The sequence below is a fragment of the Flexivirga sp. genome (assembly GCF_051955415.1).
GTDB lineage: Bacteria > Actinomycetota > Actinomycetes > Actinomycetales > Dermatophilaceae > Flexivirga.
In genome coordinates this window covers 1-46806 of the sequence record NZ_JBQCGS010000060.1, presented here as the reverse complement: position 1 = coordinate 46806, position 46806 = coordinate 1, and the positions used below count along the sequence as shown (strand labels likewise).

Here is a 46806-nt window from a genome sequence, read left to right as displayed (position 1 = left end):
ACCAGTGACGGCCGGATACGGCCGTCACTGGTGCATGACGCCGTCAGTGTCGGGGGTCATGCGACGGCTGCGAGCCTGCGAGCGCCGGAGCGGCCCGACCTGCGAGGAGCGCGCGAAAGGAAACCGCGCGGCGACGACCAGGGCGGGCACCGACGGCTGCGAGCCTGCGAGCGCCGGAGCGGCCCGACCTGCGAGGAGCGCGCGAAAAGATTCAGTACAACGCGGACATCAGGGCGGTGCGGGCCTTCTTGACGCGATCGTCGGTCGGGCCGACGACGTCGAAGAGCTGCACGAGATGCTCCCGGGCGGCGTTCCGCTCGTCGCCGGTGGTGGCCTTGACCAGGTCGATCAAGCGCGCGAACGCGTCCTCGACGTGGCCGCCGAGGACATCCAGGTCGGCGACCATCGTCTGCTTCTCGACATCGGTGGGCGCTGCTGCCGCCTGGTCGCGCGCCGTGTTGAGATCGACGCCGGCCGTCCGCTTCAGCAGCCGGACCTGGCCGAGACCGAGCCGGGCCTCGTCGTCGGCCGGGTTGTCCTTGAGTGCCTGCTCGTATGCCGCACTCGCCGCATCGTAGTCACCCTGCTCGATGGCGTCGAACGCACGCTGGTGGGTCTCCGGCAGCTCCGGTTCGGCCTCGTCCGTGTCCGCTCCGGAGTCCGGCGCCGCGTCCAGCCGGCCGGTCACGCCGTTGGCGGCCGCCGCCTCGAGCACCTTGTCCAGCACCTGGCGGATCGCATCGGCCGGCTGGTCACCGACATACAGGGGCACCGGCTGGCCGGCGAGGATGGCCAGGACCATCGGCACCTGCTGGACCTGGAGCGCCTGCCGGATTTGCAGCGACACGTCGATGTCGACGGTGGCCAGCTGCAGACGGCCGGCATACGAACGCACCTCCTGCGCCAGGGCGTCGAGGTGCTTCTTGCTGTCGGGCCGGCTGCCGGACCACAGCGCGACGATGACCGGCACGCGAGCGGACGTCTGCATCGCATCCGCGAAGGTGGCGTCGTCGACCGCAATCACCAGATTGTCGTGGGCACCGGCACCGCCGGCGGCGGAAGTGCCCGCAGCGGGCGCCGACGGACGCGCAAGGGCGGACAGATCGACGGCACCGCGCAGCGACGCGGGAGTGATGGGCTGGTCAGTCATGTGCCCATTCTTACCCGTCGGCCGAGCGGCCGGCCGGTCGCCCTCGATCGATCGGAGCGCCGCGCACCATGCGGATCTCGTCGCACTCCAGCGTCTCGTCGCGTTTGGTCCCGCCGTCCGGCGCGAAGCCGAGTTTGCGGTAGAACGCGATGGCCCGGGCGTTCTGTCGCACCACCCACAGGTATGCCGGGCGATCGCCCAGCGTCGCCTCGACGAGTTGCCGCGCGACGCCCGTGCCGTGGAAGTCACCGAGCACATTGAGCACACCAAGCTCCTGTTTCAGCGGTGCGTCCTCGTCGCGCGCAGCACCGACAATGCAGAACCCGGCGATACGACCGCTCGGCGTATGCCTGCCGAGACGCGACCGGAAGAGCACACCGTCGATGACACCGCCGGCCTCGCTCTCCCGTGCGCTGGCGACCCCAATGCTCTTGCGCCAGCGTGCTACTCGCGGTTCGAGTTGCATACCGTCCAGATAGTTCTGCGAGAGCATCCCGGCATACGTGTCACGCCATACCTGCATGTGCAGGGCCGCGAGCTCGCGCGCGTCGGCGTCGGTGGGCGGCTCGATCCGGAAGAGCTGGCTCACTGCTGGGACTGGAGCCGCTCCTCGATGCGCTGCACCTTCTCGGTGAGCTGGCCGGTGAACCCGGCGCGCATGTCGGCCTTGAGCACCAGGCTCACCCGCGGGCTCGTGGCGGCGACGGCCTCGCACGCGGCCTTCACGACGGCCAGGCATTCGTCCCACTCGCCCTCGATGGTGGTGAACATCGAGGTCGTCTCGTGGGGTAGTCCGGACTCGCGCACCACCCGCACTGCTTCGGCGACGGCTGCGCTCACCGAGCCGTCGGGGTCGTCGGTGGTGCCGGGGGCGATGGAGAAGGCGAAGAGCATGGTCCCAGGCTATGGGGCGACGTCCGCGGACTCGATCCGGGGCGCGATCGAGGCCAGGTAGCCGTGCACGGACGGTATGGCGGCCGCGCCCTCTCCGCTGGCCGAGGCGACGCGCTTCATCGACCCGGCCCGGATGTCCCCTGCGGCGAAGATGCCGGGCACCGTGGTCTCCAGCGGCTCCGGCGGACAGTCGTCCCGCCAGGACTCGCGCGGGACGTCGCGTCCGGTGAGCACGAATCCCTTGGCGTCCTGGGCGATTTCGCGGGGAAGCCAATCGCAGCACGGGTCCGCGCCGAGCAACAGGAAGAGTCCGCCGCACGGCTTCTGCAGCTCGGCACCGGTGCGGTTGTCGCGCAGGGTGACCCATTCCAGCCGGGTCGCTCCCCCGGCGTCGACGACCTCGCAGCACGGCTTGACGCCGATCCGCGGGTTGATCTCGATCTCCCGGATGAGGTAATCCGACATGGTCTCCGACAGGTCCGGCCGGCGGATGACGATCTTGACGGACCGGGCGAAGCGGGACAGGTGGACGGCTGCCTGGCCGGCCGAGTTGCCGCCCCCGACGACCACGACGTCCTTGCCGACACATTCGCGCGCGGAGCTGGTCGCTGCGCCGTAGTGGACGCCGAGGCCGACGAACTTCTCGATCTGCTCGACGCCGATGCGCCGGTAGGCGACGCCGGCGGCGATGATGAGCGTGCGGGCGCGCACCACCCGGTCGTCCAACCGCAATGCGTGCGTGCCACCGGTCTCGGTGGCCAGGTCCATGCCGACGACGGGGCGTGCCGAATAGAGCTTCGCGCCGAACCGCGCCGCCTGGGCCCGCGCGCGCTGCGCCAGTCGCATCCCGGAGATGCCACGCGGGAAGCCCAGGTAGTTGCGGATCATCGAACTCGTGCCCGCCTGCCCGCCGATCGCCTCGGAGTCGAACACGACCGTCGACAGGCCCTCGGAGGCGCCATACACGGCGGCGGCGAGGCCCGCGGGCCCGGCGCCGATGATCGCCAGATCGAAGACGTCGTCCTCCTCGAAGTCCTCGAATGCATAGAAACGGCGGCCGATCTCGGCGATCGTGGGCCGGACCAGGGTGTCGGTCAGCGGCGAGGCGAGCACCGGATAGGTCGGTGAGCCGTCGGGCCATTCGACGTCGTCCAGGATCGCCTGCGCCACCTCCGACTCCGGCAGGTAGTTGCGGGCGGGGATACCGAGCCGATCCAGGAAGTCGCGCAACCGGCCGGCTTCGGAGTTTCCCGGGGGCGAGATCAGCTGCACCGCCTCGAAGACCGGCTTGCTCGCACTCCATCCCCAGTCGGACAGCAGCTCGGTCACCGCGGTGTGGAACTCCTCGTCCCGCTCACCACGGGGTATGACGAGGCCCGCCTCGATCCGGCCGTCGACCTGCGCCTCCCGCACCGGCTCGCGGTTGACCCGGAACTCCTGGTGGCCGTAGACGAGTGCCCGCTTGGTGACGGCGCTGACCGCGTGCAGACAGTCCATGGTCACCAACCCGGGGGCATCCGGCTGGTTGAACTCCACGACGAACAGGGCGACCTCGACGTGCTGTGCGATGAGCGACTGGACGAGCGCCATCGCAGGTCCGAGCCCCCGGGCGAACTCGATCCGGTAGTCGCCCGCGTATCGGGTGAACTCGCGCTGCAGCTGCTCGGCATGACCGTCACCGACCAGCACGATGGCGGGCTGAAGTTGCTTCACCCCGCGAGTGTATGCCGGGCGACGTGGTGCCACGCCGCCGCAAACATCGCTACTGTCGTCACTTTCTCGTCCAGCGAAGCCGGTTCGGACGAGAAAGTAACGACAGTAGTCAGTTGTTCGTGGAGCGTCAGGAACGTGCCTGCGAATCGAGTTCGATCCGCTGCGGCACCCGCACGATGAGTGCGTCACCCTGGCCACCCCCACCGCACAGCCCGGCCGCACCGACACCGCCGCCGCGGCGCTGCAGCTCCAAGGCCAGGTGCAGCACGAGTCGGGCACCCGACATACCGATCGGGTGGCCCATCGCGATGGCGCCGCCGTTGACGTTGACGATCTCGGGGTCGACTCCGAGTTCGCGGGTCGACACGATGCCGACCGCGGCGAACGCCTCGTTGATCTCCACCAGGTCCAGGTCGGCCGCCGTGATGCCCTCCTTGGCGCACGCCGCGTTGATCGCGTGAGCCGGCTGCGACTGCAGCGAGGAGTCCGGGCCGGCGACGACGCCGTGTGCACCGACCTCGGCCAGCCACTCGAGGCCGAGCGCGTCGGCCTTGGCCTTGCTCATCACCACGACCGCGCACGCACCGTCCGAGATCGGCGAACTGGAGCCGGCCGTGATGGTGCCGTCCTTGGCGAATGCCGGGCGCAGCCCGGACAGGCTCTCGGCCGTGGTCTCCGGGCGGATGCCTTCGTCGTTCTTGAACTCGATCGGGTCGCCCTTGCGCTGTGGGATCTGCACGGTGACGACCTCGTTGTCGAAGATGCCGTCCTTCCAGCCGCGTGCGGCGAGTTGGTGGCTGCGCGCGCCGAACGCGTCCTGTTCCTCGCGGCTGACCTGCTGCTCGCCGGTGTTGGCCTGCTCGGTGAGGGCGCCCATCGCCTGATCGGTGAAGGCGTCCCACAGGCCGTCATGCGCCATGTGGTCCTTCATCGTGACGTCGCCGTACTTGAAACCGCCTCGGCTGCCCGGCAGCAGGTGCGGCGCCTGGCTCATCGACTCCTGGCCGCCGGCGACCACGACCTCGAACTCACCGGCGCGGATCAGCTGCGCTGCCAGCGCGATGGCGTCCAGCCCCGACAGGCAGACCTTGTTGATGGTCAGCGACGGAACATTCATCGGGATGCCGGCCTTCGCCGCCGCCTGGCGGGCCGGCAGCTGTCCGGCGCCGGCGGTGAGCACCTGGCCCATGATCACGTAGTCGACCTGGTCGCCGGCCACGCCGGCCCGGTCCAGTGCGCCCTTGATGGCGAAGCCACCCAGCTCGGCGCCGGAGAAGCCGGACAGGGACCCCTGCAGCTTGCCCATCGGCGTGCGTGCGCCGGCGACGATGACGGCGGTGTTGTTGTCAGACGAAGTCATACCGTCCACTGTAATCGCGCCGGATCAGCGCCTCACCGGGAGACGTACGCGCTGGTGGTGGTGTTCGCGCCGCAGGCGAGCAGCGTCACCACCGCATCGCCGTTGGCGTTGTTGGCGCGGGTCAGCGTCACCTGCTGGGTCGAGATGCCGGGTGCCGCCTGCCAGCTGGCCGGACTGGGCGCCGACCACTCGGTGTTCGCCGGGCCGGCGACCGAGACGATGGTGACCTGGCGCGCGCTGCTCTCGTAGTTCTGCGTGGAGAACGTCAGCGTGACGGTCTTGCCGTTCACGGTCTTCACGCCAACACCGGTGATGTCGACGACGCACACATCGGCGGTGACCGAAGCGCGCGCGGCCGGCGCGGACGCCGCGAACGCGACCACCGGGAGCGACCAGGCCGCACCCTTGGCCACGGCGCGCCGGGAAACGGGTGGGACGGATGTGTGAGTCATGGTTCTCCCCTGTCTGTGCTCCCTACCGATGAGGGGACATTAGGGCGGAAAACCGTCGCTCCCGGCCGTCACGGCTGCTCATTTCGAAGCGGAAACGGCCCTGGAATAAAGGAGTCCGCAGCAGCGATCCGTGCTCGGGCCTCGGCCCGGACCGGTGCGGCTCAGTGCCAGGATCCGCGCGGGGGTCGTCGCTCACGGGCGGCCCAGCAGGCGGTGTGCCAGTGCCGCCGGTCGGTCACGTCACCGAGTCCGTCGTCCGGCCACACGACCACGTGCGCGACCGTCGAGGCCAACGACTGCTGGCAGCCCGGACACACGTAACTGCGCCCCGCGGTGTTGCCGCGCACTGGCCGCACCACGTAGGACCTGCCGTCATACGACTCACGGCGTATGCCGCTCTCCAGCACGCGCGACACGTCGGGCCGCCGGTCAGGTGCCCCTGACCGGCGGTCCGGACGGCGGTTGCGGCGCGGCACGGTGACTGCCGGTCAGCCGAGGAACGGCAGGTCGCGCGCGGCGTGCTCCAGCAGGAGCGGGTTCGGCACCACGGAGGGGTCGATCGCCGACTGCTCGATCAGACCCGCGGCGACGACGTCAGCACCCAGCTCGTCCAGGATGGCAAACAGCCCGCGCGGATACCCGCAGCCGGCAGTCATCGCGGTGTCGATGTCCTGCGCCGTCGCGTACCCGGCGTCGACCATGGCGACGGCGTCGTTCAGGTGCTGGAAGAGCAGTGCGTCGACCACCAGCCCCGGGCGGGCGGGACCGGCGACGGCGACGAAGCCGGCCGCGGTCAGCGTCGCCCGGACCAGCGCCGCGTGCTGCGCGGACAGCCCCAGCGGGAGACCGAACTCCGCCACCTGCCCGGCCTTGGTCTCCTGGTGCACGCGCAGCGGCAGGACCGCCGCGTCGTCGTCCAGCACCCCGGCGACGGCGAACTCACTGGCTTCGTCGGCGGCGAGCACCACGGTGCGCGCGTCGAGCACCTCCGCGACCTCGGCGAACCAGTTGCCGGGCGCCGCGCCATGGCAGCACTCGCACTCCGTCGGGTCCGCGCTCTCCTCATCGATCATGCAGTCGCCGGCATTGCAGTCGGCGCAGTCGGCCTCGTCGCCACCCACGAGCACCACCAGCGGGCTGCCGGCCAGCTGTTGGACGTCCGCCTTCGGGTCGTCGATCGTCGTCACGGTGATGCCGGCCCGGGCGAACGCCTCGGCCAGCTGGGCGGCCTGCTCCCCCGTGCCGACGACTGCCGCCGCCGTCGTCATCGCGTCGGTGCCGGCGTCCTCCTCGGCGCCGGCATCGGCGGCGTAGTCGTAGAAGCCGCGACCGGTCTTGCGTCCCAGCCGGCCGGCGAGCACCAGCTGCCGCAGCAGCGAAGGGGACGCATCGGAGGCGCGCTTGGTCGCGTCATACATGACGTCGCACACCTCCTTGACGACATCGAGGCCGACGAGGTCGCACAGCGTCAGCGGGCCCATCGGCAGGCCGATGCCGACCCGGCCCGCGTTGTCCAGGTCGGTCCGGCTGACCGTGCCGGTCTGGTAGAGCGCGATGGCGCGGGCCAGGTAGGGGATCAGCAGCGCGTTGGCGACGAACCCCGCGCGGTCACCCACGACGACCGGCTTCTTGCCCAGCTGCAGGGCGAGTTCACGGACGGTGTCGGCGACGGCGTCGTCCAGCAGGACGGTCCTGATGACCTCGACCAGCTGCAACACCGGTGCGGGGTTGAAGAAGTGCATGCCGACGACACGTCCGGGGTGCCGGGTCCCGGCCGCGATCTCGGTCAGGGACAGGCTGGAGGTGTTGGAGGCCAGGATCGCGTCGGAGCGCACGATGTCGTCCAGGGCACTGAAGATCGAGTGCTTGATCTCCATCCGCTCGGGCACCGCCTCGATGACCAGGTCGGCGTCCACCAGATCCTTCAGCTCGGCGGTGAAGGTGATCCGCTCCAGGGTCGCCTCCCGGTCCGCCTCGGCCAGCTTGCCCTTGCTGACGGCGCGGTCCAGCGACGTGGTGACGAATCCCCGTCCGCGCTCGGCGAGCTCCGGGGTGCCCTCCACGGCATACACCGCGAACTCCGCCTTGGCGAAAACCTCCACGATGCCGGCGCCCATGGTGCCGAGCCCGATGACCGCGACCTTCTTGATGACAGGATCCATGCGGTCAGTGTCTCAGGGGTGGCCGGGCCGGCGTCCGGGGTCCCCGACGGCCAACCACTACGCTGGGTCGCCGTGCGCGTTGTGATTGCCCGGTGCAGTGTCGACTACGTCGGCCGCCTGACCGCCCACCTGCCCCTCGCCACCCGGCTGCTGATGGTCAAGGCGGACGGCTCGGTGCTGATCCACAGTGACGGCGGCTCCTACAAGCCGCTGAACTGGATGTCACCGCCGTGCGCGATGGCCGAGATCGCCCCGACCGCGGACGAGGCCGAGGAGGGCGTGGCACACGTCTGGTCGGTGCAGCACGCCAAGTCCGAGGACCGGTTGCACGTGCGCATCCACGAGATCCTGCACGACTCCAGCCACGAGCTGGGGATCGATCCGGGCCTGATCAAGGACGGCGTCGAAGCCCAACTGCAGGCGCTGCTCGCCGAGAACATCGGCACGCTCGGTGACGGGTACTCACTGATCCGTCGCGAATACATGACTGCCATCGGACCGGTCGACATCATGTGCCGGGACGCGAACGGCGCGACGGTCGCCGTCGAACTCAAGCGCCGCGGCGACATCGACGGCGTCGAGCAGCTGACCCGTTACCTGGAGCTGCTCAACCGCGATCCCCACCTCGCACCGGTCACCGGTGTGTTCGCCGCGCAGCTGATCAAGCCGCAGGCCCGGGTGCTGGCCGAGGATCGCGGGATCCGTTGCGTCACCTTGGATTACGAGGCCCTCAAGGGCATGGACGACGCCGACTCCCGGCTCTTCTAGCACGATGGCGGTCATGTCCGGCTCCCCCGCTCCGTCGGGTATGACGCGCGCCGCCATCGCCGCACCCAACGCGCTGGCCGCGCAGGCCGGCATCGACGTGGTGGCGATGGGCGGGACCGCCGTCGATGCCGCGATCGCGGCCCACACGGTCACCTACGTGACCGAGCCGGGGATCGTCAGCGCGCTGGGCGGCGCCTTCGTCAACGTCTGGCCGGCCGACGGGGAGCCGGAGGTCATCGACGGCAACTGCGAGATGCCCGGCCGCACCGCGACGCCCGACCGGTTCGGTGGCGGGCTGCGCGCCATACGGCTGGACTACGGGGGCGGCATCACCATCAACGCCGGTCCCGGATCGGCTGCAACACCAGGGTCTTTCGCGGCATACGGGTTGGCGCACGAGCGGTACGGCCGGGCGTCCTGGGCCGACATCCTCGCGCCGGCGATCTCAGCAGCCCGCGAGGGATTCGTGCTCGGCCAGGCGGCCGGGCACTACCTGCAGCTGACCGGCCGGCAGCTGTGGTCCTTCGATGAACAGACGAGGGCGCAGCACTTCGACGGCGAGGCACCCGCCGCCCCAGGCACCCGGATGACCAACCCGAATCTGGCCCGCACGCTGGAAACCGTTGCCACCGAGGGGGTTTCGGAGCTCTATACCGGATCCATCGGCGCGGCCATCGCCGACCATCTGGCCGCCACCGGTGGGCTCATCGGTCGCGCCGACCTGGCCGCCTACCGGCCGGTCAGCCGGCCGGCCAGCCGCGCACGCGTCGGAGACTGGGACGTCGCGCTCAATCCGCCGCCGTCCATCGGTGGCCCGGTGCTGACCGCGATGCTGCGCCTGATCGCCGAGCGCGGTCTGGGCGCCGACACCCTGGTGGACATCCAGCGCACGGTGCTCGGCTATCGGGCCGAGCACCTGGACCGGGCGGCCGACCTGCGTGCCGCAGGCGCCGAGCTCTTGCTGACGCTGGAGACCACCGGCCTGGAGTCGTTGCCCACCAGCACGGACACCGCGCACGTGTCGGTGGTCGACAGCGACGGGAACGCCTGCGCCATCACGACTTCCGCGGGCTACTCCTCCGGGGTCACCGTTCCGGGCACCGGACTGGTGCTCAACAACTGCCTCGGCGAGCCGGAGCTCAACCGGCTCGGCCTGCACGCGCTGGCGCCGGGCACCCGGCTGGCCTCCAACATGGCACCGGTGACCGCGCGCAGCGCCTCGGGCGTCACGCTGGCCATCGGCACGCCCGGCGCCGACCGCATCACCACCGCCCTGGCCCAGGTGATCGGCCGGCACTGCCTGCACGGCGCGGACCTCTCCGCCGCGATCGACGCGCCACGACTGCACGTGGAGCTGACGGACGACGTCGTGCGGGCGCACTACGAGACGGACGACGCACTGGCCCAAGGAGTCGCCCGGGCGGGCGCGGTCGCGGTCCCGCACGACTCACTGGACATGTACTTCGGTGGCGTCGGGGCGGCATACGGCACCGACGCCGGTGAACTCGGCGCCGCAGCGGACCCGCGCCGGGCCGCGGCCACGGCGGTCAGCTGAGCGCCGGTCTCAGACCGGCAGGATGACCGGTTGCGGGAGCAGCTGTCGCGACAACGGGATCACCCGGTGCAGGCCGGTCGCCCGCATCAACCGCTCCAGGCGCATCGACGCGTCGGCCAGCACCAGCCGGCGGTCGGCGCGCAGCGCGCGATGGTGTGCACCCACGATGACGCCCAGGCCGGTCGCGTCACCGATCTCGGCCTCGCCGAGATGCACCACCAGATCACCGATGCCACTGTCGATGGCCTCGCCGAAAGCCACCCGGACATCGGCCACCGTGTGCACATTGAGCTCGCCGGTGACGGATATCTCCGTCCCCCGTCGAAGCACGTCGATCCTTGCCTGGTCTCCGAACCGCGTCATCGTTCCGCCACCTTCCCCGTCAGGGTGTCTGAACGTCTTCCTGAACCGCTCGCAGTCGCGGCTCACGCATTCATTGACGCACGACGACGCGGCATTGTTGTCCAGGATCCGGTCACGTTTTGATAACCGGTGTCACGATCGGGGCACGTCGGCCGATGTGAGCGGTCCGTCACGAGGCTGCCACGATGGGCCCATGGTCATCCTCAGCCGCATCTACACCCGCACCGGCGATGCCGGCACGACAGCTCTCGGGGACTTCAGCCGCACCGGCAAGAACGACCCGCGGCTGACCGCCTACGCCGACACCGACGAGACGGGCAGCGTCATCGGGCTCGCCGTCGCCGCCGGCGCACTGCGGGAGGATCTGGTGACCATGCTGCACCGCATCCAGAACGAACTCTTCGACGTGGGTGCCGACCTGTGCACGCCGCTGGTGGCCGACCCGGAGTTCCCGCCGCTGCGCGTGAAGCAGCCGTGGATCGACGACCTGGAGGCCGACTGCGACCGGCTCGGCGACGAGTTGGAGACGTTGCGGTCCTTCATCCTGCCCGGCGGCACCGTGGGCTCGGCGCACCTGCACGTCGCGCGGACCGTCGCGCGTCGCGCCGAGCGAGCCGCCTGGCTGGCGATCGAGACGTATGGCGAGACCGAGGCACCGGCCGGCAGCCCGAAGGGCACCGGTGGCGTCAATCCGCTCACGGCGCAATACCTCAACCGGCTGTCCGACCTGCTCTTCCTGGCCGCTCGGGTCGCCAACCTGCCCGGCGGTGACGTGCTCTGGCAGCCCGGTGGCGGCCGCGAGGAGCGTCAGCAGCGGTAGGCCATCCGTGGCGTCATACCGCCGACCAGCACAGTTGGCGCCGACTGGCACAGCTACCGGGGTGCCTGTCGGCGGGAAGTGTGCGAGTCGACGTGGGACCTGTGGACAACGACCACGACCACCGGCGAGCCGCCACGATCGAGGCATGCGCGATGACGTCGAGCGGCTACGACCACAGGAAATCCTGAGCTCCGCGGAGCTGCAAAGACGTGGCATGCAACCGTGGGAGGAGGCACGCCGAGCCGATCCACGGCTCGCCCGGGTGCGCCGCGGCGGCTATGTCGCTGCCGAGCGATGGTCGGAGCTGGACGACGCGAACCGCTTCCGGGGCTTGGTGCTCAGCACCTACCACGCCATGTTCACCGAGCCCGCCCCGATCGCCTGTCGCCACGCCGCCGCGGTGCTGCACGAGCTCCCGGTCCTGGGTGGCTGGGCGCCGCGGATCGATGTGCTGGTGACGACTGCAGGCGGACACACCGGATTGATCCGGCGGCATCGGGTTGCCGACCTGCCGGCGCCCGCGGAGTCCCACGGACTCCCCGTCACGCCGGTCCCGCGCACTGTCGTGGACCTCGCGCGGGTCGGGACGCTGGCGCAGGGGCTGGTCGTGGCTGATGCTGCACTGCACGCCGGCAAATGCACGCTGGCCGAACTCGACGAGGAGGTCGCCAGGCTCCCCCGCGGCGCGCGAGGGAAGCGTCGCGCCGCGATCGCCATACATCTCGCGGACGGGCGCTCGGAGTCGCCCGGTGAGTCGCTCAGCCGCGCGCGCATGTACGAGCTCGGCCTCGCGCAACCGGATCTGCAGGTCAAGCTCGAGGACGACGGTGGCTGCTTCGGCTATGCCGACTTCGGTTGGCCCGGACTGGTCGGCGAATTCGACGGCACGATCAAGTACATCTCGCCGGACGTGCTCTGGAAGGAGAAGCGCCGGGAGGGTCGCATCAGGCGTACCGGCCTCGGGGTCGAGCGCTGGCTATGGCGGGAGGCATGGCAGGGCGCACCACTACGTCGGATTCTGTATGCCGCGGGCGTGCGCCCGGCAGCAGATGCCGCATGGCGCCGGTGGGACCCGGTCGCTCAGCCACGACGTCCGCGATTCGCCGACCGGCACAGTTGACGACGAGTCGCACACTTCCCGCCGAGTGGCACATGTGTAGGAGTGCCACCCGGCGGGAAGTGTGCCAGTCGGCGGCGAGAGGGGGCGAGGTGCCGCTAGGCCACGTTGGCGTTGAGCCCGGGCGGAGCCGACTCGGACCAGGAACGCAACGCGGTGTAGTCGCCCGGCGCGATCGCGATCAGGAAACGTTCGGTGCCGAGGGTGCACTCGACCTGGACCGGGTCGACGATGGCGATCGGCCTGTTGCGGGTCAGCGGGGTGGGCGCACCGAGATCGAGCTCGCCGCGGCGCCATACGGCACGGGGGCGCAGGCCCACCCCGATGACGGAGTAGAGCTGCACACTGTCGGTGCTGAAGCGGGTCATGGCCAGCTTCCAGCCCTCGCGGCGCTGCACGGCCACCATGGCCAGCGGCTCACCGCGGGCGATCAGCCGGCGACGCACCACCAGGGAGCCCAGCCCGAGCACGATCAACAGGGCCAGGCACGCGAGACCGACTGCTGCCCAGTCGATCGTCGCGATCATCCGTGCTCCTTCAGGCTCCGAGGCCGGCGGCGTCGACGCGCTCGGCGACGAGCGTGACCTTGTCGTTGTCGACCGACATGAAGCCGCCGTCGATGGTGACCGTCTCGCGCTGTCCGTCGACCGGGTCGACCAGGACGTCACCGTTGCCGAGCACCGCGAGCATCGGCTCGTGACCGGGCAGGATGCCGATCTCACCCTCGACGGTGCGGGCGGACAGCTGGCGTGCGTCACCCGACCACACGATGCGGTCCGGGGCGACGATTTCGACCTGCAGGCTCACGAAGAGTCAGCTCCTTGAGATGTACGGCGAAGAATCCACCGGACGGGACGGGTGGACCTTGCCCTACAGCTTACCGGGCCGGAGGGGGTGCTCGGTGCGCGATCCCGCCGATCGGCGGGATCGACACGGGAACCGACAGCACCGCAACGGCGTTGAACCGATCCCATGGCCTTCATGACCAGCCCCGACCTCTGGGTCGCCTTCCTGACCCTCTTCGCCCTCGAGCTTGTGCTCGGCATCGACAACGTCGTCTTCATCTCGATCCTGACCGGCCGCCTGCCGGAGCGCCAGCGCGCCCGGGCACGCACCATCGGCCTCGCGCTGGCACTGGTGCTGCGCATCCTGCTGCTGGCCGTCGCCTCCTGGATCATCGGATTGACGGCGACGATCGTCTCGATCGGCACCTCCGACGCCCTTCAGTTGTCCGGTCGCGACCTGATCCTGCTGGTGGGCGGTCTCTTCCTGGTCTACAAGGCCGTCACCGAGATCCACGAGAAGCTGGAGGGCGCCGGCGAGGAGACGACCGCTGCGTCCACCGGCGGCACCAGCAGCTTCGCCCGCATCATCGTCCAGATCCTGTTGCTGGACGCGGTCTTCTCGCTCGACTCGGTGATCACCGCCGTCGGCATGGTCGACCAGCTGGCGATCATGATCGCCGCGGTCACCCTGTCGATCGGGCTGATGATGGTGTTCGCCGGCCGCATCAGCGCCTTCGTCAACAGGCACCCCACGGTCAAGATGCTGGCGCTGAGCTTCCTGGTGCTGATCGGCTCGACACTCATCGGCGAGAGCTTCGACATCCACATCGACAAGCCGGTGATCTACGGCCCGATCGCCTTCGCGATGGCCGTCGAGGCGCTCAACCTCACCTACCGCAAGCGGCAGGCGGAGCGTCGGTCGGCGCTGACACCCGCGGACTGAGTCAGCGCTCCACGACGATCGCCATCGGCGTCTGCTCGCCACCCTGCCCCAGCGGGTTGTCGGCGAACATCTCCTCGAATCGCGCCCGGTCGCCCGGCACGTCGGCACCCAGCACGTTGCGGCCGATGTCGTTGGCGTCCATGACGATCGTGCCCCCGAAGGTGTCCTTGTATGCCGCCGGCACGCGCTCGCGGATCGCGGCCGAGAGCCGGGCGGCCACGTCGTCGGGGTCCTTGGGCGCCAGCTTCGCCGAGACATTCGAGGGGTATGCCGAGTATTCGGTCGGGCCGTCGATGGCGCGGATGTCACCGCCGACCAGCTCGTAGAACAGTCCCCGCTTGCCGATCAGCTTGCCGACCGCTCCCCCGGCACTGGCGTAGAGCACCCGCGGCAGGCCGGCCTCCTGGATGGCCAGCTGCATGGTGAACGGCGACCCGAGCCCGATGCCGGCCGGGGTGCGGGTGACGTACTTGGACAGCACCCGCGCCGGCCGACCCACGTTGATGTCCCAGATGAAGTAGGAACGCCCCTGGGTGATCGCCACGATCTTCTCGGAAATGAAGTAGTACCAGCGCTTTCCGGCGAACTCGGCAGCGTGTTGCGGGTCGCTCTCCAACGTCTCGAAGAAGCGGTCGACCTGCTCCAGCACCCGCTTGTCGAGCTCGTCGTCGCGGCTGAACAGCTCGGTGCGCAGTGGGTAGCGGCGCACGGTCGCGCCGGAGGCGGTGACCAGGTCGAGGTCCTTGCCCTCGTTGGGCTCGAGGTCGGTCTTGATCCGGGCCGGCCGGTCGCCCTCGGGCTGCTTCTCGTCGAAGAACTCCTGCAGCCAGAGCTCGACGTTGAGCATCCGCCAGAAGACCATCGAGTCGACGTCGTTGGTGCCCTTGATCCAGCCCTCGAAGGCGTGCAGCACCTCGGACTGGTCGAAGTAGGGCCGGTTCGCGAACGACTCGGAGAGGAAGATGTTGTAGAAGTGGTTCTTCAACCGCATGAACCACTCACCCTGCGGGGTGGTGAAGCCGATCTTGTTGCGGCGGCGGTTGATCATGTCGGGCAGGAGGCCGCGGGTGGCGTCCCGCAGCACGCGCTTGTTCCAGCCGCCCTTGATGATCGCCTCGTCGGAGAGGCTGAAGATGAACTTCACGACCTCCTTGTCGAGGAACGGCACGCGTCCCTCGAGCGAGAAGCGCATGGTGTTCTTGTCCTCGTAGCGCAGTAGCGACGGCAACGAACCCACGAAGAGGTCCTCGATGAGCCGCTTCTTGAGGTTGGCGCCCTCGACGGTGTAGGTCTCCCCCGTGTGGGCTGCGACGAAGTCGTCGGCCAGCAGCTGGGTCATCGGGATGCCCTTGCGGCCCTTGAGCTTGGCTTGCAGCTTGAACCGGCCGAGCCGGTAGATGACATCGAGGCTCTTGGACAGCTCGGCGGCCGCCTGCTTGGCACCCTGTGCCTTGAGCTGGCGCAGGTAGACGAAGTAGTAGGGGATGTAGCCGGCCATCATCTCGTCGGCGCCCTGGCCGTCGAGCAGCACCGTGACGTGCTGGGTGGCCTCGCGCATCACCTGGTACTGCGCGTAGGGACCCGAGGAGATCAGCGGCTCCTCCTGCGCCCGGATGAAGTCGCGCAAGTCGGCCTTGAACTCATCGGCCGTCGGCTTGATCTTGTGCGCATCGACGTGACCCCGGCAGATGTCGAGCACCGCGTCGACGTACTTTTCCTCATCGTTCAGCGAGCCCGGGAAGACCGCGGAGAACGTATTTTGTTTGCCACCAACAGATTCCGCGGTTGTCGCGTCACCGTCATTGAGCAGCTGGTTGATGATCACGGCGACCGCGCTGGAGTCCAGGCCACCGGACAGCGACGTGCCGACCGGCACCTCGGACTGCAGGCGCAGTCGCACGGCCTCGATCAGCCGGGCCTTGTAGTCCGCGGCAGCCGCTGCGTCATACGGGCGCTGCTCCGTGGCCAGCTCGGCCAGCTCCTCGCGCAGCCGGGTGTATGGCGCCCGCGTGGTGCTGGTGCCGTCGGCGGTCGCCTCGATGGTCATGGCCTCGCCCGGCTCGAGCCGCTCGATGCCGTCGAAGAAGGTCTCGCGCCCGTCCTCGTGGATGCGGAACCGCAAGTAGCGGTAGATCGTGCGGTCGTTGGGTGTGGCGTCATACAGGCCGGAGGCGAGGATGCCCTTGATCTCCGAGGCGAACAGGAACGTGTCGCCGACCTGGGCGACATACACCGGCTTGATGCCGAAGTGGTCACGGCTGAGGGTCAGCCGGTGCTCCTGGGCGTCCCAGATCGCCAGCCCCCACATGCCGTTGAACCGGTCGAACGCCTCGGTGCCCCACTGCGCGAACGCCTCGAGCACCACCTCGGTGTCGGAGTCGGTGCTGAACTCGTGGCCGAGGGCCTGCAGCTCCTCGCGCAGCGGCAGATAGTTGTAGACCTCGCCGTTGTAGACGATGGTGTAGCGGCCGTCGGCGGTGGTCATCGGCTGCTGACCGTGCGCCACGTCGATGATCGACAGGCGGCGGTGGCCCAGTCCGACCGGGCCGTCGGTGAACGTGCCCTCGCCGTCCGGACCCCGGTGCGCCTGGCAGTCGTTCATCCGCTGCAGCACTGCCGTGTTGCCACCCGAGCCGAGGTATCCGACGATTCCACACATGCGGGCCAGCCTATTTGTCCTGCCCCCGACCGGCCTAAACGGCATGTCGGTCGAGTAGCGAGGTACGAGCGTATCGAGACCACGTGCGCGGCGCACTTGGTCTCGATACACCTCCTCCGCTGCGCTCCCCCGGTACTCGACCAGCGTGCGGCTAGAGCTGGCCGAGGTTGGTGCGGGCGAGCTCGACGATCTCGCTGCCGCGGCCGGACAGCACGGTGCGCGTGGCGTAGAGGGTGAAGCCCTTGACCTGCGACAGGGTGATCTTCGGCGGCAGGGACAACTCCTGCCGCGCCACCCGCAGGTCGACGAGCGCCGGGCCGTCATACGCCAGCGCCTCCCGGACGGTGTCGACGACGTCGCTGGTGCGTTCGGCGCGCAGTCCGCGCATGCCGACGGCGTCGGCGATGGCCGCGAAGTCCGGGTTGTCCAGGCCGGTGCCGAAGTTGATCAGCCCGGCCTGCTTCATCTCCAGCTCCACGAAGCTGAGCGCGCTGTTGTTGTAGACCATCACCTTCACCGGCAGGTCCAGCTGGCGCAGCGTGATCAGGTCGCCCAGCAGCATCGCCAGGCCGCCGTCGCCGGCGAGCGCGATCACCTGTCGCTGCGGGTATGCCGCCGCGGCGCCGATCGCCTGGGCGAGCGCGTTGGCCATCGACCCGTGGTTGAACGAGCCGAGCAGCCGGCGCCGGCCGTTCATCCGCAGGTAGCGCGCGGCCCACACCGTCGGCGTGCCGACGTCGCAGGTGAAGACGGCGTCGTCGGTCGCCAGTTCGTCGATCGTGGCGGTCACGAACTGCGGGTGCAGCGGCGTCTCCGCCGGCTTGCCCGGCTCGGCCAGCTCGTCCAGCTTGGCCCGGCGCTTGCGGTGGTGCTTGACGATCCGGTCGGCGAAGTCGCCGTCGCTGCCGGGCGTGATCCGGGACTGCAGCTGCGGCAGGGTGTCGCGGACGGTGCCGACCAGGGGGTGCGACACCCGCACCCGGCGCCCGATGCGCTCACCCCGCACGTCGATCTGGATCACCGGCACGTCGTCGGGCAGGAACGGCCGGTAGGGGAAGTCCGTTCCCGCCATGATGAGCACGTCGCAGTGCTCCATCGCGCGATACCCGGAGTCATAGCCGATCAGCCCGGTCAGCCCGACGTCGAGCGGGTTGTCCCACTCGACCCATTCCTTGCCGCGCAGCGAGTGCACGACCGGAGCCTTGATCGCCTGCGCGAACCCGACGAGCTCGTCGTGCGCGCCCGCGCAACCGGCCCCGGCGAGTATGGCGGGGCGCTTCGCGCGGCTGATCACGTCCGCGGCGGCGTCGAGGTCGGCCGTCGGCGGCAGCACGACGGTCTCCAGGGTGCGCACCGGCAGCACGTCCGGTCCGGACCACTCCGCCATGAAGATCTCACCCGGCACGACCAACACCGCGACGCCGCGGCGGGTGATCGCGGCCTGCAACGCCTGCTGGAACACCACCGGGAACTGCTCCGGACACGACACCAGCTCGGCATACACGCTGCACTCGTCGAAGATCTGCGTCGGATGGGTCTCCTGGAAGTAGCCGCTGCCGATCTCCTCCCGCGGGATCTGCGCGGCGATCGCGAGGACCGGCGCGTGGCTGCGCCCGGCGTCATACAGGCCGTTGATGAGGTGCACGTTGCCGGGACCGCAGCTGCCGACGCAGACCGCGAGTTCACCGGTCAGCTGTGCCTCCGCGCCGGCCGCGAACGCGCCGACCTCCTCGTGGCGCACGTGCGCCCACTGCAGGTCGCCGTCCCGGCGCAGCGCGTCGGTCAGGCCGTTGAGGGAGTCGCCCGGCACGCCATACAAGCGGCGAACGCCGCTGGCCTTGAGGGTCCGGATGAGGGAGTCCGCAATCGTCGCCATACCCCCATTGTGGCCCGTGCGGCACGCCGGGCGGTGGGTGGCGGGTCGTGCGGTCGGCCGGAGTGTCCCGCCCCTGGCCGCGCAGCGGTCCGGCATCATCGAGGGCGAGAACGACATGCGCATAGGTACTCAGTTGGCTTTTCACAGTGAATTTATGGAATCGTGATCAAGCATCCGTTGACAACGACAGACCCATCGCGGATGTCCCATGCAGTCGATCAGATCAAAGGGTGACCGGTGGCCACAGTGCTTCCTCCAGACACGGACGCTTCGGAAGTGACGGCGCATCCTCGCCCGTCGCACGCCCGGCCCCGTGGCGACAGGTCGGTGCTCCAGGGCCAGACCGGTGCGGCCGGAGGCGCCCCGAAGAGCCACGCCCAACGGTCCGACATCCAGGGGATGCGGGCGATCGCCGTGCTCCTGGTGGTCGCCAGTCACGCCAACATCAAGCACTGGCTCGGCGGCGGCTACATCGGGGTCGACGTCTTCTTCGTCGTCTCCGGGTTCCTGATCACCGGACTGCTGGCCCGCGAGGTGCACAACACCGGCAAGGTGTCCTTCGCGACCTTCTACGCACGCCGCGCCCGACGCATCCTTCCGGCAGCCTCGGTGACCCTGCTGCTGACGCTGCTGGTGTCGATGTTCGTCTACACCGACGGTGACCTGGCCAAGGTGGCGAGCGACGTCATCTGGGCCGCATTCTTCGCCGCCAACCTCAACTTCGCGCAGGCCGGCACCGACTACTTCGCACCAGCGCTCTTCGAGACCCCGGTCCAGCACTTCTGGTCGCTGGCCGTCGAGGAGCAGTTCTACCTGCTGTGGCCGGTGCTCATCGCGCTGATGCTGGTGATCCCCTGGCGTCGCCGAGAGAGCCGGGTCAGCGGTCCCCGCGCCACCCGCAGTCGCATCGCGCTGGGTCGCGTGCAGGCCCTGCGTCGGGCGACGGTGCTGATCGCCCTGTTGAGCATCGTCTCCCTCCTCTGGTCGATCCACGACACGACCTCCTCGCCGCACTCGGCATACTTCTCGACCTTCACCCGCGGCTGGGAGCTCGGACTCGGTGCGTTGCTCGCGCTGACCTCGCATCGCGTCGGGCAGCTGCCCGCCGTGGCGAAGGCGGTGATGTCGTGGACCGGCCTTGCCGCGGTCCTGGTCGCGGCGGTCCTCTACACGCCCTCGACGCCGTTCCCGGGCTCGGCGGCGCTCGTTCCGGTGCTCGGCGCCGTGCTCATCCTGGCCGGCGGCATCGACGGCCCCCGGTATGGCGCGACCGCAGCTCTCAGCCTCCGGCCGTTGCGCTTCGTGGGTGACATCTCCTACTCGGTCTACCTGATCCACTGGCCGGTGCTGGTGCTCACCACCGCGTATGCCGGCGGCCATCTGCGCATCCGTTACAAGCTGGCGCTCATCGTGCTGACGATCGGGTTGTCCTGGCTGTGCTACCGCTACGTGGAGACGCCGTTCCGCAGCAGGCGGCGCGCGCGACACACCAACCTGCGCGCCCTGGCCATGTGGCCGGCCGCGCTGGCGCTGGTGCTGGTGCCGACCATCTGGGTGCACCAGACGACGATGGCGCAGTCCACGACCACTGCCGCGACGGCCCACAAACTGGCGCAGAAGGAAGCAACCAAGAAGTCCGCTGTCTCGGCACTGCGTCAGGAGGTCGCGACCGCCAGTTCCAAGGCCAAAGCCGGCGCCGCCCTGCCGGACACCCTCATTCCGAGCCTGGTGCACCTGTCCGAGGACGCGACCGAGCCGCCGAGCCCGTGCTGGGCCGGCAACAAGGAGAAGACCTCGCACAAGATCTGTCCCGAGGGGGACACCACGGCGTCGAAGAGCGTCGTCGTCTGGGGCGACTCACACGCAGCGCAATGGCTCAAGCCGCTCAGTGCGCTGGCCAAGCAGCACCACCTCAAGCTGATCCCGCTGATCAAGGCGAACTGCCTGCCCGCCGACGTGCTGCAGAACTACCTCGGCGGCCCCTACACGCAGTGCGACACCTACCGGAAGTGGGCGCTGCAGCAGATCAAGACACTCAAACCGCAGATGGTCATCCTGAGTGGCCTGCTGAAGACCCCGATCCTGGACGCCCAGGGCAAGAAGATCTCCGATGCGGAGGGGACCAAACTCTTCCAGGCGGGTGCGGCCCGCACGCTGCAGAAGCTGCATGGGCTGGCCGGCCAGGTCGACATCATCTCCGACCAGTCACGACTGCCCAAAGACGCCGGCACCTGCCTCGGCGCTCGGTCGGCCGACATGAGCACCTGCGCGAAGCCGCCGAACCCCGTCACGTTCGCGCGTGACGCGGCCTGGAAGGCCAGCGCGGCACAGACCGGTGCCCACTACGTCGACATGATGCCGTGGGAGTGCGCCGACAACGTGTGCCCGATCGTCGTGGACGGCACGATCGTCTATCGCGACGACCACCACCTGTCGACGACCTACGCCGAGCGGCTGAAGCCGGTGCTCGCCCAGCAGATCGACTTCGCCGCTCTGGCCTGACGAGCTGATTTCTGCTGCCCGGTTCTGCTGCCTGGTTCCGGCGGCTGGTTCCGGCGCCCGGGTCCCGGCCGGGTCCCGGCCGCGCGCGGCGGCCATGGGCCCGCCGTGGCACGATCACCGCATGCTCGCCATCGTCGGTGCCGTCGTCGCCGCCATCGCGTATGGCGCCGCAACCGTGCTGCAGGCCGTCGGCGTGCGGCGCCTGGCGGCGGCGCCGGCCGGGTCGTCGCTGTGGCAGCGCGGCCGTGCCGGCTGGCTCTACGGCGTCGGGCTCGCCCTGGACGGCGGCGGATTCCTGGCTAGTCTGGCCGCGCTGCAGACGCTGCCGCTCTTCCTGGTGGAGTCCATGCTCGCGTCGTCCGTCGGGGTGACGGCCGTGCTGGCGGTCCTCTTCCTCGGGGTGCGGCTCTCCGGACGCGAGGTGGCTGCCCTGGCCGTCGTCGGACTGGGCCTGGTGCTCCTCGCGGCCAGCGCACGCGAGGGGCCGGCCCGCACGATCGCCACCTCCGGCGGCTGGCTGCTGCTGGCCGGCAGCGGCCTCGTCGCTGCGCTGTTCGTGGCCGGCCTGCTCGACCGCGGGCGCGACCGCTCCGCTGTCGTGCTGGCCGTCGCGAGCGGTCTGGGCTTCGGCCTTACCGGGATCGTCGCGCGGGTGCTCCATCCGTCGAACCCGTGGTGGCACACCGTCTTCCAGCCGCAGCTGTGGGCGCTGGTGGTCGCCGGCGCGGTGGCCGTCGTGGCCTACGGTTTCGCGCTGGACCGCGGCCGGGCGACCAGCGTCGCCGCGATCACCTTCGCGACGGAGACCGTCATACCGGCAGCCATCGGCCTGGCCTTCCTGGGCGACGGGGTGCGGTCCGGCTTCCCGGTGGTCGCCGGCTTGGGGTTCGTTGCCGCGCTCGGCGGCTGTATGGCGCTGGCCGCCCGCGCGGAGATCGAGAACTGACCGGTTCAGCGGACCGCGGCGGCCGCCGCCGCAGCCCGCTCCACCCACGCGGGCGCCGCACCGTAGCGCTGGCTCGGGATCAGTCGACCGGCCGCACTGTCCTCGACCAGTGTCGCCATCCGCCGGTCACGCGTCGACTCCTGTTTGGCGGTGAGCACCCAGTTGACGCACACCCGGCGGTAGCTGCGCGTGGCCTGGCCCCAGAACGCCGTCGCGGCCGGTGACGCCGCCAGCTGTGCGGCGTAGACGGCAGGCAGCTCGAGCGGGCCCTGCTGCTCGTGGGTGTATGGCGCCGCCTCCCGGCGCCTGGCCTCCCAGATCGCCAAACCGGCCGGCTGCATCCGCCCCTCGGCGCGCAACCGGCTCCACCAGCTCGAGGTTGACCTTGCTCCAGTGGCTGGTGCGCTTGCGCGGGGTCCATCGCTGCCGGACGTAGTCGTCGTCGATCCGCTGGGCCACCGAGTCGATCCAGCCCCAGCACAGCGCCTCGGGCACCGCGTCGGCCCAGGTCAGCCCGCGGTCGGCGACGTGCCGCTTGGCCAACCCCATCCACAACTCGGTCTCGGTATCGTGGTGCGCGGCCAGCCAGGCACCGAACTCGGCGGCGTCGGCGAAGAACCGCGCGGGCCGCTCGGGCGTGCCGCCGGGCCGGCCCGGTGATGAGTCTTTCGGCATACCAGGCAGCCTGCCATGCGGCGGGGACAGTCGATCGCCGCTGGACGCGTCGCCTAGGTCGCCAGGTCGGCGCCGGCCTGCCGGGCACCGCTTCCGTCAGGCTGCTCGTCGAGCTGCACCGCGGGCGCCGGCGTCGCCGGATCCGGCAGCACGCCGCTGACCCGGTTGATCGCCCGCATGAGGTGGTAGGCGACCAGGACCGCCATGGTGCCCAGCGCGATGCCGGCCAGTTGCACGTTGCCGATCGTCCAGGTGAAGTCGGCAATGCCCACGATCAGCCCGATCGCGGCCGGTGTCAGGTTGATGGCGTTGCTGAAGTCGACACGCGCCTCGATCCAGATCCGTGCACCGAGCAGGCCGATCATGCCGTAGAGCACCACGCCCGCGCCGCCGAGCACGCCGACCGGGATGGTGGCGATCGCCTGGCCGAACTTCGGGCAGAAGCTGAGTACCAGCGCACCCAGCGCGGCGAACCAGTACGCCGCGGTCGAGTAGTCCTTGGTGGCGGCCATGACGCCGATGTTCTCGGCGTAGGTGGTGGTGCCGGATCCGCCGCCGACGCCGGCGAGCGCCGTCGAGATGCCGTCGGCGATCAGCGCGCGGCCCTGCACGTCGTCCAGGTCACGGCCGGTCATCTGTGCCACGGACTTCACGTGACCGATGTTCTCTGCGACGAGCACCAGCACCACGGGCACGAACAGCGCGATCACGCCGGTGTCGAAGTGCGGGCTGTGGAAGGTCGGCAGGCCGATCCAGTCCGCCGTGCCGACCGCGCCGAAATCCACTTCCCCGCGCACACACGCGGTGACGTAACCGGCGACCACGCCACCGAGGATCGCGAGACGTCCGAGGATGCCCCGGCCGAGCACGGTCACCAGACAGATGACGACCACCGTGACGGTGGCGGTCACCGGCGCCTTGACGTAGTTGTCCTTCGCCGCCCCGGCCAGGTTGAGACCGATCAGCGCCACGATCGCGCCGGTCACCAGCGGTGGCAGCAGCGCGCGGACCCATCCGGCCCCGGCGACCTGCACGATGAGCCCGACGACGGCGAGCGCCACGCCCGCCATGACGATGCCCCCGAGCGCCCCCGCCATACCGTGATCGGCCTTGGCCGCCGCGATCGGGGCGATGAAGGCGAACGACGAACCCAGGTAGCTGGGCACTCGTCCCACGGTCAGCAGCAGGAAGATCATCGTGCCGAGCCCCGAGAAGAACAGCGTCGTCGACGGCGGGAAGCCGGTCAGCAGCGGCACCAGGAAGGTCGCGCCGAACATCGCCACGATGTGCTGCAGGCCGATGCCTGCCGTGCGCGGCCAGGTCAGCCGCTCGTCCGGGGCGACCACTTCGCCCGCGGACACCGATTTTCCGTCACCGTGCAGGGTCCACGAGGGAAGAAGACTCACGGGCACTCAGCATATGGCGTCAGGCCGGTAGACCGACCTCTCCCCCGTATGCCGCCACGAGCGCCTCGCCGATCGGCCGTGCGTTCGCCTGCAGCACCTCCAGCGGGACGCGCGGCAGGTTCTCCTCCCAGTCCAGCAACGGTGAGCCGCGCAGCTGCAGCATCCGCGCCGGCCGACCGAAGAACCACACGTGCAAGTGGGCACTGCCGTCGCCGTACTTGGCCAGTTGGGCGCGACCGACACTCGGCAACGCCTCCATCGCGGCACTGATCGTCACCGTCAGCCGGCCGAATTCGGCCGCCCAGTCCGGCGGCATGGTGGGCAGATCCATGTGCTGCTTCGGACCGAGCGACACGGTGATCGGCAGCCCGGTGTCGGCGATGAGCGTCAGCCGCCACCGATCGTTGTGCCACACCAGCGTGCCGTCGTCGGGAGCCGCCGGTGCTGCGCAGCGGCAATCGCTCGCGTCCTCGCCGGCACGAGGCGGTTCGCTCTCCGCCAGCGGTTGCAGCGGCTTGATCCGCAGGCTGTCGACCTCGAAGGGAAAGATGTCCCAGCCTGGCATCTCCTCGGCCGCCACCGGGAGGCGCCCTTCCGCATCCGTCGCCGCCCGGACCCTCGCGTAGTAGTCGTCGATGCTTTCGGGCGGTTGCGTCATACGTTCGAGGGTACTGGGCGTCGTGTTCCGGCGACCGTTGCCGGTTGTGCACACGACAACGCACTGGGCCTGGGGTTTCCGGCGACCGTTGCCGGTTGTGCACACGACAACGCACTGGGCCTGGGGTTTCCGGCGACCGTTGCCGGTTCTGCACACGACAACGCACCTCCGCCCCGCATATCCAGCGACCGTTGCCGGTTCTGCACACGATCCGGTCTCCGCCCCCGCATATCCAGCGACCGTTGCCGGTTCTGCACACGATCGCGTCCCGAAGTCGACCCTGGGGAGACTTTGGTACGCCGCCGGCCGCCATACCCGGCCATTTCCCGACCCTGGGGAGACTTTGGTACGCCGCCGGCCGCCAAACCCGGCCATTTCCCGACCCTGGGGAGACTTTGGTACGCCGCCGGCCGCCATACCCGGCCATTTCCCGACCCTGGGGAGACTTCGGTACGCCGCCGGCCGCCAAACCCGGCCATTTCCCGACCCTGGGGAGACTTCGGTACGCCCACGCACGCGAAAACCCCCGAACCACGAGGTGATCCGGGGGCTTCCGCCAGCACTGCTGTATGGCGCTGAGGCTCAGTCTTCCTTGGCGAGCTCGGCGGCACGCTTCTCGACGTCGTCGAGGCCACCGCACATGAAGAACGCCTGCTCCGGCGTCTGGTCGTAGTCGCCGTCGGCGATCTTGTTGAACGCCTCGATGGTGTCGGCCAGCGGCACCGTCGAACCCTCGATGCCGGTGAACTGCTTGGCGACGTAGGTGTTCTGGGACAGGAAGCGCTGGATGCGGCGAGCGCGGTTGACGAGGATCTTGTCCTCTTCGGAGAGCTCGTCGATGCCGAGGATCGCGATGATGTCCTGCAGTTCCTTGTTGCGCTGCAGGATCTGCTTCACGCGGACCGCGGTGTCGTAGTGCTCCTGGGAGATGTAGCGCGGGTCCAGGATGCGCGAGGTCGAGGTCAGCGGGTCCACCGCCGGGTAGATACCCATCGAGGCGATGTCACGGCTGAGCTCGGTGGTGGCGTCCAGGTGCGCGAACGTCGTGGCCGGTGCCGGGTCGGTGTAGTCGTCGGCCGGCACGTAGATCGCCTGCATCGAGGTGATCGAGTGACCACGGGTGGAGGTGATGCGCTCCTGCAGCTCACCCATCTCGTCGGCCAGCGTCGGCTGGTAACCCACCGCCGACGGCATCCGGCCGAGCAGGGTCGACACCTCCGAACCCGCCTGGGTGAACCGGAAGATGTTGTCGATGAAGAGCAACACGTCCTGGTTCTGGACGTCACGGAAGTACTCCGCCATGGTCAGCGCCGACAGGGCGACGCGCAGACGCGTGCCCGGCGGCTCGTCCATCTGGCCGAAGACGAGGGCGGTCTGACCGAGAACCCCGGCCTCCTCCATCTCGACCATCAGGTCGTTGCCCTCACGGGTGCGTTCGCCGACACCGGCGAACACCGACACACCACCGTGGTCGCGCGCCACACGGGCGATCATTTCCTGGATGAGGACGGTCTTGCCGACACCGGCACCACCGAACAGGCCGATCTTGCCACCCTGCACGTATGGCGTCAGCAGGTCGATGACCTTGATGCCGGTCTCGAACATCTGGGTCTTGGACTCCAGCTGGTCGAACGCGGGCGCCTTGCGGTGGATGCCCCAGCGCTCGGTGACCTCGAGTTTCTCGCCCTCCTCGAGGTTGAGGCAGTCACCCGTGGCGTTGAACACCTTGCCGAGGGTCGCGTCGCCGACCGGCACCGAGATCGGGCCGCCGGTGTCCTGCACCGCCTGGCCGCGGACGACACCGTCGGTCGGCTGCAGCGAGATCGCGCGCACCATGTTGTCGCCGATGTGCTGCTCGACCTCGAGCCGGATCTGCTTCTTGCCCTCGGTCTCCTCGCCCTCCGCGGACAGGTCGACCTCGAGGGTGAGCAGGTTGTAGATGTCCGGCATGCCGTCGGTCGGGAACTCGACGTCGATGACCGGACCGATGACTCGCGCGACACGCCCCACGGCGCCCGGCGCGGTCTCCTCCGCCTTCGTGTCGAGAACGTTGGTCTCACTCATTGGGCTATCTCTTTCTCGTCAGACGTTCAGGAGGCGTCCGCGAGAGCGCTGGCGCCACCAACGATCTCGCTGATCTCTTGGGTGATCTCGGCCTGCCGCGCCTGGTTGGCGAGGCGGGTGTAGGTCTTGATGAGTTCCTCGGCGTTGTCGGTCGCCGACTTCATCGCGCGCTGACGGGCGGCCAGCTCGGACGCGGCCGACTGCAGGAACGCGTTGTAGATGCGGGCGTTGACGTACTTGGGCAACAGCGCGTCCAGCACCTCGTCGGCGCTCGGCTCGAACTCGTAGAGCGGCAACGGACCCTCGTCGGCCACGCCGTCACCGTCGGTGTCGACGTCGCCCTCGACGACCTCCAGCGGCAGCAGCCGCACGACCTGCGGCTCCTGGGCGACCATGCTGACGACCCGGGTGTAGACGATGTGCACCTCGTCGACGCCGCCTTCGTCGCTGCCGTCGACGAACTGCTCGGTGAGCGCCTCGCCGACCTCCTTGGCGATCTCGAAGTCGGGGTTGTCGGTGAAGCCGGTCCACTCCTGCTCGTACTCACGACGGCGGAACTTGTAGTAGCTGACCGCCTTGCGACCGACCAGGTAGGGGACGACCTCCTTGCCCTCGCCGCGCAGCCGCTCGATGAGCTCGGCGGACTGCTTGATGGCGTTGACCGAGTACGCACCCGCCAGACCGCGGTCGCTGGTGCAGATCAGCACCGCGGCGCGCTTGGGCTGCTCCCGCTCGGTGGTCAGGGCGTGGTCGGTGTTGCTGTGCGTCGCCACGGCGGAGCACGCACGGGTCAGCGCGATGGCGTATGGCGTCGACTGCTCGACCCGCCGGCGCGCCTTGACCACACGCGACGCCGCGATGAGTTCCATCGCGCGCGTGATCTTCTTGGTGGCCTGGACAGACCGGATGCGCTGGCGGTAGATCCGCATCTGCGCGCCCATGGTGTCCCCTTCCTAGTCGAAAACTGTGCTGCGGGCCCGGCTGCCGGACCCGGTGGTCGAGGCGAGGATCGAAAGCGGATCCCCGCCTCGGCCTTCGGGATTCAGCCCTGCTTTGCCTTGACGATCTTCGCCTGGTCGATCTGGTCCTGGGCGATCTCGTCGTGGGACTCGGCGCCTTCGCCACCGTGGTCCGGACCACCCTGGAACTGCGACTTCAGCTTCGTGATGGCCTCCTCGAAGACCCGCTTGCCGTCGTCGTCGAGCTTGGTGCTCTCCTCGATCGCGTCGAGGGTGCCCTTGTGCTCGCGGCGCAGCAGGTCGAGGAACTCCGCCTCGACCCGGCCGCCGCCGGCCACGGCGATGTCGTCGAGCTGGCCGGTCGTGCCCGCCCAGATCGCGGCAACCTGCGAGGACAGCGAGTAGGGGCTGTTCTGCGGCTGCTTGAACAGCGCCATCAGGCGGTCACCGCGGGCCAGCTGGTGGCGGGAGGCGGCGTCCAGGTCGGAGGCGAACATCGCGAACGCCTGCATCTCGCGGTACTGGGCCAGGTCGACCTTGATCGAGCCGGTGACGGCCTTCATCGCCTTGGTCATGGCGGCACCACCGACACGCGACACCGACACACCGACGTCGACCGCCGGGCGCTGGTTGGCGTTGAACAGGTCGGCCTGCAGGTAGATCTGACCGTCGGTGATCGAGATGACGTTCGTCGGGATGTATGCCGACACGTCGCCCGCCTTGGTCTCGATGATCGGCAGACCGGTCATCGAGCCCGCGCCCAGCTCGTCGGAGAGCTTCGCGCAGCGCTCCAGCAGGCGGCTGTGCAGGTAGAACACGTCGCCCGGGTAGGCCTCGCGGCCCGGCGGGCGACGCAGCAGCAGCGACATCGCGCGGTAGGCCTCGGCCTGCTTGGTCAGGTCGTCGAAGACGATCAGGACGTGCTTGCCGTCATACATCCAGTGCTGGCCGATGGCCGAGCCGGTGAACGGTGCGAGGTACTTGAAGCCCGCGGCCTCACCCGCCGGGGCGTTGACGATGGTGGTGTATTCCATCGCACCGGCCTCTTCGAGGGTGCTGCGCACCTCGGCGACGGTGGAGTTCTTCTGACCGATCGCGACGTAGATGCAGCGCACCTGCTTGGCCGGGTCGCCGGACTCCCAGTTGGCCTTCTGGTTGATGATCGTGTCGGTGGCGATGGTGGTCTTGCCGGTCTTGCGGTCACCGATGATCAGCTGACGCTGGCCGCGGCCGATCGGGGTCATCGAGTCGATGGCCTTGATGCCGGTCATCAGCGGCTCGTGCACCGACTTGCGGGAGACGACGTTGGGCGCCTGCAACTCCAGCTCACGGCGGGTCTCGGCCTCGATGTCACCCAGGCCGTCGACCGGGTTGCCCAGCGGGTCCACCACGCGACCGAGGAACTTGTCGCCGACCGGCACCGAGAGCACCTCACCGGTGCGCTTGACCGGCTGGCCCTCCTCGATGCCGCCGAACTCGCCCAGGACGACGACACCGATGTCGTGCACGTCCAGGTTGAGGGCGATGCCCAGCGTGCCGTCCTCGAACTCCAGCAGCTCGTTGGTCATGGCCGAGGGCAGGCCTTCGACGTGGGCGATGCCGTCCGCGGCGTCCACGACGGTGCCGACTTCCTCACGGCTGGCGGCACCCGGCTCGTACGACCGGACGTAACCGTCCAGTGCTTCCCGGATCTCGTCCGGACGGATCGAAAGCTCCGTCATTTCGTTTCTCCTCTTGTGGGCGGACCCGACGGCCCGTTAGGTCTTGCTCCAGCGTCGGTATGCCGGAAGGTGTCTCGTGCCTGTGGTGTGACGCGGTGTCAGCCCGCCATGGCGCGGCGGGCCTCCTCCAGTCGGGTTGCGATCGTGCCGTCGATGACCTCGTCCCCGACCTGCACCCGCAGGCCGCCGACGATGCGCCGGTCGACGATGACGTTGAGCTGGACGGGACGGCCGTAGACGCGGGCCAGCGCGTGGCCCAGTCGGGACCGGTCGTCCTCGCTGAGCTCCACGGCCGAGGTGACGGTCGCGGCGAGCCGGTCGCGCAGCTGCGCGGCGACTGCGACATACGACTCGAGCACGCGTTCGACGCGGCGACCGCCGGGGTTGGCGGCAGCCTGGCGGGCCAGACGCACCGTCTCGGGAGCGGCCTTGCCCTCGAGCAGCCGGCCGACCAGATCGGCCTTGTCCTCGCCGGAGCGACGGCGATCGCCGAGTGCGTCCCGCAGGCCGGCATCGCCGGCGACGGTGCGTTCGAAGCGGAAGAGTTCGTCCTCGACCGCGTCGATGCGACCGGCGCGCTCGGCGGCGGTGAGCGTGCACTCCACCCCGAGCTGTTCCAGCGCGTCACCGAGGTCCCGCTCGTCCGTCCAGCGCTGGCCGACGGCGCGACGCAGCAACTGCACGGCGGCGTCGCTGACCTTGCCGCCGAAGAGCCGGTCCACCAACGACGCCTTGCCGGCTTCCTCGGCGGTCGGGTCGGTCAGCGCACGCCGCAGCGACGCGCTGGACCCGAGCACCCCGGACACGGCGAACAGCTCATCGCCGAGCGCGGTGGCGTCCGCGCCGGACTCCAGCGAGGCATTCAGCTCCTGCCGGACGGTCAGCAGCGAACCACGCGAAGCGCCCTGCATCAGGCACCCTCGTTCGGCGTCGTGCCGACCTTCTCCGGCTTGACGTCACCGGACTCGAGGTCGGCCAGGAAGCGCTCGACGATGCCGCGCTGGCGGGCCTCGTCCTCCAGCGACTCACCGACGATCTTGCCGGCCAGGTCGGTCGACAGCCGACCGACGTGGCTGCGCAGCTCGACCTGGGCCTGCTGACGCTCGGCCTCGGTCTGCTTGTGCGCGCTGTCGATGATGCGCTCGGACTCGGCGTTGGCCTGGGCGCGCATCTCGGCGATGATCTGCGCGCCCTGCGAACGGGCGTCCTCCCGGATGCTGGCGGCCTCGGCGCGGGCGTCGGCGAGCTGAGCCTCGTACTGCGACTTGGCCTCCTCCGCCTGCTTCTGCACCTCCGCTGCCTGCTCCATGCCGCCCTCGATGGCAGCCGTCCGCTCCTGGTAGGCCTTCTCCAGGTTGGGAACGACCTTCTTCCAGATGACGAACAGGATGCCCGCGAACACGACGAGGCCGAAGATCAACTCCGACCACTGCGGCAGGATCGGCGCCCTCTCGGCGACGGAGTGGTCGCTGGAGGCGGCGAGCGCCGCTAGGGCGACACTGTGCATGACTCTCTCCTACGAGACTGGGCTGATGGCTTGCGGTATGGCGTCGCGCTCAGGACTTGAAGACGAACGCGAGGACCAGACCGAAGATGGCCAGCGCCTCGGCGAGCGCGAAGCCCAGAATGGCGATCGACTGCAGCATGCCGCGGGCCTCGGGCTGGCGCGCAACGCCGTTGATGTAGGCGGCGAAGATCAGACCGATACCGACACCGGGGCCGATGGCGGAGAGGCCGTAGCCGAGAATCGCAATGTTGCCTGACACGATGGTCTCTCTTTCTGAGTTTGTCTTTCATTGCTCCGGCCGGTGGGACCGACCGGAAGTGTGTGGTTGGTGCGTATTCGGTTGTGGGTCCGTGCAGTGCACTCGCGCGGTGGCGCTCAGTGCTCCGTGGCGATCGAGTCGGCGATGTAGGTCGCCGCCAGCAGGGTGAAGATGTAGGCCTGCAGGAACTCGATCAGGATCTCGAACAAGGTCATCAGCACCGCCATCAGGAACGACCCGATGCCGAAGATCTTGTACTGGAAGCCGTTCTGGTGCAGCAGCATGAACTCACCGCCGGTGATGAACAGCAGCAGCAGCATGTGGCCGGCGAACATGTTCCCGAAGAGTCGCAGCGCCAGCGTGACGGGGCGGGTGACGAAGTAGGTGATGATCTCCAGCACCAGGATCATCGGCCGGATCCACAGCGGCAGCCCCGGCGGGATCAGGCTCTTGAGGTAGCCGATGACGCCCTTCCGCTTGAAGGCGATCGCCTGGTAGATCACGTAGACGAAGAGCGTCAGCGCGATCGGGAAGGCGACCCGGCCGGTCGGCGGGAACTGGAAGAAGGGGATGACGCTCATCAGGTTGCTCAGCAGCAGGGTGCAGAACACCGCGAAGAGCAACGGGACGTACTTGAGGAATTCCTTGGTGCCGATGATGTCCTGGGCGATGCCGTTGCGGATCGGCGCGTAGATCTGCTCGGTGAGCCACTGACCCTTGCTCGGGACGATGGCCGCCTTGCGGGTCGTCATCACCAGGTAACCGCAGACGACGACGCCGACGATCAGGAAGAGCACCATCGGTCGGGTGAACGACCAGTCGCCGTGGCCGAAGAACCGCTGGTAGAACTCCTGCGGGTTCGGCGGCTCGAACGTGTCCGTCTTCACCGCAGCAAGTGGGCTGAAGCTCACAGGCGCTCCTCAGTCTTCTTTCAGGTTGGTCGGGAATTCTGGTCTGATGCTGTGTTCGCTGGGCGAGGTATGTCGCTCAGCCACGACGCGCGCCGGCAGCTGAAACAAGGCTGTCATTGCGCACCGTACCGAAACCAGATCAGGTAGATCGACAAGGCCATCCCCGCGAGGAGGCCGACCGGGACCAGGAAACCGACGTGCAGCAGTCGGTCCAGTCCGTAGCCGATCAGGGCAAATAGTACCGGTCCACTCAGCAGGTAGCTCAGGGCGCTCACCCCGACGGACTCCGTCATGCCGGGACGTTCGGTCTTCCAGTCGGCGGAACTGGCCAGGAAGGTGCCGATGAGGCCGTCGCGCCGGTGCTGGCGCGGCGTCTCGGTGGTGTCGTGCTGCTGCGGCATACGGTCTTCGCTCATCGCTCCGCCCATCGCTCCACTCATCGGGTGCTCCCCTCGGTCGCGCCGGACAGCTCCGAATAGACCGCCTTCGGCGCACGCACGTAGGCGGTGACCTGAGCCACTTGCCAGGCGAGTGCCGTCACGAGGACGGAGAGCCCGAACGCCCAGCCATCGATCCAGTCCCGCTCCGACAGAGCCAGGATGATGATGCCGAGGAAGATGACCTGTCCAAGGTAGACCGCCAGCGCACTCGCCAGTAGCAACATGGTGTTGTCGTTCGGGACGCGCTGCAGGATGCCGAGGCCGCCGGCGAAGAAGACGAGCGCGACCAGGACGCCGATCGCGGCACTGGCGCCACCCTTGGGGCCGTTCAGGATCCAGAAGACGATCGTCAGCACGGGGAGGCAGACGGCGTTGGCCACGATGCCCGCTCGCAACATCGTCGCGAACGGAACGGCCGGGGGTGCCGGGGCAACTTCCGGTCGGGAGTCCGTCATGGGCTCGTACCAATCTGCGTGATGCATGGGCGTCGAAAGAGCGTCTCACTCGAGGCGTTCGAGGCTTCGAATCACCTCTTCGTCCTGCTTGTGAAAGTTATCACAAGCGCCGCTTCCGAGGGAAATTCGCGCGTCGGGGCGCTCCTTCAGCGATCACGGCCGTTGCACCACGGACTCGATCAGCGGGTCAGTCGCGGCAGGCCGAGGGTGAGGCCGAGACACAGCACGATCAGGCCGATCAGCACGGCGGCGGCGACCGGGGTGGACAGGAAGTTGAACAGCAGCACTCCCCCGGCGACCGACGCCGACCACAGGTAGAGCAGCAGCACGGCCTGCCGGTGCGGGTGACCCATCCGCATCAGCCGGTGGTGCAGGTGCTTCTTGTCCGGATGCCAGAACTTGCCGCCGCGGCGCACGAACGCCAGCAGCACGTCCAGCACCGGCAGCGCGAGCACCAGGACCGGCAGCGCGATCGGCAGCAGGATCGCCACCGTCGAAGTGCGCGCCTGGTCGCCGGCGGGGTCGAAGTTGCCGGTGAAGGAGATCAGCGCCGCCGACAACAGCAGGCCGAGCAGCAAGGACCCGGCGTCGCCCATGAAGAGCTTGGCCGGGTGGAAGTTGTGCGGGAGGAAGCCGATGCAACAGCCCACGACCGCCGCCGAGATGAAGGTGGCGAGGGTGAAGACGCCGTAGTCGTAGTTCTGGCGGGTCGCGTAGCTCCAGATGAAGAATGCCGTCGCGGCGATCGCCGTCGTGCCCGCCGCCAGGCCGTCGAGGCCATCGGCGAAGTTGACCGCCTGCGTGGTGGCCAGGACCACCAGCACGGTGAGTGCGAAGAGCACCGACTGCGGGAAGTAGGTCGCCGTGCCCAGGATCGGCAGGAAGAGCAGCTGCACCCCGCCGAGCACCGACATCACCAGCGCCGCGACGATCGTGCCGGCGACCTTGGTCAGTGGATCCAGTTCGCGCAGGTCGTCGATGGCGCCCAGCGCCGTGACGATCGCCGCCGCCGCCAGCACCCACAGCAGGCTGGTGTAGTCGATCTTGCTGCCCAGGTAGGGCAACTGGCGGGCCACCAGGATCGACGCCGCGAAACCGACGAGCAGGGCGACGCCGCCCAGCCGCGGGATCGGCACCGTGTGCACGTCACGCCCACGCACCGGTGTGACGGCGTTCCAGCGCACCGCCGCCCACCGGATGCCAGGGGTCGTGATGAAGGTGATCGCCGCGGCGACGATCGCGATGAGCAGATATTCCCGCACGGAGCGTCAGCGGGCGTATGCCGGGAAACGCTCCACGAGCTCGGTGACCTGCGCGCGCACCTTCTTGGCCGCCGCGTGCTCGGGGTCGCCGTCACCCTCGGTGATCGCGGTGTGGATCAGGTCGGCGATCAACTTCATCTCCTCGGTGCCCATGCCCTGGGTGGTGACGCAGGGCGAGCCGACGCGGATGCCGGAGGCGATGTTCGGCTTGGCCGGGTCGAAGGGAATGGCGTTCTTGTTCAGGACGATGCCTGCGGCGTCGGCCCGCTGCTCCGCGTCGGCGCCGGTGACGCCGATGCCCTGCAGGTCGTGCAAGGACAGGTGGGTGTCGGTGCCGCCGGTGGTCGGGCGGATGCCGTGCTCCCCCAGCGACGCCGCCAACTGTTGTGCGTTGGCGATGACTTGCCGGGCGTACGCGGCGTATTCGGGCGTCGCGCACTCCTTGAAGTTGACCGCCTTGGCGGCGATCGAGTGCATCTGCGGGCCGCCCTGCATCATCGGGAAGACGGCCTTGTCGATGGCCTTGGCGTGCTCCTCCTTGCAGACGATCGCGCCGGCACGCGGGCCACGCAGCACCTTGTGGGTGGTGAAGGAGACGACGTCGGCATACGGGACCGGGCTGGGGATCGCCTTGCCGGCGACCAGGCCGATGAAGTGGGCGGCGTCGACCCAGAAGATCGCGCCGACCTCGTCGGCCAGCTTGCGGAAGAACTCGAAGTCGATCAACCGCGGGATCGCCGAGCCGCCGGCCAGGATGACCTTGGGCTTGTGCTCCTTGGCCAGGCGCTCGACCTCGGCGTAGTCGATGTCCTCGGTCTCCTTGTCGACGCCGTAGTTGACCGCGTTGAACCACTTGCCGGAGAAGCTGACCTTGGTGCCGTGCGTGAGGTGCCCGCCCATCGGCAGCGACATCGACAGGATCGTCTCGCCGGGCTTGAGGAACGCGCCGTAGACGGCCTGGTTGGCGCTGGCGCCCGAGTGCGGCTGCACGTTGGCGTGGTCGGCGTCGAAGAGTGCCTTGCAGCGCTCGATCGCCAGCGTCTCGGCCTTGTCGACCTCGGCGCAGCCGCCGTAGTAGCGCCGGCCCGGGTAGCCCTCGGCGTACTTGTTGGTCAGGGTCGAGCCGAGTGCGGTGATCACCGCGGGGCTGGACATGTTCTCGCTGGCGATCAGCTGCAGGCCGCTGCGGATGCGGTCGAGCTCGGAGAGGAGCACACCGGCGATGTCCGGGTCGAACTGCTCGAGCGCGTCGAAGTCGGAGCCGTAGAAGGGGGTGGTCATGTCGGACACCTTATTCGTCGTCGCGGGTGGTCACTGGAGGCGTACTGGCAGACGCATCAGCCGGCGTATCGGCCGGCTTGTCGAGATCCACGGCCGCCGCCTCGTCGTGCTGCACGTCGTCGCGGATGTCGTCCTCGACGTCGTGCTGGACGTCGTGCTGGACCTCGTCCGGAATGTCGTCCTGGCTGTCGTCCGGAATGTCGTCGACCGGTGAATTGATCGCGCGGCCGGTGATCAGCTCCACGTCGCCGAGGACCTTCTGCAGCTGGTCGTTGCTGATGGTGCCCTCGCGCAGCACGACCGGGTCGGCCTTGGTGCAGTCCAGGATGGTGGAGGAGGTGTCGGCGCCGCGCTCACCGCCGTCGAGATAGATGTCGACGTAGTGACCCAGCATGAAGCCGGCCTCGGTGACGGTGGTCGCCGAGGGCTTGCCCGTGCGGTTGGCCGAGCTGACCGCGAGCGGACCGGTGCTCTCCAGCAGTGCGAGCGCGATCTCGTCGTCCGGCATCCGCAGACCCACGGTGCCGTTGGTGTCGCCGAGGTCCCAAGCGAGGGACTGCTGCGCGCGGAACACCAGGGTGAGGCCGCCGGGCCAGAAGGCGTCCATCAACCGGCCGGCGTAGGAGGGCACGGACATCGCGAGTCCGTCGACGGTCTGCCGCGACGGGATCAACACCGGTGGCGGCATGTCGCGACCCCGCCCCTTGGCCTCCAGCAACTGCGCCACCGCGGTCGGGTTGAACGCATCTGCTGCGATGCCGTAGACGGTGTCGGTCGGCATGACCACGCACTCGCCGCGGAAGATCGCCTCGGCGGCGGTGCTGACACCAACGCCCCGGGACTCCGGGAGATTGCAATCGAAGACAGGGCTCACTCGGGCAAGTGTGTCAGATGGCACCGAGCGCCGTCGGTGGTGTCTCAGTGGTGCGGTGCAGGGTCCTGCGTCAGGCAGCGCACAGGCAGAACGGGTGTCCGGCGGGGTCGAGGAAGACCCGGAACGAGGCGGGATTGGGCTGGTCGTCGTGCTTGGTCGCGCCGAGCTCGATGGTCGGCCCCTCCGCCGCGTCGAGATCGTCGACCTCCACGTCGAGATGCATCTGCTGCGGGTGCTCTTGGCCCGGCCACTGCGGCGGCCGGTAGGCGTCGACCTGCTGGAAGCTGATCGGCGGCCAGTCACCACTGCGGATGTCGGCCCAGCTGTTGTCTTCGTCGACCTTGACGTCGAAGTCGAGCAGCTTGCCGTAGAAGGTCGCGAGCTGCCCGGGGTCGGGACAGTCGATCACGGTGTTCGGAGTGCGTGCGATAGCCATGGAGCAAAACTAGTCGCGCCCACCGACAGGGCCTTCGAACTCGTGCAGGACGTCGACCCGGCGGAAGCCGAGCGCCTCATTGGTGCGCTGCATCGCGCCGTTGTGCTGCTCGGTGTAGGTCTGCACCCACCGCCACGTCCCTCCGGTGCGCTGCGCGTGCTCGGCCAGGTTGCGCAGGTTGGCGAGCTTCAGCCGCGCGCCGAGCCCATGTCCGCGGTGCGCCCGGTCGACGAACGTGTCGTCCTGTATGGCGAACTCGGCGTCATACCGGGACACGAACATCTCGGTGTATCCCGCGCCGAGCCCGTCCGGGGTCAGTGCCAGGGAACGCAGCCGCGTCCAGCCCTGTTCACCGAAGTCGCGCTCGGCGCGGCGGATCCGGTCGACGTCGATCTGTTCCGGGGTGTGGGTGAGCTCCCCCACCGGGACGTCTTCGTTCATGTGCGTCGCCATACGCGCCCATTCCACGACGTGTTCGCCCGGCACTCGATCGACGAACGACAGCACCCGGTAACCGTCCTCGCCGCCGCCCAGCGCCGCCACACGCGACTCGTCGACCGGCAGGTCGAGCAGGAAACGGTCCTCGGTGCTGACCGATCGCAGGCCACGGCGCAACCCGAAGCGACCGCCGTCGGTGTCCTCCAGCCTCCGGTCGGCCGGCACGTGCAACTCCGCCTGCAGAATGGTGCGACCCCGCTGTGCCGCAAGGCCTTCGACGTACGCCAGCAGTGCCGAACCGACGCCGCGACGGCGATGCGTGGGCACGACACCGAGCTCAACGGCAATGGTCTCGGTGTCCTGCTGCAGCGGCAGCGTGACCTCCGCGCCGCCGACGCAGGAGCCTCCTTCGAAGGCACCGATCGCGTGGCGCGCGACGCGCGAGGAGTCACGTGCCAGATAGACCCCGATCGACTCCAGCGACTCCCACCACGACGCCTGCCGGCCGGCCAGGTGTGCGGCTCGGATCGCGTCCCGCCAGGCACCCAGTGCGGGGTCGTCGGCCCTCAATTCGCGAACGTCCACCATGCGCGCGATTCAACGTGTCGCGTAGTGCCGGGGGCAACCGGTTATCGATCCGACCATCAGCGAACCTCAAGAGTGAGCAGGTCCTCCAGCCCACGAAAACCGTTCGTATCACGCGAAACCAGCACGCACCCATGTGCCATCGCCGTCGCGGCGACCATCCGGTCCACCACATGGGAACGAGCCGACCCGCCCGTCGCTGCGACTCTGGCGAGGATCGTGTCATAGGCGCTCACGCACGCGTCGTCGAACGGCAGTCCCGCACCGAAAGTGCGCTGCAATGCGGTCAGTCTGGACAATCGCTCCTTGAACACCGCCAGCTGACCTGTCGTGTGCAGCCCTTTCGTGAGCTCCGCCCACGTGAGCGAGCTCACCGCGAGATCGTCGAAGCCGGAGAGGTCGGGCGCAGGCTCGTCCGGCGTGCCGCGGGCGATCAAGATGTTCGTGTCGAGGAGTGCGATCACCGCGCATCCCACGGGTTGGGTACGTCGTCGGCGTCACGACGTTGCTCGGCAATCTCTGCCGCCCAGTCCTGTGCGAGCGGGCTGGTCTGCACGGCCGCCGCGAAGTCCTCCGCGGACACCTTGCTGCGACGCGGGGGCGGCACGAGGCGACCGATCTCGCGGCGATGGCGCGTCACGACATACGTCTCACCCCTCTCGACCTCGTCGAGAGCGGCCGTCGGGTTCTGTCGGAGCTGCCCCACCGTGATCGTCTTCATGAGGAAATTCTAGCAAAAGTAGACTTTTTCGATTGTTGTGCTCTCGCGAGGTCCGCTGCGTTGTCGCGAGCACCTGACAAACTCGCCACCCATGGAGCTGATCGACGAGGTGTATGACGGGCCGGCGTTTCGCGACGTGCTGGCCCGCGCCGAGACACCGCTGACTCTCGTCCGGTGTGACCTGCGCGGTTCGGACCTGCGGGATGCCGCCCTGACCGAGGTGACATTCACCGACTGCGTGCTCGACGAGGTCCGGCTGGACGGCGCGTCACTCGGCGGGGCGACGTTCACCGGCTGCCGGTTGATGGGGGCCGCGCTGCCGCACACCCGTGGCCTCGGATTCTCGCTGCACCGTTCGAACCTGTTCGCCGCGAACCTGACCGCCGCGGTGCTCTCGCACACGGACCTGACCGGCTGCCGCTTCACCGAGGCGGTGCTGCGTGGCGCGGACCTGCGCTCGTCGGTGTTCGACGGTTGCGAGCTGATCCACGCAGATCTGGCGGGCGCCAAGCTCGACGGCGCCGACCTGCGCGGCGCCGCCCTCGGCCCGTGCGACGTGGATCGGTTGCGTGCGTTGAAGGGCGCCATCATCACCGGGCGCCAGGCCGAGGACATCATCACCGAGCTCGCCGGGGTGACCATCGTCCAATGACGGCAGAGGTCGTGCCCAACCAGCGACCGTTGCCGGTTATGCACGTGACTCCGCCCAGATCCCAGCCGTTCCAGCGACCGTTGCCGGTTATGCACGCTCCGTCAGTGGGCGGACTCGCTCTCCAGCAGCACGACGCCGCCGATGACCAGCATGATGCCGATGCCCATCTTCGTCGTGAGCGGATCGCTGAAGATCGCCTTGCCCAGCAGCGCGGTCAATGCGACACCGATCGCCGACCAGATGCCGTAGGCGACACCGACCGGCATACCGTCTTTCAGCACCTGGGCCAGCAGCACGAAGGAGCCGCCATACCCGACGATGATCGGGATCAGCCAGAGCAGCTGTCGCAGACCGTCGGAGGCGCGCAGGCTCAGCGTCGCCCCCACCTCCAGCACGATCGCCCCGAGAAGCATCGCCCACACCGTCCAGCGTCCCGTCATGCCTGTCAGGTTAGAGGTCGGCTGCGCGCTGTCGTCGCCCGCGGCCGTCCGGCCAGGTCGGTGTGGTCCGCGACATCGGTCCAACCTCGTCGCAACAGTGCGCCCGGCAACGAATGACCTTGGCTGTCAGCGTGTTCCATCACCAGGAGACCGCCGGGACGCAGCAGCGCACGCGCCCGGTCGGCAACTTCGAGCGGGATGCGCAGCCCGTCGTCGCTGCCGCCGTACAAGGCGATCTCCGGGTCGTGCTCACGCACTTCGGGATCGACCGGCACCATGCCGACCGGGATGTATGGCGGATTGCTCACCACGACGTCGAAGGATCCCTCGCGACCGGCGAAGGCCTCCTGCGCCGCACCGAGGTCGATGGGCACGTCCAGGCCGAGCAGCTCCGCGTTGCGGGTTGCCCAGGCGTGTGCCATCGGGTCGAGTTCGACCGCCGCGACCTCTGCGGCGGGCGCCTCGTGCTTGATCGCCAGCGCGATCGCACCGGACCCGGTGCACAGGTCGACCACCCGCGCGTCGGCATGCCCGGCAAGCTCTGCGAGCACGATGTCGACGACGATCTCGGTTTCCGGCCGCGGCACGAAAACCCCTGGCCCGACGTGGAGTTCGAGGCCGCGGAAGGGTGCAGTGCCGGTGAGATGCTGCAGTGGCACCCGGGCGGTTCGCTGGTCGACCAACGTCCGGAACCGCGCCTCGGTCTCGTGGTCCGGCGTTTGGCCAAGCACCTGCCGGCGCTGCAGCTCCCCCGGCGACACCGCCCAGGAGTGAGCCAGCAGCAGCCGCGCGTCGGCCGCGGCACTCGGCACACCCGCCGCGACGAGTTGCTCGGTCGCCGACGCGAGCAGCGAGCGGACATCGCTCACGACGTGGTCGAACCTTCAGCGACGGCAGCCATTTTCGCCGCCTCATCAGTGTCGATGGCCGACTGGATGACCGCTGCCAGGTCGCCGTCGAGGACAGCGTCCAGGTTGTAGGACTTGTAGCCGGTGCGGTGATCGGCGATGCGGTTCTCCGGGAAGTTGTAGGTGCGGATCCGCTCGCTGCGGTCGACGGTGCGGACCTGCGAGCGGCGGGCGGCCGAGGCCTCCGCGTCGCGTTCCTCCTGCGCCAGCTGGCGCAGTCTGGCCTTCAGCACGCGCAACGCCGCTTCCTTGTTCTGCAGCTGCGACTTCTCGTTCTGGCAGGACACGACCAGGCCGGTCGGCAGGTGGGTGATGCGCACCGCCGAGTCGGTCGTGTTGACCGACTGCCCGCCCGGACCGGACGAGCGGTAGACGTCGACCTTCAGGTCGTTCGGGCCGAACTCGATCTCCTCGTCGTCCCCGTCGTCCAGGTCCGGCATCACCAGCACGCCGACGGCGGAGGTGTGGATGCGTCCCTGGCTCTCGGTGACCGGGACCCGCTGGACCCGGTGCACGCCGCCCTCGTACTTCAGCTTCGCCCACGGCGCCTGCCCCGGCTCGGGTTGACCCTTGGCACGGATCGTCAGGCGCACGTCGGTGTAGCCGCCGAGATCGGACTCGGTGCCGTCGGTGATCTCCGCGCGCCAGCCGGCGTGCTCGGCATACCGGAGGTACATGCGCACCAGATCCGCTGCGAACAAAGCGGATTCGGCGCCGCCGGCACCGGCCTTCACCTCGAGTATGACGTCCCGGTCGTCGTCCTCGTCCCGGGGTAGCAGCAGCTTGCGCAGCTTTTCCTCGGTCGCCGTGACCGCCTCCTCCAGAGCCGGCAGTTCCTCGGCGAAGGCGTCGTCCTCGGCGGCGAGCTCGCGCGCAGCGGCCAGGTCGTCGCGGGCCGCGGTCCAGGCGCGGTATGCAGCGACGGTCGGCGCGAGGGCGGCATACCTCTTGTTGAGCCGGCGCAGCGTCTTGGGGTCGCCGTGCACGGCCGGGTCGGCCAACTGGCGCTCCAGGTCGGCGTATTCGTCGGCGACGGCTGCTGCGGACTCGATCATGGGTGGGCCTTCTTCGTCAGCTCGGGCGTGGCGGCACAGCAAACCGCCGGCCCCTTCTCTCGTTCGAGAGTGGGACCGGCGGTGCGGCGAAGCTACTTGGCGGCCTTCTTGCCGTAGCGCTCCTGGAAGCGGGCGACACGACCACCGGTGTCCAGAATCTTCTGCTTGCCGGTGTAGAAGGGGTGGCACTGCGAGCACACGTCGGCGCTGATCGAGCCGGACGAGGCGGTGCTGCGGGTGGTGAAGGTGGCGCCGCAGGTGCAGGTCACCTGGGTCTCACCGTAGGACGGGTGAATGTCCTTCTTCATGGGAATCTCCTCGCGATCTTCTGCCCTCCGGGTCGCAGCCGCTGAGTGCGCCCGCGTGAACCGGTGGACCAACCGATGATTCTGCCAGCTGGCAGACGTACAGTCCAAACGAGAACGCTGCCCGGCATATTCCGTGGCACGCACCCCTGCCGGCGCGCCGGGGAAATTGGCCGTTCTCCGGAAACCATTTACGTGTCCCGTCGTGCCAAGGTGAAAGAGTCAGCTCTCCCCTGGGCTGATCATTTCCTCTGATGGTCACGGAGTCACGATGAATCGTCCTTTGTCCCGACGCAACTTCCTGGTTGCCGCCCTGGCCGTGCCGGTCGCGGCCGGCGCCACCGCGGCGACCGCCGCACCGGCCCTGGCGGTCGATCAGCACGACCAGTTCACCGCAGCGGCCACCCGGTATGGCGTGCCCGCCTCCGTGCTGGCCGCCGTCTCCTACGGCCAGACCCGGTGGGAGGACCACGCCGGCCGGCCCAGCACCAGCCTCGGCTACGGCCCGATGCACCTGATCGACGGCGCCGCCGCGCAGGCCCAGCGCGACGCGGCCGCCGGCAAGTCCGCCGGTCACGTCATCGACACGCTCGGCCGCGCAGCCGCGCTGACCGGCCAGTCCAAGGACACGCTGCGCACCGACACGGCCGCCAACATCATGGGCGCCGCCGCCGTCATCGCGCACGCGCAGCGCACCCTCGGCCACGCCGTCGGCGTCCACACCGACCCCGCGAGCTGGTACGAAGCGGTCGCCACGACCAGCGGTTTCAGCACCGCGGCCAGCCAGCGCAGCTTCGCCGACGACGTGATCAGCGACCTGCGGTCCGGCGTCGCCAAGAACGCCTCGGGCGTCAAGCTGCAGTTGCCGGCCGGCAAGGTCGGCAGCGTCACCGCCCAGCGCGCGGTGCTCACGAAGCGGGTCGAGACGGCCGCCAGGAAGAGGAAGCCGGCGCCATACCCGATCGACGCGCCGAAGCACCTGCCCGTCGACTGGGTTCCGGCGCCCTACGAGAAGCTCGGCGACGACCCCGGCGACTACGGCAACCACGACCTGGGCCGCCGCCCAGTGACTCCCGCGCTCAACACCATCGTCATCCACGACACCGAGTGCTCCTACGACGAGGCGCTCAGCCTGGTGCAGGACCCGACCTACCTGGCGTGGAACTACACCGTCCGCTCCAGCGACGGCCTGATCGCCCAGCACCTGGAGGCCAAGGACATCGGCTGGCACGCGGGCAACTGGTATGTCAACACCCACTCCATCGGCATCGAGCACGAGGGATACGCCACCGCGGGTCCGACCTGGTTCTCCGAGCCGATGTACCGCAAGTCGGCGCGATTGGTGTCCTACCTGGCCAAGGAATACAAGATCCCGCTGGACCGGGCGCACATCATCGGCCACGACCAGGTCCCGGCCACCACCAACTCCGGCATCAAGTCGATGCACTGGGACCCGGGCCCCTTCTGGGACTGGGAGCACTACTTCGAGCTGCTCGGCGCCCCGCTGTCCCGCGGCACGCGCCCGAAGAAGAAGCTCGCAGTCGGCGACATCGTCCGGATCCTGCCCGGCTTCGACGGCAACGAGCAGACCGTGACCGGCTGTGACACCAACAACCCGCCGATCTGTGTCGTGGACGGGCCGCAGCCGGCCGCCAACTTCGTCGCGCTGCACCAGCAGCCGGACGAGGGCGCCCCACTGGTCAAGGACATCGGACTGCACCCCGACGGTTCGGCGTCCACCACGAAGCCGGACGACGTCGGAGCGCGTGCCGCCACCGGTGAGGACTACGTCGTCGCCGACGTGTATGGCGACTGGACCGCCATCTGGTACCTCGGCCAGCAGGCGTGGTTCCACAACCCGCACAAGTCGCCGACCGCCCGGCTGGTCAAGAACGGCGTCAAGGCCACGCCACGCCGCGGCAAGGACGTGCAGGTCTACGGCCGCGCCTACCCGGAGGCCTCGGCATACAGCGATCCGGCCGACGTGCAGGCCATCTCGCCGTTCAGTTACGTGTGGGGCGGCGACCAGGAGTACGTCATCGCCGACACGGACGTGCCGACGGACTACTACAAGGCCAAGACGTATGACGCCACGACCCCGAACGACCACATCGACATCGTCGGCAAGACCAAGTACTACCTGGTCTACTTCGGCCACCGGGTCATGTACGTCCAGGCCAAGGACGTGCGGCTGAGCTGAGTTCTCCGCGTCGACTCCTCGCGAGTGACACCGAAGGCCCGGTCGAGCGCGCTCGACCGGGCCTTCACTGTCACCTGGTCATGGTCTCGGCGAAGTCGTCGGTCACTGGAAACCATTTACGCGTTGCAGAGTGGCAAGGTGAAAGAGTCAGCTCTCGCAGGGCCGATCGCCCCTTGATGATCACGGAGTCACCATGAGTCGTCCTTTGTCCCGTCGCAACTTCCTGGTGGCCGCGCTGGCGGTGCCGGTCGCCGCCGGAACCGCTGCCGCCACCGCCGGTCCCGCGCTCGCGGTCGACCAGCACGACCAGTTCACCGCGGCAGCCGGGAAGTACGGCGTGCCGGCCGCCGTCCTGGCCGCGATCTCCTACGGCCAGACCCGCTGGGAGGACCATGCCGGCCGGCCCAGCACCAGCCTCGGCTACGGGCCGATGCACCTGATCGATGGCGCCGCCGCGCAGGCCCAGCGGGACGCCGCCGCCGGCAAGGGCGCGGACACCGCCGGAGTCGTCGACACCCTCGGCCAGGCGTCGACCCTGACCGGTCTGTCCAAGGACACGCTGCGCACCGACACCGCCGCCAACATCATGGGCGCCGCCGCGGTCCTCGCCGACGCCCAGCGCACCCTCGGCCACGCCGTCGGCGTCCACACCGACCCGGCCACCTGGTATGCCGCCATCGCCTCCAGCTGCGGTTTCGCCACCGCAGCGAGCCAGCGCAGTTTCGCCGACGACGTGATCAGCGACCTGCGGTCCGGCGTGGCGAAGAAGGCCTCGGGTGTCCAGCTGCAGTTGCGGGCCGGCAAGGTCGGCAGCGTCACCGCCCAGCGTGCGGTCATCACCCGGCGGGTCGAGACGGCCGCCACGAAGCAGAAGCCCGCGCCATACCCGATCGACGCGCCCAAGAACCTGCCGGTCGACTGGGTGCCTGCGCCCTACGAGCAGTTGAGCGCCGACCCGGGCAACTACGGCAACCACGATCTCGCCCGCCGGCCCGCCTCCCCCGCGCTCAACACCATCGTCATCCACGACATGGAGGGCTACTACAGCGGCAGTCTGAAGCTGGTCCAGGACCCGACCTATCTGGCATGGAACTACTCGGTGCGCTCCAGCGATGGCTTGATCGCCCAGCACCTGGAGGCTGCGGACGTCGGCTGGCACGCGGGCAACTGGTACGTCAACTCGCACTCGATCGGCGTCGAGCACGAGGGCTTCGCGGTGTCGGGACCGACGTGGTTCTCCGAGCCGATGTACCGCAAGTCGGCGCGGCTGATCGCCTACCTGTGCAAGGAATACAAGATCCCGGTCGACCGGGCGCACATCATCGGCCACGACCAGGTGCCCGCGACCACCAATGCCGGCATCCGGTCGATGCACTGGGACCCGGGGCCCTTCTGGGACTGGGAGCACTACTTCGAACTGCTCGGCGCCCCGCTCGACAAGGGCACCAAGGCCAAGAAGAAGTTCGCGGTGGGCGACCTCATCCGGATCCTGCCGGGCTTCGACGGCAACGAACAGATCGTCACCGGCTGTGACACCAACAACCCGCCGATCTGTGTCGTCGACGGGCCGCAGCCGGCGACCAACTTCGTCGCGCTGCACCAGCAGCCGGACGAGGGCGCCCCGCTGGTCAAGGACATCGGGCTCCATCCCGACGGTTCCGCGTCGACCACCAAGCCGGACGACGTCGGTGCGCGCGCCAATGCCGGGACCGACTTCGTCGTCGCCGATGTGTATGGCGACTGGACCGCGATCTGGTACCTCGGCCAGAAGTCGTGGTTCCACAACCCGCGGACGTCACCGACTGCCCGGATCCTGAAGAAGGGCGTGAAGGCGAAGCCGAAGAACGGCAAGGACATCCAGGTCTACGGCCGCGCCTACCCGGAGTCGTCGGCATACCCGGACCCGTCGTGGGACCAGGGCGTGGCGCCGTTCAACTATGTGTGGGGTGCCGACCAGGAGTACGTCATCGCGGACACGAACGTGCCGACGGACTACTACAAGGCCTGGTATTACGACATCACGACGCCGAACGACCACATCGACATCGTCGGCACGACGAAGTACTACCTGGTCTACTTCGGCCACCGGGTCATGTACGTCCGGGCCGACGACGTCGAGTTGAGTTGATTGCTCCGACTCCTCGCAGGTGACAGGCAAGGAGACGGCAACCGCACGAAAGGCCGGCCACAGTAAGAGGCCAGGAGACCGCAACCGAACGATAAGTGGACGCCCGCGAAGCGACGACCAAGACAGGGACGGGGGGGGGGGGGGGCGGGGGGGGGGGGGGGGGGCGGGGGGGGGGGGGCGGGCGGGGGGGGGTGCGCGGGGGGGGGGGGGGGGGGGGGGGGGGGGGGGGGGGGGGGGGGGGGCGGGGGGGGGCGCGGGCGGGCCGGGGGGGGGGGGGGGGGGGGGGGGGGGGGGGGGGGGGGGGGGGGGGGGGGGGGGGGGGCGCGGCGGGCCGCGCGCGCGCCGCCGCGCGGCCGGCCGGGGCGCCCGGGGGGGCGGGGCGGGGGGGGGGGGGGGCGGGG

The 46806-nt window shown here is 69.1% G+C and carries 46 protein-coding genes; 10 read left to right on the top strand and 36 right to left on the bottom strand.

Annotation, left to right across the window (positions count from 1 at the left end):
- Nucleotides 1–211: 211 nt before the first annotated feature.
- The 8 genes from ACTHL4_RS10485 to ACTHL4_RS10450 all read right to left on the bottom strand — a co-directional run bounded on the left by ACTHL4_RS10485 (nt 212) and on the right by ACTHL4_RS10450 (nt 7731).
- The gene (locus ACTHL4_RS10485; protein ID WP_440282706.1) at nt 212–1150 is read right to left on the bottom strand and encodes a tetratricopeptide repeat protein; all 939 of its coding nucleotides are present in this window, start codon (nt 1148–1150) and stop codon (nt 212–214) included.
- Nucleotides 1151–1160: 10 nt separating this feature from the next.
- Nucleotides 1161–1739 carry a GNAT family N-acetyltransferase gene (locus tag ACTHL4_RS10480; protein ID WP_440282705.1) on the bottom strand — a complete coding sequence of 193 codons (579 nt, stop codon included), beginning with the start codon at nt 1737–1739 and terminating at the stop codon, nt 1161–1163.
- Nucleotides 1736–2044 (bottom strand): MTH1187 family thiamine-binding protein, encoded by a 309-nt coding sequence (locus ACTHL4_RS10475; RefSeq protein WP_440282704.1) that lies wholly within the window; start codon nt 2042–2044, stop codon nt 1736–1738. Before ACTHL4_RS10475 ends, ACTHL4_RS10480 begins: the two co-directional genes overlap by 4 nt.
- A gap of 9 nt (nt 2045–2053) precedes the next feature.
- A complete protein-coding gene (locus ACTHL4_RS10470; RefSeq protein ID WP_440282703.1) occupies nt 2054–3757 on the bottom strand; it encodes an FAD-dependent oxidoreductase in 1704 nt (567 codons plus the stop codon).
- 127 nt (nt 3758–3884) lie between these two features.
- Nucleotides 3885–5117 (bottom strand): acetyl-CoA C-acetyltransferase, encoded by a 1233-nt coding sequence (locus ACTHL4_RS10465; protein ID WP_440282702.1) that lies wholly within the window; start codon nt 5115–5117, stop codon nt 3885–3887.
- A gap of 32 nt (nt 5118–5149) precedes the next feature.
- On the bottom strand, nt 5150–5569 hold the full coding sequence (locus ACTHL4_RS10460) for a hypothetical protein (RefSeq protein WP_440282701.1): 420 nt from the start codon (nt 5567–5569) through the stop codon (nt 5150–5152).
- A 161-nt stretch (nt 5570–5730) separates the two neighbouring features.
- Nucleotides 5731–5985 carry a hypothetical protein gene (locus ACTHL4_RS10455; protein ID WP_440282700.1) on the bottom strand — a complete coding sequence of 85 codons (255 nt, stop codon included), beginning with the start codon at nt 5983–5985 and terminating at the stop codon, nt 5731–5733.
- Nucleotides 5986–6057: 72 nt separating this feature from the next.
- A complete protein-coding gene (locus ACTHL4_RS10450) occupies nt 6058–7731 on the bottom strand; it encodes a 3-hydroxybutyryl-CoA dehydrogenase (protein WP_440282699.1) in 1674 nt (557 codons plus the stop codon).
- A gap of 72 nt (nt 7732–7803) precedes the next feature.
- Here ACTHL4_RS10450 and nucS point away from each other — a divergent pair, with 72 nt between their 5' ends.
- Nucleotides 7804–8499, top strand: a complete 696-nt coding sequence (gene nucS / locus ACTHL4_RS10445) for an endonuclease NucS (protein WP_440282698.1) — start codon at nt 7804–7806, stop codon at nt 8497–8499.
- Nucleotides 8500–8512: 13 nt separating this feature from the next.
- A complete protein-coding gene (locus ACTHL4_RS10440) occupies nt 8513–10054 on the top strand; it encodes a gamma-glutamyltransferase (protein ID WP_440282697.1) in 1542 nt (513 codons plus the stop codon).
- Between the two features lie 9 nt (nt 10055–10063).
- Here the strand turns inward: ACTHL4_RS10440 and ACTHL4_RS10435 are convergent, their stop codons facing one another.
- The gene (locus tag ACTHL4_RS10435; protein WP_440282696.1) at nt 10064–10417 is read right to left on the bottom strand and encodes an STAS domain-containing protein; all 354 of its coding nucleotides are present in this window, start codon (nt 10415–10417) and stop codon (nt 10064–10066) included.
- Between the two features lie 193 nt (nt 10418–10610).
- On the opposite strand from ACTHL4_RS10435, the gene ACTHL4_RS10430 reads away from it, so the two are divergent.
- Nucleotides 10611–11237: a cob(I)yrinic acid a,c-diamide adenosyltransferase gene (locus tag ACTHL4_RS10430; RefSeq protein ID WP_440282695.1), complete on the top strand. Its 627-nt coding sequence runs from the start codon at nt 10611–10613 to the stop codon at nt 11235–11237.
- Between the two features lie 145 nt (nt 11238–11382).
- Nucleotides 11383–12357 carry a hypothetical protein gene (locus ACTHL4_RS10425; RefSeq protein WP_440282694.1) on the top strand — a complete coding sequence of 325 codons (975 nt, stop codon included), beginning with the start codon at nt 11383–11385 and terminating at the stop codon, nt 12355–12357.
- Nucleotides 12358–12452: 95 nt separating this feature from the next.
- Here ACTHL4_RS10425 and ACTHL4_RS10420 read toward each other — a convergent pair whose 3' ends face one another.
- Both ACTHL4_RS10420 and ACTHL4_RS10415 read right to left on the bottom strand, forming a co-directional pair.
- On the bottom strand, nt 12453–12881 hold the full coding sequence (locus tag ACTHL4_RS10420; RefSeq protein ID WP_440282693.1) for a DUF2550 family protein: 429 nt from the start codon (nt 12879–12881) through the stop codon (nt 12453–12455).
- Between the two features lie 10 nt (nt 12882–12891).
- Nucleotides 12892–13161, bottom strand: a complete 270-nt coding sequence (locus tag ACTHL4_RS10415; RefSeq protein WP_440282692.1) for a F0F1 ATP synthase subunit epsilon — start codon at nt 13159–13161, stop codon at nt 12892–12894.
- Between the two features lie 174 nt (nt 13162–13335).
- Here ACTHL4_RS10415 and ACTHL4_RS10410 point away from each other — a divergent pair, with 174 nt between their 5' ends.
- Nucleotides 13336–14082, top strand: coding sequence for a TerC family protein (locus ACTHL4_RS10410; RefSeq protein WP_440282691.1), 747 nt, complete (start codon nt 13336–13338; stop codon nt 14080–14082).
- A gap of 1 nt (nt 14083) precedes the next feature.
- Here the strand turns inward: ACTHL4_RS10410 and asnB are convergent, their stop codons facing one another.
- Both asnB and poxB read right to left on the bottom strand, forming a co-directional pair.
- Nucleotides 14084–16741 (bottom strand): asparagine synthase (glutamine-hydrolyzing), encoded by a 2658-nt coding sequence (asnB, locus tag ACTHL4_RS10405; RefSeq protein ID WP_440282690.1) that lies wholly within the window; start codon nt 16739–16741, stop codon nt 14084–14086.
- Nucleotides 16742–16892: 151 nt separating this feature from the next.
- Nucleotides 16893–18617 carry a ubiquinone-dependent pyruvate dehydrogenase gene (gene poxB, locus ACTHL4_RS10400; RefSeq protein WP_440282689.1) on the bottom strand — a complete coding sequence of 575 codons (1725 nt, stop codon included), beginning with the start codon at nt 18615–18617 and terminating at the stop codon, nt 16893–16895.
- A gap of 276 nt (nt 18618–18893) precedes the next feature.
- Between poxB and ACTHL4_RS10395 the strand changes: the two genes are divergently transcribed.
- Nucleotides 18894–21119 (top strand): acyltransferase family protein, encoded by a 2226-nt coding sequence (locus tag ACTHL4_RS10395; RefSeq protein WP_440282688.1) that lies wholly within the window; start codon nt 18894–18896, stop codon nt 21117–21119.
- 121 nt (nt 21120–21240) lie between these two features.
- Nucleotides 21241–22065, top strand: a complete 825-nt coding sequence (locus tag ACTHL4_RS10390; RefSeq protein WP_440282687.1) for a hypothetical protein — start codon at nt 21241–21243, stop codon at nt 22063–22065.
- 5 nt (nt 22066–22070) lie between these two features.
- Here ACTHL4_RS10390 and ACTHL4_RS10385 read toward each other — a convergent pair whose 3' ends face one another.
- From ACTHL4_RS10385 to ACTHL4_RS10295, 19 genes are all read right to left on the bottom strand, one after another.
- Nucleotides 22071–22424 (bottom strand): YdeI/OmpD-associated family protein, encoded by a 354-nt coding sequence (locus ACTHL4_RS10385; RefSeq protein WP_440282686.1) that lies wholly within the window; start codon nt 22422–22424, stop codon nt 22071–22073.
- Between the two features lie 369 nt (nt 22425–22793).
- Nucleotides 22794–24146, bottom strand: a complete 1353-nt coding sequence (locus ACTHL4_RS10380; protein WP_440282685.1) for a uracil-xanthine permease family protein — start codon at nt 24144–24146, stop codon at nt 22794–22796.
- Nucleotides 24147–24165: 19 nt separating this feature from the next.
- Entirely contained in the window at nt 24166–24804 is a 639-nt protein-coding gene (locus tag ACTHL4_RS10375) for a hypothetical protein (RefSeq protein WP_440282684.1), read from the bottom strand.
- 582 nt (nt 24805–25386) lie between these two features.
- Nucleotides 25387–26868 carry a F0F1 ATP synthase subunit beta gene (gene atpD / locus ACTHL4_RS10370; protein WP_440282683.1) on the bottom strand — a complete coding sequence of 494 codons (1482 nt, stop codon included), beginning with the start codon at nt 26866–26868 and terminating at the stop codon, nt 25387–25389.
- 26 nt (nt 26869–26894) lie between these two features.
- Nucleotides 26895–27809 carry a F0F1 ATP synthase subunit gamma gene (locus ACTHL4_RS10365; RefSeq protein ID WP_440282682.1) on the bottom strand — a complete coding sequence of 305 codons (915 nt, stop codon included), beginning with the start codon at nt 27807–27809 and terminating at the stop codon, nt 26895–26897.
- A gap of 101 nt (nt 27810–27910) precedes the next feature.
- Nucleotides 27911–29548 (bottom strand): F0F1 ATP synthase subunit alpha, encoded by a 1638-nt coding sequence (gene atpA / locus ACTHL4_RS10360; RefSeq protein WP_440282681.1) that lies wholly within the window; start codon nt 29546–29548, stop codon nt 27911–27913.
- Between the two features lie 98 nt (nt 29549–29646).
- On the bottom strand, nt 29647–30459 hold the full coding sequence (locus tag ACTHL4_RS10355) for a F0F1 ATP synthase subunit delta (RefSeq protein ID WP_440282680.1): 813 nt from the start codon (nt 30457–30459) through the stop codon (nt 29647–29649).
- Nucleotides 30459–31055 carry a F0F1 ATP synthase subunit B gene (locus tag ACTHL4_RS10350; RefSeq protein ID WP_440282679.1) on the bottom strand — a complete coding sequence of 199 codons (597 nt, stop codon included), beginning with the start codon at nt 31053–31055 and terminating at the stop codon, nt 30459–30461. The genes ACTHL4_RS10355 and ACTHL4_RS10350 overlap by 1 nt, the downstream gene beginning before the upstream one ends.
- A 49-nt stretch (nt 31056–31104) precedes the next feature.
- The gene (gene atpE, locus ACTHL4_RS10345) at nt 31105–31314 is read right to left on the bottom strand and encodes an ATP synthase F0 subunit C (RefSeq protein WP_440282678.1); all 210 of its coding nucleotides are present in this window, start codon (nt 31312–31314) and stop codon (nt 31105–31107) included.
- Between the two features lie 116 nt (nt 31315–31430).
- On the bottom strand, nt 31431–32225 hold the full coding sequence (gene atpB, locus ACTHL4_RS10340) for a F0F1 ATP synthase subunit A (RefSeq protein WP_440282677.1): 795 nt from the start codon (nt 32223–32225) through the stop codon (nt 31431–31433).
- A 113-nt stretch (nt 32226–32338) separates the two neighbouring features.
- A complete protein-coding gene (locus tag ACTHL4_RS10335) occupies nt 32339–32641 on the bottom strand; it encodes a hypothetical protein (RefSeq protein ID WP_440282676.1) in 303 nt (100 codons plus the stop codon).
- Nucleotides 32642–32661: 20 nt separating this feature from the next.
- Entirely contained in the window at nt 32662–33120 is a 459-nt protein-coding gene (locus ACTHL4_RS10330; RefSeq protein WP_440282675.1) for a hypothetical protein, read from the bottom strand.
- A gap of 179 nt (nt 33121–33299) precedes the next feature.
- Nucleotides 33300–34382, bottom strand: a complete 1083-nt coding sequence (locus ACTHL4_RS10325; RefSeq protein WP_440282674.1) for an MraY family glycosyltransferase — start codon at nt 34380–34382, stop codon at nt 33300–33302.
- Between the two features lie 6 nt (nt 34383–34388).
- Entirely contained in the window at nt 34389–35663 is a 1275-nt protein-coding gene (gene glyA / locus ACTHL4_RS10320; protein ID WP_440282673.1) for a serine hydroxymethyltransferase, read from the bottom strand.
- A gap of 10 nt (nt 35664–35673) precedes the next feature.
- Nucleotides 35674–36537, bottom strand: a complete 864-nt coding sequence (locus ACTHL4_RS10315; protein ID WP_440282672.1) for an L-threonylcarbamoyladenylate synthase — start codon at nt 36535–36537, stop codon at nt 35674–35676.
- 70 nt (nt 36538–36607) lie between these two features.
- Complete coding sequence (locus ACTHL4_RS10310; RefSeq protein WP_440282671.1) at nt 36608–36973, bottom strand: VOC family protein; 366 nt, start codon at nt 36971–36973, stop codon at nt 36608–36610.
- A gap of 9 nt (nt 36974–36982) precedes the next feature.
- Nucleotides 36983–37999 (bottom strand): GNAT family N-acetyltransferase, encoded by a 1017-nt coding sequence (locus tag ACTHL4_RS10305; protein ID WP_440282670.1) that lies wholly within the window; start codon nt 37997–37999, stop codon nt 36983–36985.
- Between the two features lie 56 nt (nt 38000–38055).
- A complete protein-coding gene (locus ACTHL4_RS10300; protein WP_440282669.1) occupies nt 38056–38460 on the bottom strand; it encodes a PIN domain-containing protein in 405 nt (134 codons plus the stop codon).
- Nucleotides 38457–38717 carry a type II toxin-antitoxin system Phd/YefM family antitoxin gene (locus ACTHL4_RS10295; protein WP_440282668.1) on the bottom strand — a complete coding sequence of 87 codons (261 nt, stop codon included), beginning with the start codon at nt 38715–38717 and terminating at the stop codon, nt 38457–38459. Before ACTHL4_RS10295 ends, ACTHL4_RS10300 begins: the two co-directional genes overlap by 4 nt.
- Before the next feature lie 91 nt (nt 38718–38808).
- On the opposite strand from ACTHL4_RS10295, the gene ACTHL4_RS10290 reads away from it, so the two are divergent.
- On the top strand, nt 38809–39369 hold the full coding sequence (locus tag ACTHL4_RS10290) for a pentapeptide repeat-containing protein (protein WP_440282667.1): 561 nt from the start codon (nt 38809–38811) through the stop codon (nt 39367–39369).
- 101 nt (nt 39370–39470) lie between these two features.
- Here ACTHL4_RS10290 and ACTHL4_RS10285 read toward each other — a convergent pair whose 3' ends face one another.
- The 4 genes from ACTHL4_RS10285 to rpmE all read right to left on the bottom strand — a co-directional run bounded on the left by ACTHL4_RS10285 (nt 39471) and on the right by rpmE (nt 42080).
- Nucleotides 39471–39809: a DMT family transporter gene (locus ACTHL4_RS10285; RefSeq protein WP_440282666.1), complete on the bottom strand. Its 339-nt coding sequence runs from the start codon at nt 39807–39809 to the stop codon at nt 39471–39473.
- Between the two features lie 5 nt (nt 39810–39814).
- The gene (prmC, locus tag ACTHL4_RS10280; RefSeq protein WP_440282665.1) at nt 39815–40678 is read right to left on the bottom strand and encodes a peptide chain release factor N(5)-glutamine methyltransferase; all 864 of its coding nucleotides are present in this window, start codon (nt 40676–40678) and stop codon (nt 39815–39817) included.
- A complete protein-coding gene (prfA, locus tag ACTHL4_RS10275; protein ID WP_440282664.1) occupies nt 40675–41772 on the bottom strand; it encodes a peptide chain release factor 1 in 1098 nt (365 codons plus the stop codon). The genes prmC and prfA overlap by 4 nt, the downstream gene beginning before the upstream one ends.
- A 92-nt stretch (nt 41773–41864) precedes the next feature.
- Complete coding sequence (gene rpmE / locus ACTHL4_RS10270; RefSeq protein WP_440282663.1) at nt 41865–42080, bottom strand: 50S ribosomal protein L31; 216 nt, start codon at nt 42078–42080, stop codon at nt 41865–41867.
- A 268-nt stretch (nt 42081–42348) separates the two neighbouring features.
- On the opposite strand from rpmE, the gene ACTHL4_RS10265 reads away from it, so the two are divergent.
- The gene (locus ACTHL4_RS10265) at nt 42349–44277 is read left to right on the top strand and encodes an N-acetylmuramoyl-L-alanine amidase (protein ID WP_440282662.1); all 1929 of its coding nucleotides are present in this window, start codon (nt 42349–42351) and stop codon (nt 44275–44277) included.
- A 193-nt stretch (nt 44278–44470) separates the two neighbouring features.
- Nucleotides 44471–46405, top strand: coding sequence for an N-acetylmuramoyl-L-alanine amidase (locus ACTHL4_RS10260; protein WP_440282661.1), 1935 nt, complete (start codon nt 44471–44473; stop codon nt 46403–46405).
- Nucleotides 46406–46806 lie beyond the last annotated feature (401 nt).

Coding starts and splice junctions, on each gene's coding strand:
- ACTHL4_RS10485 (WP_440282706.1), bottom strand. CDS start 1,150: ATGACTGACCAGCCCATCACTCCCGCGTCGCTGCGCGGTGCCGTCGAT.
- ACTHL4_RS10475 (WP_440282704.1), bottom strand. CDS start 2,044: ATGCTCTTCGCCTTCTCCATCGCCCCCGGCACCACCGACGACCCCGAC.
- ACTHL4_RS10465 (WP_440282702.1), bottom strand. CDS start 5,117: ATGACTTCGTCTGACAACAACACCGCCGTCATCGTCGCCGGCGCACGC.
- ACTHL4_RS10460 (WP_440282701.1), bottom strand. CDS start 5,569: ATGACTCACACATCCGTCCCACCCGTTTCCCGGCGCGCCGTGGCCAAG.
- ACTHL4_RS10450 (WP_440282699.1), bottom strand. CDS start 7,731: ATGGATCCTGTCATCAAGAAGGTCGCGGTCATCGGGCTCGGCACCATG.
- ACTHL4_RS10440 (WP_440282697.1), top strand. CDS start 8,513: ATGTCCGGCTCCCCCGCTCCGTCGGGTATGACGCGCGCCGCCATCGCC.
- ACTHL4_RS10435 (WP_440282696.1), bottom strand. CDS start 10,417: ATGACGCGGTTCGGAGACCAGGCAAGGATCGACGTGCTTCGACGGGGG.
- ACTHL4_RS10430 (WP_440282695.1), top strand. CDS start 10,611: ATGGTCATCCTCAGCCGCATCTACACCCGCACCGGCGATGCCGGCACG.
- ACTHL4_RS10425 (WP_440282694.1), top strand. CDS start 11,383: ATGCGCGATGACGTCGAGCGGCTACGACCACAGGAAATCCTGAGCTCC.
- ACTHL4_RS10420 (WP_440282693.1), bottom strand. CDS start 12,881: ATGATCGCGACGATCGACTGGGCAGCAGTCGGTCTCGCGTGCCTGGCC.
- ACTHL4_RS10410 (WP_440282691.1), top strand. CDS start 13,336: ATGACCAGCCCCGACCTCTGGGTCGCCTTCCTGACCCTCTTCGCCCTC.
- asnB (WP_440282690.1), bottom strand. CDS start 16,741: ATGTGTGGAATCGTCGGATACCTCGGCTCGGGTGGCAACACGGCAGTG.
- poxB (WP_440282689.1), bottom strand. CDS start 18,617: ATGGCGACGATTGCGGACTCCCTCATCCGGACCCTCAAGGCCAGCGGC.
- ACTHL4_RS10390 (WP_440282687.1), top strand. CDS start 21,241: ATGCTCGCCATCGTCGGTGCCGTCGTCGCCGCCATCGCGTATGGCGCC.
- ACTHL4_RS10375 (WP_440282684.1), bottom strand. CDS start 24,804: ATGACGCAACCGCCCGAAAGCATCGACGACTACTACGCGAGGGTCCGG.
- atpD (WP_440282683.1), bottom strand. CDS start 26,868: ATGAGTGAGACCAACGTTCTCGACACGAAGGCGGAGGAGACCGCGCCG.
- ACTHL4_RS10365 (WP_440282682.1), bottom strand. CDS start 27,809: ATGGGCGCGCAGATGCGGATCTACCGCCAGCGCATCCGGTCTGTCCAG.
- atpA (WP_440282681.1), bottom strand. CDS start 29,548: ATGACGGAGCTTTCGATCCGTCCGGACGAGATCCGGGAAGCACTGGAC.
- ACTHL4_RS10355 (WP_440282680.1), bottom strand. CDS start 30,459: ATGCAGGGCGCTTCGCGTGGTTCGCTGCTGACCGTCCGGCAGGAGCTG.
- ACTHL4_RS10350 (WP_440282679.1), bottom strand. CDS start 31,055: ATGCACAGTGTCGCCCTAGCGGCGCTCGCCGCCTCCAGCGACCACTCC.
- ACTHL4_RS10335 (WP_440282676.1), bottom strand. CDS start 32,641: ATGAGCGAAGACCGTATGCCGCAGCAGCACGACACCACCGAGACGCCG.
- ACTHL4_RS10330 (WP_440282675.1), bottom strand. CDS start 33,120: ATGACGGACTCCCGACCGGAAGTTGCCCCGGCACCCCCGGCCGTTCCG.
- glyA (WP_440282673.1), bottom strand. CDS start 35,663: ATGACCACCCCCTTCTACGGCTCCGACTTCGACGCGCTCGAGCAGTTC.
- ACTHL4_RS10310 (WP_440282671.1), bottom strand. CDS start 36,973: ATGGCTATCGCACGCACTCCGAACACCGTGATCGACTGTCCCGACCCC.
- ACTHL4_RS10305 (WP_440282670.1), bottom strand. CDS start 37,999: ATGGTGGACGTTCGCGAATTGAGGGCCGACGACCCCGCACTGGGTGCC.
- ACTHL4_RS10295 (WP_440282668.1), bottom strand. CDS start 38,717: ATGAAGACGATCACGGTGGGGCAGCTCCGACAGAACCCGACGGCCGCT.
- ACTHL4_RS10290 (WP_440282667.1), top strand. CDS start 38,809: ATGGAGCTGATCGACGAGGTGTATGACGGGCCGGCGTTTCGCGACGTG.
- ACTHL4_RS10285 (WP_440282666.1), bottom strand. CDS start 39,809: ATGACGGGACGCTGGACGGTGTGGGCGATGCTTCTCGGGGCGATCGTG.
- prfA (WP_440282664.1), bottom strand. CDS start 41,772: ATGATCGAGTCCGCAGCAGCCGTCGCCGACGAATACGCCGACCTGGAG.
- rpmE (WP_440282663.1), bottom strand. CDS start 42,080: ATGAAGAAGGACATTCACCCGTCCTACGGTGAGACCCAGGTGACCTGC.
- ACTHL4_RS10265 (WP_440282662.1), top strand. CDS start 42,349: ATGAATCGTCCTTTGTCCCGACGCAACTTCCTGGTTGCCGCCCTGGCC.
- ACTHL4_RS10260 (WP_440282661.1), top strand. CDS start 44,471: ATGAGTCGTCCTTTGTCCCGTCGCAACTTCCTGGTGGCCGCGCTGGCG.